This window comes from Sphingomonas sp. BL-S-29, from assembly GCF_055521495.1.
On record NZ_CM145482.1, the window covers coordinates 4,817,026 to 4,874,696 of the forward strand.

General features: G+C 67.5%; 40 protein-coding genes (1 of these 40 running past the window's edge). 19 read left to right on the forward strand and 21 right to left on the reverse strand.

The window, feature by feature from the left end; translation table 11 throughout:
* Positions 1-229: the 5' end (the start) of a TonB-dependent receptor gene (locus ACZ1I2_RS22870; RefSeq protein WP_465175721.1), read on the reverse strand. Its footprint begins 2,108 nt before the window's first position; 229 of the gene's 2,337 nt are visible here — the first part of the coding sequence; the start codon lies at positions 227-229; its stop codon lies off the left edge, out of view.
* A 191-nt stretch (positions 230-420) separates the two neighbouring features.
* On the opposite strand from ACZ1I2_RS22870, the gene ACZ1I2_RS22875 reads away from it, so the two are divergent.
* On the forward strand, positions 421-1,209 hold the full coding sequence (locus tag ACZ1I2_RS22875; protein WP_465171885.1) for a FadR/GntR family transcriptional regulator: 789 nt from the start codon (positions 421-423) through the stop codon (positions 1,207-1,209).
* Positions 1,210-1,221: 12 nt separating this feature from the next.
* Here ACZ1I2_RS22875 and ACZ1I2_RS22880 read toward each other — a convergent pair whose 3' ends face one another.
* A complete protein-coding gene (locus ACZ1I2_RS22880) occupies positions 1,222-3,615 on the reverse strand; it encodes a glycoside hydrolase family 31 protein (protein ID WP_465175720.1) in 2,394 nt (797 codons plus the stop codon).
* Positions 3,612-4,868: an MFS transporter gene (locus ACZ1I2_RS22885; protein ID WP_465175719.1), complete on the reverse strand. Its 1,257-nt coding sequence runs from the start codon at positions 4,866-4,868 to the stop codon at positions 3,612-3,614. Before ACZ1I2_RS22885 ends, ACZ1I2_RS22880 begins: the two co-directional genes overlap by 4 nt.
* Before the next feature lie 225 nt (positions 4,869-5,093).
* On the opposite strand from ACZ1I2_RS22885, the gene ACZ1I2_RS22890 reads away from it, so the two are divergent.
* Positions 5,094-7,640, forward strand: coding sequence for a beta-glucosidase (locus ACZ1I2_RS22890; RefSeq protein WP_465175718.1), 2,547 nt, complete (start codon positions 5,094-5,096; stop codon positions 7,638-7,640).
* Between the two features lie 150 nt (positions 7,641-7,790).
* Here ACZ1I2_RS22890 and ACZ1I2_RS22895 read toward each other — a convergent pair whose 3' ends face one another.
* From ACZ1I2_RS22895 to ACZ1I2_RS22930, 8 genes are read right to left on the reverse strand one after another with little or no spacing between them, the layout of a single operon-like run.
* The gene (locus ACZ1I2_RS22895) at positions 7,791-10,205 is read right to left on the reverse strand and encodes a 2-hydroxyacyl-CoA dehydratase (protein ID WP_465175717.1); all 2,415 of its coding nucleotides are present in this window, start codon (positions 10,203-10,205) and stop codon (positions 7,791-7,793) included.
* Complete coding sequence (locus ACZ1I2_RS22900; protein WP_465171879.1) at positions 10,202-11,452, reverse strand: CaiB/BaiF CoA transferase family protein; 1,251 nt, start codon at positions 11,450-11,452, stop codon at positions 10,202-10,204. The genes ACZ1I2_RS22895 and ACZ1I2_RS22900 overlap by 4 nt, the downstream gene beginning before the upstream one ends.
* Complete coding sequence (locus tag ACZ1I2_RS22905; RefSeq protein WP_465175716.1) at positions 11,449-12,600, reverse strand: CaiB/BaiF CoA transferase family protein; 1,152 nt, start codon at positions 12,598-12,600, stop codon at positions 11,449-11,451. The genes ACZ1I2_RS22900 and ACZ1I2_RS22905 overlap by 4 nt, the downstream gene beginning before the upstream one ends.
* A complete protein-coding gene (locus ACZ1I2_RS22910; RefSeq protein ID WP_465177096.1) occupies positions 12,597-13,610 on the reverse strand; it encodes a CoA transferase in 1,014 nt (337 codons plus the stop codon). The genes ACZ1I2_RS22905 and ACZ1I2_RS22910 overlap by 4 nt, the downstream gene beginning before the upstream one ends.
* Before the next feature lie 2 nt (positions 13,611-13,612).
* Positions 13,613-14,812, reverse strand: coding sequence for a CaiB/BaiF CoA transferase family protein (locus ACZ1I2_RS22915; RefSeq protein WP_465175715.1), 1,200 nt, complete (start codon positions 14,810-14,812; stop codon positions 13,613-13,615).
* Positions 14,809-15,858, reverse strand: a complete 1,050-nt coding sequence (dctP, locus tag ACZ1I2_RS22920) for a TRAP transporter substrate-binding protein DctP (RefSeq protein ID WP_465175714.1) — start codon at positions 15,856-15,858, stop codon at positions 14,809-14,811. The genes ACZ1I2_RS22915 and dctP overlap by 4 nt, the downstream gene beginning before the upstream one ends.
* A gap of 1 nt (position 15,859) precedes the next feature.
* Positions 15,860-17,164: a TRAP transporter large permease gene (locus tag ACZ1I2_RS22925; RefSeq protein WP_465175713.1), complete on the reverse strand. Its 1,305-nt coding sequence runs from the start codon at positions 17,162-17,164 to the stop codon at positions 15,860-15,862.
* Positions 17,161-17,643: a TRAP transporter small permease subunit gene (locus ACZ1I2_RS22930; RefSeq protein ID WP_465175712.1), complete on the reverse strand. Its 483-nt coding sequence runs from the start codon at positions 17,641-17,643 to the stop codon at positions 17,161-17,163. The genes ACZ1I2_RS22925 and ACZ1I2_RS22930 overlap by 4 nt, the downstream gene beginning before the upstream one ends.
* A gap of 295 nt (positions 17,644-17,938) precedes the next feature.
* Between ACZ1I2_RS22930 and ACZ1I2_RS22935 the strand changes: the two genes are divergently transcribed.
* Positions 17,939-18,286, forward strand: a complete 348-nt coding sequence (locus ACZ1I2_RS22935) for a MarR family winged helix-turn-helix transcriptional regulator (RefSeq protein ID WP_465175711.1) — start codon at positions 17,939-17,941, stop codon at positions 18,284-18,286.
* Positions 18,287-18,729: 443 nt separating this feature from the next.
* Here the strand turns inward: ACZ1I2_RS22935 and ACZ1I2_RS22940 are convergent, their stop codons facing one another.
* Positions 18,730-19,845 (reverse strand): 5-methyltetrahydropteroyltriglutamate--homocysteine S-methyltransferase, encoded by a 1,116-nt coding sequence (locus ACZ1I2_RS22940; protein WP_465175710.1) that lies wholly within the window; start codon positions 19,843-19,845, stop codon positions 18,730-18,732.
* A 96-nt stretch (positions 19,846-19,941) separates the two neighbouring features.
* On the opposite strand from ACZ1I2_RS22940, the gene ACZ1I2_RS22945 reads away from it, so the two are divergent.
* The 4 genes from ACZ1I2_RS22945 to ACZ1I2_RS22960 all read left to right on the forward strand — a co-directional run bounded on the left by ACZ1I2_RS22945 (position 19,942) and on the right by ACZ1I2_RS22960 (position 23,450).
* Positions 19,942-20,973 carry a Rieske 2Fe-2S domain-containing protein gene (locus ACZ1I2_RS22945; protein ID WP_465175709.1) on the forward strand — a complete coding sequence of 344 codons (1,032 nt, stop codon included), beginning with the start codon at positions 19,942-19,944 and terminating at the stop codon, positions 20,971-20,973.
* Complete coding sequence (locus ACZ1I2_RS22950; RefSeq protein ID WP_465171869.1) at positions 20,963-21,388, forward strand: MarR family winged helix-turn-helix transcriptional regulator; 426 nt, start codon at positions 20,963-20,965, stop codon at positions 21,386-21,388. The genes ACZ1I2_RS22945 and ACZ1I2_RS22950 overlap by 11 nt, the downstream gene beginning before the upstream one ends.
* 238 nt (positions 21,389-21,626) lie before the next feature.
* Positions 21,627-22,937 (forward strand): MFS transporter, encoded by a 1,311-nt coding sequence (locus ACZ1I2_RS22955; protein WP_465175708.1) that lies wholly within the window; start codon positions 21,627-21,629, stop codon positions 22,935-22,937.
* Between the two features lie 69 nt (positions 22,938-23,006).
* Positions 23,007-23,450, forward strand: a complete 444-nt coding sequence (locus ACZ1I2_RS22960; protein WP_465175707.1) for a MarR family winged helix-turn-helix transcriptional regulator — start codon at positions 23,007-23,009, stop codon at positions 23,448-23,450.
* 115 nt (positions 23,451-23,565) lie between these two features.
* Here the strand turns inward: ACZ1I2_RS22960 and ACZ1I2_RS22965 are convergent, their stop codons facing one another.
* The 5 genes from ACZ1I2_RS22965 to ACZ1I2_RS22985 form a co-directional block, all read right to left on the reverse strand.
* Positions 23,566-25,692: an acetate--CoA ligase family protein gene (locus tag ACZ1I2_RS22965; RefSeq protein ID WP_465175706.1), complete on the reverse strand. Its 2,127-nt coding sequence runs from the start codon at positions 25,690-25,692 to the stop codon at positions 23,566-23,568.
* Positions 25,693-25,846: 154 nt separating this feature from the next.
* The gene (locus ACZ1I2_RS22970; RefSeq protein WP_465171865.1) at positions 25,847-26,683 is read right to left on the reverse strand and encodes a p-hydroxycinnamoyl CoA hydratase/lyase; all 837 of its coding nucleotides are present in this window, start codon (positions 26,681-26,683) and stop codon (positions 25,847-25,849) included.
* Between the two features lie 30 nt (positions 26,684-26,713).
* On the reverse strand, positions 26,714-28,150 hold the full coding sequence (locus ACZ1I2_RS22975) for an aldehyde dehydrogenase (RefSeq protein ID WP_465171864.1): 1,437 nt from the start codon (positions 28,148-28,150) through the stop codon (positions 26,714-26,716).
* A 64-nt stretch (positions 28,151-28,214) separates the two neighbouring features.
* On the reverse strand, positions 28,215-29,792 hold the full coding sequence (locus tag ACZ1I2_RS22980) for a tannase/feruloyl esterase family alpha/beta hydrolase (RefSeq protein ID WP_465171863.1): 1,578 nt from the start codon (positions 29,790-29,792) through the stop codon (positions 28,215-28,217).
* A gap of 4 nt (positions 29,793-29,796) precedes the next feature.
* Positions 29,797-32,448, reverse strand: a complete 2,652-nt coding sequence (locus ACZ1I2_RS22985; protein ID WP_465175705.1) for a TonB-dependent receptor — start codon at positions 32,446-32,448, stop codon at positions 29,797-29,799.
* A gap of 243 nt (positions 32,449-32,691) precedes the next feature.
* On the opposite strand from ACZ1I2_RS22985, the gene ACZ1I2_RS22990 reads away from it, so the two are divergent.
* Positions 32,692-33,690, forward strand: coding sequence for a dienelactone hydrolase family protein (locus ACZ1I2_RS22990; protein ID WP_465175704.1), 999 nt, complete (start codon positions 32,692-32,694; stop codon positions 33,688-33,690).
* 150 nt (positions 33,691-33,840) lie between these two features.
* On the opposite strand, the gene ACZ1I2_RS22995 is transcribed toward ACZ1I2_RS22990, so the two are convergent.
* Together ACZ1I2_RS22995 and ACZ1I2_RS23000 are read right to left on the reverse strand one after the other, a co-directional pair.
* The gene (locus ACZ1I2_RS22995; protein ID WP_465175703.1) at positions 33,841-35,133 is read right to left on the reverse strand and encodes an alpha/beta hydrolase family protein; all 1,293 of its coding nucleotides are present in this window, start codon (positions 35,131-35,133) and stop codon (positions 33,841-33,843) included.
* Positions 35,134-35,196: 63 nt separating this feature from the next.
* On the reverse strand, positions 35,197-36,480 hold the full coding sequence (locus ACZ1I2_RS23000) for a serine hydrolase domain-containing protein (RefSeq protein WP_465171859.1): 1,284 nt from the start codon (positions 36,478-36,480) through the stop codon (positions 35,197-35,199).
* Positions 36,481-36,581: 101 nt separating this feature from the next.
* Here ACZ1I2_RS23000 and ACZ1I2_RS23005 point away from each other — a divergent pair, with 101 nt between their 5' ends.
* The 3 genes from ACZ1I2_RS23005 to ACZ1I2_RS23015 are packed head-to-tail and all read left to right on the forward strand — an operon-like array spanning position 36,582 to position 39,804.
* Positions 36,582-37,388: a glycoside hydrolase family 16 protein gene (locus ACZ1I2_RS23005; RefSeq protein WP_465171858.1), complete on the forward strand. Its 807-nt coding sequence runs from the start codon at positions 36,582-36,584 to the stop codon at positions 37,386-37,388.
* Positions 37,385-38,056, forward strand: a complete 672-nt coding sequence (locus ACZ1I2_RS23010) for a DUF6445 family protein (protein ID WP_465171857.1) — start codon at positions 37,385-37,387, stop codon at positions 38,054-38,056. Before ACZ1I2_RS23005 ends, ACZ1I2_RS23010 begins: the two co-directional genes overlap by 4 nt.
* Positions 38,053-39,804: an adenylyl cyclase gene (locus tag ACZ1I2_RS23015; RefSeq protein ID WP_465175702.1), complete on the forward strand. Its 1,752-nt coding sequence runs from the start codon at positions 38,053-38,055 to the stop codon at positions 39,802-39,804. Before ACZ1I2_RS23010 ends, ACZ1I2_RS23015 begins: the two co-directional genes overlap by 4 nt.
* 124 nt (positions 39,805-39,928) lie before the next feature.
* On the opposite strand, the gene ACZ1I2_RS23020 is transcribed toward ACZ1I2_RS23015, so the two are convergent.
* Both ACZ1I2_RS23020 and ACZ1I2_RS23025 read right to left on the reverse strand, forming a co-directional pair.
* Complete coding sequence (locus ACZ1I2_RS23020) at positions 39,929-41,191, reverse strand: MFS transporter (protein ID WP_465181541.1); 1,263 nt, start codon at positions 41,189-41,191, stop codon at positions 39,929-39,931.
* A gap of 165 nt (positions 41,192-41,356) precedes the next feature.
* Positions 41,357-43,627 carry a beta-glucosidase gene (locus ACZ1I2_RS23025; protein ID WP_465175701.1) on the reverse strand — a complete coding sequence of 757 codons (2,271 nt, stop codon included), beginning with the start codon at positions 43,625-43,627 and terminating at the stop codon, positions 41,357-41,359.
* Between the two features lie 237 nt (positions 43,628-43,864).
* Between ACZ1I2_RS23025 and ACZ1I2_RS23030 the strand changes: the two genes are divergently transcribed.
* From ACZ1I2_RS23030 to ACZ1I2_RS23065, 8 genes are all read left to right on the forward strand, one after another.
* Positions 43,865-46,879 carry a TonB-dependent receptor gene (locus tag ACZ1I2_RS23030; RefSeq protein ID WP_465171853.1) on the forward strand — a complete coding sequence of 1,005 codons (3,015 nt, stop codon included), beginning with the start codon at positions 43,865-43,867 and terminating at the stop codon, positions 46,877-46,879.
* 106 nt (positions 46,880-46,985) lie between these two features.
* Positions 46,986-48,554, forward strand: a complete 1,569-nt coding sequence (locus tag ACZ1I2_RS23035; protein WP_465175700.1) for a tryptophan halogenase family protein — start codon at positions 46,986-46,988, stop codon at positions 48,552-48,554.
* Position 48,555: 1 nt separating this feature from the next.
* Positions 48,556-49,269, forward strand: a complete 714-nt coding sequence (locus ACZ1I2_RS23040) for a SapC family protein (RefSeq protein WP_465175699.1) — start codon at positions 48,556-48,558, stop codon at positions 49,267-49,269.
* Positions 49,262-50,293, forward strand: coding sequence for a cupin-like domain-containing protein (locus tag ACZ1I2_RS23045; protein WP_465175698.1), 1,032 nt, complete (start codon positions 49,262-49,264; stop codon positions 50,291-50,293). Before ACZ1I2_RS23040 ends, ACZ1I2_RS23045 begins: the two co-directional genes overlap by 8 nt.
* Positions 50,290-51,798 (forward strand): tryptophan halogenase family protein, encoded by a 1,509-nt coding sequence (locus ACZ1I2_RS23050; RefSeq protein ID WP_465175697.1) that lies wholly within the window; start codon positions 50,290-50,292, stop codon positions 51,796-51,798. The genes ACZ1I2_RS23045 and ACZ1I2_RS23050 overlap by 4 nt, the downstream gene beginning before the upstream one ends.
* A gap of 5 nt (positions 51,799-51,803) precedes the next feature.
* Positions 51,804-52,859, forward strand: a complete 1,056-nt coding sequence (locus ACZ1I2_RS23055; RefSeq protein ID WP_465177095.1) for a LacI family DNA-binding transcriptional regulator — start codon at positions 51,804-51,806, stop codon at positions 52,857-52,859.
* 82 nt (positions 52,860-52,941) lie between these two features.
* Positions 52,942-54,558: a DUF5597 domain-containing protein gene (locus ACZ1I2_RS23060; protein ID WP_465175696.1), complete on the forward strand. Its 1,617-nt coding sequence runs from the start codon at positions 52,942-52,944 to the stop codon at positions 54,556-54,558.
* A 112-nt stretch (positions 54,559-54,670) separates the two neighbouring features.
* A complete protein-coding gene (locus tag ACZ1I2_RS23065; protein WP_465175695.1) occupies positions 54,671-57,595 on the forward strand; it encodes a TIM-barrel domain-containing protein in 2,925 nt (974 codons plus the stop codon).
* Positions 57,596-57,671 lie beyond the last annotated feature (76 nt).

Sequence of the window (57,671 nt, forward strand, 5' to 3'; positions counted from 1 at the left end):
CGGCGAGCGGCACATTCTGCACATTCTCGGCGCGCTTGTTCGCGGTAACGATGATGTCGTTGGGTTCGAGCCCGGTCTGCGCTGCTTCGGCCGGCGCGCTTTGCGGTGCCGCGGCCGAATCGGCTTGAGGCGTGGCGGCGGGGTCGGCCTTGGCCATCGCCGGCGTCGCGCCCAGCGCCAGCGACGCGGCAAGCGCCTTCAGGCAAACGGTCTGGTGGAATTTTCCCATCTTGATCCTCCCCTTGGCGTCGGATCACGAATGCCCGCGCCCGTTTCTTTGTAGTCGGTGGCTATCAAATGGCCTGACCAGTTGCAAGCCCTGCCTGACAATGACTTTCGCACCACCCGTGGTGGCTTTCGCCCTGTTGCCCGATTGTCACGGGGCTGGTATAGGCCAGTTCAGCTATGCCATTGAAGAAATTGATCAGACCAGTTGGCGACCCGGCGACGGCCACGCTGCAAGCGGACGGGCGGAAACTCTACCAGCAAGTCGCCGCCGCGGTGGCGGAGGCGATCCAGCGCGGCGATTTTGCCCCCGGACAGCGCATTCCGTCCGAACGCGAACTGGCCGACGAGTATAAGGTCAGCCGGCCGACCATCCGCGAGGCGATGATCGCGCTCGAGGTGATCGGCATCGTCCGGTCGCGTCACGGCGCGGGCATCTTCGTCACCGACAATCCGCCGCTGGACGCGCCGACCATCGGGCTCGATATCGGCGCGTTCGAGCTGACCGAGGCGCGCCGGTTGTTCGAGGCGGAGGCGGCGGCGCTAGCCGCGGTGTCCATCAGCGATGCCGAGATCGCGACGCTCGAGACGCTGATCGGCGAGATGGAACGCGAGAATCTGGAGAATATCAGCGGCGAACATGCCGATCGCGAATTCCACCTGACCATCGCACGCGCGACGCGCAACTCGGCCGTGGTCGATGTCGTCGAATCCCTGTGGGACGCGCGTTACCGCTCGCCGCTCTGCGCGCACATGCTCGAACGCGCGCGCAGCGTCGGCGTCCAGCCGCGCATCGACGAACATCAGGTCATCCTGGCGGCACTGCGCGACCGCAACCCCAAGGCGGCCCGCACGGCGATGCGCAATCACCTCGCCCGTGTGATCGACGGCCTGTTGCAGGCAACCGAGAACGACGCGGTCAACCGCGCCCGCGCCGAAGTGGAGGCCAAGCGCACTGACCTGGCGAAGCGCGTGGCGGTGTAACGCCGGTCGCCGTCAGACCCTGATGACCACGCCGCGCCGGCCCTCATGCTTGACGGCATCGCCAATCCCGCCATTCACGATCAGTTCGCGCTCCTCCCCCGGCGGCAACAGGAGCGTGATCCTGTCGTCGCCAAAGGTCCCCGGCCCCTCGCGCCGCACCTCCAGGACGATTCGTGCCGCATCCGCAGTGCCGGTAATGCACCACTGGTCGATCGCCCCTGCCCCGTCGCCGGCATCCTCGAGGGCGGACCAGGCAAAGGCGCCCTGGCGTGGCGGGAACAGCCAGACGCCGCGGCGATAGGGCCCGGGCCGCCACCCGCCTTCAGCGAGATCGACCAGCATCGCCGATCCCGCTCGCGCGAGCAGCGGCGGCGGGCCGTCGAGCGGTGCGTCGAGCACCGCCGTCACGCCGCCAGCAACGCGGTCGCCGGTCCACACGTCCAGCCACTCCGCCCCGGCCGGTGGCCGGACGGTGCGCGTATCGGCACCCGCCTCCATGACGGTGGCGACCAGCAGGTCAGGCCCGAGCAGATGCTCGTCATTTTCCGCCCAGGCCGCCGCGTCGCCGGGAAAATCGAGCCAGGTCGGCCGCACCATCGGCTCATACGCCTGATGGTATCGATGCAGCAGATCGTAGAAGAACGGCAACAATGTCTGCCGCAACGCAATCAGGCGCCGGATCGCGGGCAGCGATTCGGGGTACATCCAGGGCTCGTTGACGCTGCGATCGTCGTTCCAGCTATGGATGCTGAAGCGCGGCATCAGCACGCCCGCCTGCACCCAGCGGACCAGCAATTCCGGCGACGGCGCCGGCCCGGCGAACCCGCCGACGTCATGCCCGCTGTTCGACACACCGGACAGCGCCAGGCCGATCGCCATGCGGGCATTGTAGCGCAACGTCTTCCACTCGGTGCGATTGTCGCCGCTCCACGTCTGGGCATAGCGTTGCAGCCCCGCCATGCCCGACCGGGTGACGACATAGGGGCGGTTGGCCGGCGCGGCCTCGGTCTGGGCGCGGCGTGAGGCCCGCGACATCAGCAGGGGCTGGACGGGGCGCCAATCGGCCGCCGCGCGAGGCGTGCCGAAGCCCGCAAACCGCGCCCGCCTGTCCCAGATCTCATATTCGTTATTGTCGTTCCAGGTCGCGACGATGCCCTGGTCGAGCAGAGCGCTGCCGACCTGCGCCCGCCACCACTGCGCCGCGGCGGGATTGGTGAAGTCGATATAGCTGCCGACTTCGTCCCAGAACTGCGCTTCCACCGGCACACCCTCCGCATCGGCCACGAACAGCCCCTCGGCGGCGACCTCGTCATAGCGCGGATGGCTGCGCAGTAGCGCCGGCTTGATGTTCGGAACGAGCTGGATCCCCGCCGCCGCATAGCTTTGGACGAAGTGGGCGGGCTCCGGGAATTTCTCCCGATTCCAGTGGAACACATATCTCTTGTCGCCGATCGAGGTGTAGCCCGAGGACAGATGAAACGAGGTGCAGCCGATATCGTGCTCCGCCAGCTTCTCGATGAACCCGGCCATCTGCACCGCGGCGTCGGGCGCGTCGGTATAGGTCATGGTCGATCCCGAATAACCGAGCGACCAGCGCGGCATCAGCGCCGGCCGGCCGGTCAGCCACGTGAAGCGGCGCGTCACCGCCAGCGGATCGGGCCCGGCGATCATCCACAGGTCGAGATCGCCGGCCTCCGCCACCATGTGGCGATACAGGCCGTGATAATTGTCCAGCTCGCGGCCGAAATCGAACGCCGTGTCGGCAAGCGTGTCGTAAAAGGCGCCGTGGCAGTGCCCGGCAGCGTCGGCGACCAAGATATAGGGGATCGACTTGTACAGCGGATCGCCATTCTCGGCGTCATAGCCCATCGGATCGAGATTGGTCAGGCGGAAGCTGCGCCCCGCGCGGTCCGTATCGCCCGAACGGTCGCCCAGGCCGTAGAAGCGCTCGCCCGGTCGCCGCGCGCAATAATGGTGCACGCGGCCGTCCCACCAGCCAAAGTCATAGGCCTGGGTCGGCCGGTCCTCCGCCATCAGGCGCCACTCGGCGCCGTCATGCTGTTCCCAGATGCAGTGCAGCCCGTGCAGGCGAATCCGCACGCGCAGCCGGGCCGTTGCGACCGTCACTACCCCATCCAGAGTCTCGACGTGGAAATCCGGACAGGTGAAGCCGTCCAGATCCATCCGGTCGCGCCCCGGCTCGGCGATATCTGCAGCGCCCGGCGCGATCGCCCAGCTCGGCGGGCTCGTCACGGCGCCATCGGCGAGCAGGAGCAGCCGCGCGATATCCTCCTCCAGCACGAACAGATGCGCCGTCGCCCCGGTATCGGCCACCAGCGTCAGCCGGCCCCGCGCCTGTTCATGCACCGCGAACAGCGGCGGGTTGGACAAGGTGGCGCGCTTCATCGGCGGGACTCCGCGGGAACGAGGTGGCGAATGCTGACGACCAGGACCGCGGCACCGATCAGGTCGAACACCGACAAGGCCGCGAACAGCGGCGCATAGCCGATCGTATCGGCGAGCTGGCCGATCAGCAGCGAGAACAGCAGCCCGCCGATCCAGCCCGCCTGGCCGATAAAGCCGTTGGCGGTGGCGACCTCCTCGGCGGTGAAGACATCGGCCGACAGGGTGTTGATCAGCACCGAGATCATCTGGTGCGCGAAGCCGCCGACGCAGAACAGCGCGATCGCGGTATAGGGGCTTGCGGCTAGGCCGATGCATCCCGGCGCGATCATCAGCACCGCCGCCAGGACGATGCCGGCGACGCGCGACGTGATCAGCGACAGGCGCAGCCGCCCCATCAGGAACGGCGACAGATAGCCGCCGAGCACGCCACCGAGATCGGCCGCGAGGAAGGGCAGCCAGGCGAACAGAGCGATCTGCTTCAGGTCCATGCCGCGCTCGGTGGCAAGATAGAGCGGGATCCAGAAGCTGAAGGTCTGCCAGGCCGGCTCGGCGAGGAAGCGCGGCACCGCGATCACCCAGAATTTCGGCGTGCCGAGGATCTCGCGCGCCGTCGCGCGGCGACCGGTCAGGGGCGGCCGGTCGGCCTGGATCAGCGCCAGCTCGTCGGGCGTGATCGCCGGATGCTCGGCCGGGCTGCGGTAGAAGCCATACCACGCCGCCGCCCATACCAGCCCGACCGCGCCGGTGACGACAAAGGCCAGGCGCCAGTCGGCCCATAACGACACCGCCACGACCACCGGCGGGGCGATCAGCGCGCCGAGCGAGGTGCCCGCGTTGAACCAGCCGACCGCGACGGAGCGTTCCCGCGCGGGGAACCAGGTCGCGATCGCCTTGATCCCGGCCGGCACCGCCGCCGCCTCCGCCATGCCGAGCAGACCGCGGAAGAACATCAGGCCAAGCCAGCCGGCGGCGAGCGCATGCAGCATGTTGGCGATGGACCAGGCAACGCCGAACAGGGCGAAGCCGCTGCGCAGTCCGATCCGGTCGACGACGAAACCGGCCACCGGCTGCATCACGGTATAGGCCAGCTGGAAGGCGCCGACGACATAGCTGTATTGCTGAGTCGTCATGCCGAGACTGGTCTTGAGCTCGGGCGCCAGCACGCCGAGCGAATTGCGCGCGAGATAATTGGCGATCGTGCCGAAGCAGATCAGCGCGACGATCCACCAGCGCAGATATGGTATTCGCCTCAACCCTTCCCTCCCGCCAGGCCACCGGCCCGTTTCTCTTATGCCGTCGGACTATCCCACCCGTCACCCTTTGTCGATATTGGTCAGGCCAGAAAGTCGCGTAGAGCCTCGATGGCCTGACAATTTTGCGCGCGACAGGTTGACGAAGCTGCTTGGGCGGCGTCTTATCGCCGGTAATTCGCGGCGCGGGCAACGTCCCGCAGACCGTTTCAGCAGAGGAGAGAGTGGATGAAGGCGGCCAAATCGCGCGGTGGGATAGCCCTGAAGCTGACCGCCGCCAGCGTCCTGATTGGCTTGACCAGTAGCGCCGCCTACGCTCAGCGCGAGCTTGCCTGGATGAGTCCGTCCGTCGTTTCCAGCCAGGCCGCGGCAACGACCGATACCGCCAGGGAGAAGATCGCGCGGCGTCGCGCGCATCAGCTGATCGCCGCGATGACCCTGGCGCAGAAGATGCAGCAGCTCACCGGCAGCATGCCGGCGCTGCTGCCCGAATTGCCGAACTGCTATGGCGCGCGCCATGTGACGGGTAACCCCGCTCTCGCCATTCCGACCTTCCGCATCACCAACGGCCCGGTCGGCGTCGGCCAGAATGACTGTGTCGACAAGAGCGTGCAGGCCGAAGCTGCCGCCGGGGGCAATGCGATCTACGCCGCCTATTCGCATCCCAGCTCGGCGCAGGCGACGGCGCTTCCCTCCGGCATGGCGATCGCCGCGTCGTTCGACCCGCGCGTCGCCGCGGCTTTCGGCGGCGTCATCGCCACCGAGATGACCAATCTCGCGCTCCACGTCTTCGAGGCGCCGGGCGTGAACCTGGCGCGCCTGCCGATCCTCGGCCGCAACTTCGAATATTTCGGGGAGGATCCCTTGCTGTCGGGCACGATGGCCGTGGCCGAGACCAGGGCGGTGCAGTCGCACGGCATCATCGCGATGGCGAAGCACTTCGTCGCGAACGAGCAGGAAACCAACCGGATGACCATCCAGGAGACGGTGGACGAGCAGGTGCTGCGCGAACTTTACCTGATTCCGTTCGAAATGGCGGTGAAGGACGGCCGCGTCGCGAGCATCATGTGCTCGTATAATTATGTGAACGGCCTCCATTCCTGCGAGAACGAACCCCTGCTGAACGGCGTGCTGCGCCGCGACTGGGGCTTTACCGGCTATGTCCAGTCCGATTTCTTCGCGATGAAAAGCACGGCGCCGACGCTGGCGGGCGGCATGGACCATGAGATGCCGACCCCGATCCACTGGACTCCCGCCAAGCTGAACGCCGCGCTGGCAAGCGGCGCGATCACCACCGGTGAGATCGATACCGCGCTGGAGCGCCGCTATACGCAGATGTTCAAGGCCGGCATCTTCGACCGGCCGCTGGTCCAGACGCCGATCGACTTCCAGGCAGGCGGACGCAAGGCGCGCGAGATCGGCGCCCGGTCCGCGGTGCTGCTGCAGAACAACGGCGCCCTGCCGATCGTGCGGAATGCGCGGGTGATCGCCCTGGTCGGCAAGGCGTCGCAGGTCTACGCGCAACAGGCCGTGGCCGGCGGATCGGTCCTGGGCCGCTCGATGGGGGCGGGCGGCGGCAGTTCCGACGTCGTCCCGCATTATACCGTGTCGCCGATCGACGGTATCCGCACCGCGCTGCGCGAGATGGGCCACGACGACACTCAGGTGAGGATGGTGCTGGTCGACGACGCCAACGCATCGGCGACGGTCGACGGCAAGGCATCGTCCTTTGCCGCGGCGCTCGATCAGGTCGCGGCGGCGGACGCGGTGGTCGTCATGGCAGGCACGAACGCCGAAGAAGGCGCGGATCGCGCGACGTTCAGGGACGCGACCGGGCGGGAACTGGCCGCGAGCGCGGCGGCGGGCAGTTCGCTCGACTGGTACGTCGCCAGGCCCAATCTGATCGCGACGCAGGACCCGGGCGCCAACACCGCCCGGTCGAGCCAGACGGTCGCGATGCTGGCCGGCATCATGGCGACCCGGTCCACCACCGGGCGTCCGATGTCGCAGAAGACCGTGCTCGTGCTGAAGGACAATGCCGGCGTCGCGATCGACCCCGGTCTGCTCGGTCCGCAGGGTCCTTCGATCCTGGAGGTGTGGTTTCCGGGCCAGGAAGACGGCAACATCGTCGCGGACCTGCTGTTCGGCCGGACGAACCCGTCGGGCAAGCTGCCGGTCACCTTTCCGCTTACCGGCAAGGGTTTTCTCGACTCGGTCACGCCGCAGCAATTTCCCGGCGTCCCCGGCAGCGACGGCAAGTCACCGTCGGTCACCTATAGCGAGAAGCTCGACATCGGCTATCGCTGGTACGACGCCAATGCCGGCGGCCACTGCGCCGTGACGGCAGGCAGCAACCCGTGCATCGCCTTCCCGTTCGGCCATGGCCTGTCCTATACCAGCTTCGCCACCTCGAGCCCCAGGCTGGCGCCTGACCGGCGGACAGGCAGCTACCGCGTGACGATGACCGTGAAAAACACCGGGAAGCGCGCCGGCGCTCAGATCGTGCAGGCCTATCTGTCGCTGCCGGCCAGCGCCAATGCGCTCGGCGCCGCGCAGCCCCCCAAAAGACTGGTCGGTTTCGACCGCGTCGAGCTGGAACCCGGTGCATCCCGCCAGGTCACGATCACGATCGATCCGGCGAGCAGCCATCATCCGCTTGGCGTGTGGAGCAAGGCCGCCGGGCGCTGGGTCATTCCGTCGGGAAGATATGAGGTCAAGGTCGGCACCTCGTCCTCGCCGCGCGACCTGGTCCCGGCGGGGGCGTTTACCCGCTAGAGTACAAACCTGCCGTCATGCTGAACTCGTTTCAGCATCCAATGTGCAACAACCAATGCCGCCGCTGGTGGAGCGTTGGATGCTGAAACCAGTTCAGCATGACGGCATTCAACTATCGATCAAACGACCTTCAGTTCCAGGCCGCCAGTCCTACCCCAATTTCGCCCGCCGCGCGTCACTCGCCGCACCCGCCGGTCCCTCCAGGAACGCCGCCACCCGTGCGTCGACATCCGCCTCGGCGGCCTCGTCGCGCGAGAAATTGTCCATGCCCAGCTCCAGCACCGCGATCCCCGCATCGCGCAGCGCGCGCAGCACCAGCGGATCGGCATCGGACAGCGCCACCGCGCCATCGCACTGGTGCAGCCGCGCTTCCTTGACGTGCCACGCCCCCGCCCAGGTCGGCATGCGCAGCTCGTCGCCCATCGTCACGAAGCGCGCGGCCAGTGCCCGCAGCGGATCGCGCCCGCGATCGTGGCGGCGGATATAGCCGTCGGCCGCCAGGCTCAGATACATCGAACAGACGAACACCGCGCCATGGCTCTCTTCCCAGCGCTGATAGAATTGCATGTCGCTCCACAGCCCGCGGCCGACGAACATCAGCCGGATGCGCTCGTTCGGGCACGCCGCCTCGCCCGCCCGCACCCGCTCGGCCACCTCGTCATGGAAATCGCGTGCCGCATCGCGCGCCCATTCGGTCCCGCGATGCCATTGCGGCACCATCGTCGCGGGCATGGTGTCGACGATGCCGACCGGCACCGGCACGGTCCGCGCGATCAGGTCGCGCGTCTCGCGATAATGGTCCTCCTGCTCGTTGACGAGAGTCATCACTTCCTCGAGCCGCGCGGGATCGAACCGCGCGCCCGACAGCTCTTCCAGCTCGGCGATCGCCAGCTTGAGCTCCGCCTCGAACAGGTCGAGCCGCTCGGGCTCGATGAAATCGTCCCAGCGGTCCGCCAGCCCGTCCCACCAGTCGATCGGGATATCCCAGCGACATTCGACGCTGCGCTGGAACCGCTGCAACCGCGCGCCCGTCGCCGCCTGCCACGCCTCGAACAGATGGGTGGTCGCGTCAGTGCTCGCCACCATGCCCAGCACGTCAGGCCGCGGCAGCCCGCCCCAGGGTGCCAGCGCCGCGTCATCGTCGAACGCCGCCGCCACGCCCTGCGCGCTATAGGCTTCCACCGCCGGCGGCAGGTCGTTGGCCGCGAGCAGCCCGGCGTACCGCGGAGATTGCTGCTTGGCCGCGACGATCGACGCCCACCATTGATTGACCACGAAGGGAATGCCGATCGCGCGCAGCATCTCCTGCGGCGCATTGGCGTTCACCGCCGCGAAGGTCTTGCCGGACAGGGCGGCAGCGCGGACCTCGGCGAACCACTCGCGCTGATAGGCGCCGAAGCGCGCCACCGCCGCCAGCGACTTGCGGCTGCGCGGCGCGCGCGGACGGGGCGCTGGAGCGGCCTCCTCTGGTTCCGGCACGACACTCGCCGCAGCCGCATGGCCATCGGCGATAAAGCGCGCGATCGAGTCGCTGTCCGGTGCCGCAGCGAGCATCGGCACGCCGCTCGCCTCGATCGCGCGGCGCAGGGCAGCGACCTCCCAGGGTGCGCTGTCGTCGCCGCTGCGGCTGAGATGCAGCACCCGCTCGGGCCGAAGCCGCGCCACCGCCGCGCCGAGGCCCGTGGCCCGGTCCGCCGTGCCGGAAAACACACCCCACACCGGCGTCAGCGAGGACCGCGCCAGCGCCGCGATCGGATCGCCATCGCGCGCCAGCGCCCGATGCACCCGCGCCGCGCCCCATCCATGATCCTCGCCGATCACCAGCGCCCCCAGCGCCTCGATCCGCGCGATCGTGGCGACGTCCTCGATATCGCTCCCGCTGAGCAGCGTGCGCGCCCCCGAACGCACCGGCAGCTCAGCCTTCCCGGCCTCGATCGCCGCCAGCAGATCGGCAAATTCGTCCACCGGCAGGATCGACGCCGCCGCGACAAGGATGTGCGCCTCGACCCCGCTCAGCCGGCCCTCGGCCCGCAGCCCGAGCACCGATACCACCGCCTCCCGCTGCGCCTCGCGCCGACCGATCGCTCCGCCCAGGTCGCCCGTTCCGCCCAGCCAGGCCACCGCCTGCTCGACCCGGATGCGGTTATAGCGCTCGGTCGCAGGCCGATCGATCGTCAGCAGGTCGAGGAAATGCACCTCGGGCCTGGCAATTGCCCCGGTCCGCGCCAGCTCGCGCAACGTCGCGAAGATCTGCGGCTGCTCGGTATCCGCATGCGAGATCAGCAGCGCATCCCCGGCCGGCAGCGCGATGATCTCCGCCAGCAGCGATCGCCCGCGCTCGCCCAGGGTCTCGGCGCTGACCATCGCATCGATCGCGCTGCGGTCGACCCGCGCATCGGGCACGAGGCGGATCGGATGGAACCCCGCTGCATCGACCAGCGCATAGGGCAGGTCGCTGCCCAGCATCCACGCCACCCGCCGCCCCGCCGCGCGCACCTCCGCCGCCACCGCACGCGGATCGGCGCACGCCCCGGCCAGCCGGGCAAGCGCCGCGGCCGCGGTCATGCGACCACGCCGTCCCGGGTCAGCTCGGCGATGGTCGCCGCGTCATACCCCAGCAACTCGCCATAGACGCTGTCATTATGCTCGCCGATCATGACCGGCAGGACCGGGTCGAAGCCCGATCGCGACGCGGAGAACTGGATCGGAATGCCCGCAGTGCGCAGCTCGACGACCGAGGCGTAGTCGGGATGCGACACCGCATTGGTCTCCTCGCGCGCCACCACGCGCGGATCGGTCAGCGCCTCTTCCGGGTGACGCACCGGCGCGACCGGCACGCCCTCCGCCTCCAGCGCGGCGACGGCCTGCGCCACCGTCAGCGCCTTCGACCATGCGGTGATCGTCGCCTCGAGCACGGGCGCGTTGGCGACCCGGTTGTCGCGCGTCGCGAAACGCGGATCCTCCAGCAGTTCGGGCTGCCCCATCGCCGCGAACAGCCCGGCCGCAAGCTTGTGGTGCACCGCGACCAGCGCGATATAGCCGTCGGCGCATTCGAACACGCCGAACGGCGACAGCCGCTGCACCGTCAGCCCGGTCCGCGCCGGCATGTCCACCGCGCGCATCGCCGCCCAATTCTCGATCGCGACGAACGAGGTGAGCGCGCCGAGCATCGAGATGTCGACATGCTGCCCCTCCCCGGTCCGCTCGCGCTGATGAATCGCGGACAGAATGCCGATCACCGCGAACACCGGCGCAAGCATGTCGGCGATCGGCACGCCCATGCGCACGGGCGGATGGTCGGTATCGCCGCTGGTGTACATCGCGCCGGACAGCGCCTGGATGATCACGTCCATCGCCTTGCCGCCCTCGGGCGCGTCGGCGCCGAAGCCGCTCAGCGAGCAATAGACGATGCGCGGATTGGCCTCGCGCGCCGCCCCGTACCCCACGCCGAGCCGGTCGGCGGTGCCCGCGGTGAAATTCTCGACCACGATGTCGGCAGTCTTCACCAGATCACGGAACACGTCGCGCGCGCGCGGATGTTTGAGGTTCAGCGCCACGCCGCGCTTGCCCCGGGCGCGCGTCAGATGGGAGATCGAGATGTCGTCCTCATGCCGCCGCTCGATGACGACGCCGTCGCGCCCCACATAGGGGCTGTTCTCGCGCGCCAGGTCGCCGCCCTTGGGATCCTCCACCTTGATCACTTCGGCGCCGAGCCCGGCGAGCAGCAAGGTGGCATAAGGCCCGGCCAGAGCGCGGGTCAGGTCGATCACGCGCAGCCCTTCCAGCGGGCGCGGCAGATCAGCATCGGTCATGTCGAAAACCCCAATTCGGTCAATATGGTCTCGGTATCGGCGCCCGCGAGCCGCGCCGGGCGCGGCGCAACGGCGGGCGTGTCGGACAGGTTGATCGGCGATCCGATATGGCGGATCGTGCCGCTCCCGCTCGCCACGGCGATCGACATGCCGCGCGCGATATTGTGCGGATCGGCCAATGCTTCCTCGACCGAATTGACCGCCGCGAACTGCGTATCGGCCTCGGCCAGCAGCGCCAGCCAGTGATCGAGCGGCTGTGCGAGGAACGCGGCATTCAGCCAGGCGATGATCTCCACCCGGCGCGTTTTGTCGTTCTGCGCCGCGATGAAGTCCGGACAGCCCATCGCCGTGCAGAACCGCTCCCAGTATCGCGGCTCCATGTCGGTCACGACGATGAAGCGCCCGTCGCGCGTCTCGTAGATGCCGCTGTCGGCACGGTGCCGCCCGCGTCCCGGCGCGCGCGACAGATCGGGATTGCGCGAGATCACCGGCGCGATCAGCGCCATCGCGCTGTCCGACATGGCGATGTCGACGCGCTGGCCGCGCCCGGTCGTATGGCGCGCCTGAAGGGCGGCGAGGATGCCGATCACCGCATTCGATCCGCTCAGCAGATCGGCGACCGGCACGCCCGCCGATCCCGGCCTGGCCGGATCCTCGCCGATCCGCGACAGCGCACCCGACACGGCGAGCGCGACCGGATCATGCCCGGGCTTGTCGCGATACGGCCCGGTCTGGCCACACAACGTGACCGAGCAATAGATCAGCCTCGGGTTGATCGCCGCGACCGCCTCATAGCTGAAACCCATCGAATCCAGCACGCCCGGCCGGTAATCCTCGACCAGCACATCGGCACTGCGCAGCAACGCCTCGATCGGTTCGCGCGACTCCGCCGCGCCGGGGTCGATCAACATGCTGCGCTTGTTGCGCGCGAAGATGTCCTGCCCGCGAATGCGTGCGCGCTCCGCCTCGGGCAGCTTGTCCCAGCCGAACACCTTGGCCTGTTTCGCCAGTTCGCGCGGATGCTCGATCCGCACCACGTCCGCGCCCAGATCGGCCAGCATCCAGGTGCAATAAGGCCCCGGCAGGAACTTCGAGAAATCGACGACCCGGATGCCCTGCAACGGGCCGGCCATGGCGCTGTCCGTCATGCCGCGCTCCATTGGTAAAGCGGCCCGGGCACACGCACCGCATGCCCGTCGACCTTGTCGTCACGCCACAGGCCACGCGCGGCGAGATGCGGACTCGCGATCACATCGGCCGCCTCGTCGATCGCCGACAGCCCCATGCCATGCTTGTTGGACATCGCGCTCAGCTCGGCCCTTGTGTGAGTCATCAGCCACGCGCCGATCTCGCCTTCCCATGCCTGCAACGTCTCCTGCGGCATGTCCGCGACCAGGATCGCCTCCCAGTCGATCGCGCCCAGGTCGCCCGCCATGCCATCCTCGGCCATGCGCGCGACGGTCGCGCGCATCATCGGCGGATTGTCGACCAGCGCCCAGGTGACGAAGCCGTCGGCGCAGGACCAGATCTGCTTCACGCCGGATTTGCCGCGCACCAGCAGATTGCCCGTGCGCTGCCCGACCTTGCCCGCCCATTGCCAGCTCACCGGCTCGCGGTAATTGGCGAGCACGGCGGATCGATAGGCCGAGACGATCACCCGCTCGCCCAGCCCGCTCGCCGCGCGCGCATTGAGCGCGGTCAGCGCGGCGATCGCGCCGTGGATGCCGGCCAGCGCCCAGGCCTGGCGCCCGGGCAGCGCCATGGGCGGCCGGTCCGGATCGCCGACGATCGCCAGCAGGCCGGACCGCGCCATGATCGTCAGATCGGTGGCCGGCCGCCCCGCGTTGCGCCCATGCGGATCGAAGGCAAGGATCGCCACATCGATCAGTCGCTCGTTGGTCGCGCCCAGCCCCGCCGGCATCGCCTCCGGCCCACGCAGCAGCACGTCCGCTTCGTCGACCAGAGCACGCAGCGCCGCATCGTCCAGCGCCATGCGCTCGATCCTTTTGCCCCGCCGCGCCATCGCGATCTCGGCCGCATCGCCGACGGGGTCGGCCCATTCGACCTGCACCACATCGGCACCCAGTTCCGCGAGCATCACGCCGGCATAGCCGCCGAGATCGCGGGTCAGGTCGACCACTTTCAGATGACCGAGCATCGTCACGCCAGCACCCCTTCATCGGCCAGCGCCGCAATCTCGTCCGCGTCCATGCCGAGCATCTCGACGAACACGTGATGATTGTCCCCGCCCAGCATGGGCGGCGGCCCGATCTTCACGTCGGACCGGGAGAAATCCGCCGGCGGCCCCGGCATGTCGCACCTGCCGAGCACCGGATGCTCGATCGCGACATAATGGCTGCTCTCGATCAGTTCGGAGTCGGTAAACACCTCGCGCCCGTCCTGCACCGCCTCCGCCGGGATACCTGCTGCGGCCAGCTGCTCGGCGATCAGATGCTTGTCCCGCCCGCGCGTCCAGTCGGCCAGCACGGCGCTGACCTCCGGCGCGGCGCGCGCTGCCAGGTCGAGCGCCGGGTCGGCCCCGATGATCCCCGCCAGCGCCCGCCAGTCGGCATCGTCGCGCACCGCGATCGCACAATATTGGTCGAACCCGCGCGCCGGGAAGATGCCGTGCGGCGCCATGCCCGGGGCGGCATTGACGGGCTTTTCGAACGCCTCGCCCTCGATCTGCCGGCGGATCAGCACATCGCTCAGCACATGCACCAGCGGCTCGACCTGCGAGACGTCGATATGCTGCCCCTCGCCGGTCTGCCTCTTGCGCTCGAGCGCGGCGAGCACCGCCATCGTCCCGAACATCGGCGCCACGACATCGCCGTACGCGAAGGGCGGCATATGCGGCCCGCGATCGGGCCAGCCCGACAGCGCCGCCAGCCCGGACAGCGCCGCCGCCGAATTGCCATAGCCGCGCAGGTCCGACATCGGCCCCACTCGTCCCGCGACGCTGACCGACAATATGATCAGATCGGGCTTGATCGCGCGCAGCACGTCCGCGCCCAGCCCGATCCGCTCCATGAAACCCTTGCCGAAATTCTCCACCACGACATCGGCCCAGGCGACCAGCCGCTTCGCCACCTCGATTCCACGCGGATCGCCCAGGTTGATCGTCACGCCCAGCTTGCTGGTGTTGGTGATGGCAAAGAAGGACGACCCGTCCGGGTTGCGCTTGCCGTCCTTGAACGGCGGGCTCAGCCGCCCGAGGTCGAGCCGCTTGCGGCTCTCGATCTTCACCACGGTCGCGCCGTGATCGGCCAGGTCCTTGGTCGCGCGCGGCCCCGCCCCGACCCAGCTGAAATCGGCGATCTTCACGCCCGTGAGTGCCTGAGTGTTTTGGGCTTGCGTCATTTCACTGTCCCACAATCGAGCGGCCGGCCCGCGGTGCGCTGGGCGACCAGCGCCGTCGCATGTTCCGCGATCTCCCGCCCCGGAATGCCCATCCGCCCGAGCGACGCGCCGAGCTTCGTCGCATTGGCGCGGTACAGCGTGTCGAACTCGGCCTGTGCGCCCGGCGCCGGATCGACGAAGGTCAACCCGGCCTCCTTCGCATAATCGGTCGAGACGGCGACGGACTTGTCGAGCTCGGCGATCATCGCCGCTTCCCACACGGTTTCCGCCCGAGTGAACAGCGCCTGGTCGGCCGGGCTCAGCCGTTGCCAGACCTTGTCGCCCATCGCCCGCGCGGGATAGGCGCCCCGCGGCACGCGCAGCGTCGTGTAATAGCGCGCGACATCGGCGAGATGCATCGCCCGGAGCGCATCGATCGGGGTCACCACGCCGTCGATCACGCCCTTGGCCATCGACGGATAGACTTCCGCCATCGACATGTTGACCGGGTCGGCGCCCAGCGCGCGCAGCACGTTCGCGGTGTCCTCCTGCGCGCGCAGCCTCAGCCCCTTCAGGTCGGCGAGCGTCCGCACCGGCCGGTTGCGCGTCAGGATGCCGGGGAAGTTGCCGCCCTGCACCGCCAGCACATGCAGCCCGCGCACCTCGGCATTGAACGCCGGATAGGTCTGGGCGAGGCAACGATAGACCGCGACCTGGTCGGCCATGGTGCCGACCCCGCTATAGAAGCTCGGCTGGATGCGCTGGAGATGCGCGCTGCGCGCATACATCGGCGTGATCATCCCGATATCGGCGACGCCGTGGCGGATCTCGAGCATATTCTCGTTCGACGACAGCAGCGCCCCGCCCCAATAGGGCTTGATCCGGATGCGCCCTTTGGATTCCCGCGCGATATAATCCATCCACGCCTGGTCCGCCCGGCTGAAGGTATGCGTCGCCGGATAGGGGCTGGCATAGGTCAGCACGATCGCGCCGTCGGGCGCCGGCGCGCGACCGCACCCGCCCAGCAGACCGAGCAGCAAGGCGAAGAGAAGCGTCAGCCGGGCCATCTCAATGCGCCAGGATCGTCGGCAACCACATCACGGTCGCGGGGATGAAGATCAGCATCGCGAGATGGACGAAGTCGCTCGCCAGGAACGGGATGATGCCGCGAAAGATCGTGCCGAGCGAGATGTCGCGCGCCAGCGAATGGATGACATAGACGTTGAACCCCAGCGGCGGATGGACGAAGCCGATCTCCATCGTGCGCACCAGGAAGATGCCGAACCAGATCGGGCTCAGCCCCAGGCTCTCGATCACCGGCAGGAACAGGGGCGCGGTCAGCAGCATCAGCGCCAGTCCGTCGAGGAACGAGCCGAGCACCAGCAGCACCACCGCCATCCCGATCACCGCGAGTATCGGGCTCGCGCCGAGACCCTGTACCAGGCTCGTCATATGCTCGGGGATGCCGGTCACGCTGACGAAGGTGGAAAAGATGATCGCGCCGATGATGATGGTGTAGATCATGCCCGTGGTGCGCAGGGTCGAGCCGAGCGCCTCGGACACCGCCGCCCGGGTCAGCTTGCCGCGTAGCGCGCATACACCGAGCGCGCCGACACAGCCGATCGATGCCGCCTCGGTCGGGGTGAACCAGCCGATGATCAGCCCGCCCACCACGAACAGCACCAGCGCCGCGATGTCGATCACCCGCACCAGCGACGCGCGCCGCTCCGCCCAGGAGGCGCGCGGGCCGGCCGGGCCCAGCGTCGGGTTGAACCGGCACAGCAGCATGATCACCGCGACATAGAACAGCGCCTGAGTCGCCACCGGCACGATCGCCGCGGCGAACAGCTTGCCGATCGATTGCTCGGCGATGATGCCATAGACGATCAGCGCCCCGCTCGGCGGCGTCAGCGATCCGAGCGTCCCGCCCGCCGCCAGCGCCCCGGTCGCGAAGCCCGGCCTGTAGCCCTGCGCGCGCATCTCGGGCAGCGCGACCGCGCTGATCGTCGCGACGGTCGCCAGGCTCGATCCGCTGATCGCGCCGAACCCCGCGCACCCGCCGATCGAGGCGATCGCCAGCCCGCCGCGGCGATGCCCGAAAAAGCTCGACGCCATGCCGAAGAAATCCCGGCTCGCCCCCGCCGCGAAGCACAGCTGCGCCATCAGCATGAACAGGGGCAGCACGCCCAGCTCGTAGCGCGACAGCGTGTCGAACGACGCCACGCCCGCCTTGATCAGCCCGGCCTCGGGCGAGATGATCACGGCGAGCCCGACCATGCCGACCAGCGCCAGCGCCGCGCCGATCGGAATGCCGACCAGCAGGATCGCGAGCAACGCGACGAACCCGATCAGGCCGACCCATTCCGGCGTCATCGGCGGAAGCTCCGCACCAGGCTGCGCAGGAACAGCAACGTCACCGCACCGGCCGCAAGGATCCACACCAGCCGGAACCAGCGCAGCGGGATGCCGAGCAGCTCGGTCATTTCATGCGTGTCCCACAGGTCCGCCGCCACCCACACCGACCCGGCACAGAGCAGGGCGAAGGACAGGCCCCCCGCCGCCAGCCCCGCCCGGTCGAGCCACAGCTTCGTCGGCGGCGAAACATATTCGGTCAGGATATGCACGGCGGCATGGCGCTGCGACAGCGTCGCCAGCACGATCGCGACACTGGTCGCGACCACGGCGAAGATCTGGAACAGCTCGATCGCGCCGAGAAAGGAGAAGCCGGCATGGCGCCCGATCACCGCGATCGCGTCGGTGGCCATGGCCAGCAGCAACGCCCCGGCGCCGACCGCCTGGAGCAAACGATGCCCGCGCCCTGTCGATGCATTCTCTTCCGGCGAAGCGTCCACGCATCCTCCCTCGGCCGGGTTATGATTCCCGCCTCAAAACAAGTTTGCAGATATAACCGTAGATGTCATCAACTATTTTGCTTTTGTGCGGTTTTGCTTTTATCGCTTCTTGCGATCTGTATAGCCTGCCCATGGACGGCAGGGAGTTTGAGCCATCGGCGAACGCAGGAAATCCGGTGACGACGTATCGCTCGGGCGGCTGAGCAGCTTCCTCGGCTTTCGCCTGCGCCGCGTCCAGAACCAGCTGTCACGCGATTTCTCGGCCCGGACGCGCGAATGGGGCCTGCGCCAGGGCATGTTCAGCGCGCTTGAGGTCATCGCCGCCAATCCCGATATCTCCCAGACCAATCTCAGCCGCGAGGTCGGGCTCGACAAGTCGGTGATGGTCGCGATGGTCGACGATCTGGAGGCACGCGGCTGGGTCAAGCGCACCCGCTCCACCAATGACCGCCGGCGCTACAAGCTGGCCATCACCCCCGAGGGCCGCGACACGCTCGACGCGCTCTTCGCCGAGCTGGAAACGACCGAGGAACTCGGCCTCGCCGCCCTGACCGAGGAGGAGCGGACCGTCGTCAACGACGCGCTCGACAAGGTCTACCGGGCCTATGTCCGGCCGCAGAAAGCAGCGCGGGCCAAGGAATAGCTCGAAACTTAGTTAGCTGCACTCACCTCTCCCCGTTCGCCCTGAGCTTGTCGAAGGGCTGTTCTTTCTTCCTGGGAAGAGAAGAGCAGGGCTTCGACAAGCTCAGCCCGAACGGAGGTGGTGGAATCCAGCTCGAACGCTCGGCCGCCCGGCAGATCGATTCAAATCGGCAGGGAAATGGTGCAACGCCCCCGAGCCGAGGCCCCTGGTCCCGCCCGCTGTTTCTCATGTGAAGATCATAATCCCGGGGCGTGAGATCCTTTCCCTGTTCCGCGCGATGCGTTCGCTGTTTTCGCGCGCCCGTTCCCTGTTACCGGATAACAGGGAACGCCGAGGTAAACGGTTGAGATAGCGATCGAAAGTGGCGCCAGAAGGCACGTGCGGGAGGCAAGATAAATATCTTCCCTGTTATTTCGCTGTTCCCGGCGGATAACAGCGAACGCCTACACCGTCCCCCAGACGTCCCGCGCCACATCGATCACCAGCTTCAGCTTGTCGCGCTGCTGCCCGACTTCGATGTCGTTGCCGTGCACGGTGGACGAAAAGCCGCATTGCGGGCTCAGCGCCATCTGGTCGAGCGGCATGAACGCCACCGCCTCGTCGATCCGCCGCTTGACGTCATCGGGCTTTTCCAGCTCGCCCAGCTTTGTCGTGACCAGCCCCAGCACCACCGTCTTGTCTTTGGGCACATGGCGCAGCGGCGCGAAATCGCCCGAGCGCGGATCGTCATATTCCAGGAAATAGCCGTCGACCGCGAGCTCGTTGAACAGCACTTCGGCGACCGGCTCATATCCGCCCTCCGCCGCCCAGCTCGACCGGTAATTGCCGCGGCACAGATGCACGCACGCCGCCATGTCGGCCGGCCGGTCGCGGATCGCGGCGTTGATCAGCCGGGCATAGGCGCGCGGCAATTCGTCGGGGTCCATGCCGCGCCGCCGCGCATTCTCGCGCTGAGTCTCGTCGCACAGATAGGCGAGGTTGGTGTCGTCGAGCTGGATATAGCGGCACCCGGCCCCGGCCAGGCTGGCGATCTCGGCGCGGTAGGCCGCGGCCACATCCTCGTAGAATTCTTCCAGGTCGGGATAGGCCTCCGCATCGATCGCTTCGCGCCCGCCGCGGAAATGCAGCATCGTCGGCGACGGGATCGTCACCTTGGGCGTCGCCGAGGTGACCGAGGCGAGGAATTCGAAATCGCGCCGCTGGATGTCGTGCGCATGGGCGATCCTGCCCGCCACCTTCATCACCGGCGGGGCATATTCCAGCTCCTTGCCGCCATGCTGGTGGAACTTCACCTGAGTCCCGCCCGCTTCCTCGACGCCGTCGAACTGCAGCAGGAAATCGGTGTGGAAATAGGTCCGCCGGAACTCGCCGTCGGTGATGCCCCTGAGCCCCAGATCCTCCTGGAAGCGCACCACGTCGCGGATCGCCTCGTCCTCGACCGCGCGCAATTCGGCCGGCCCGATCTCGCCGGCGCGGTGCGCGGCGCGTGCCTCGATCAGCGCCCTGGGGCGAAGGAAGCTGCCGACATGGTCGGCACGGAAGGGGGGCTTGCCCGGCATCGAATCACTCTCCTTGCACCATCCGTTCGAGTCGGATTATCTGTACGTGTTACGTACAATATAATGATGCGGTCAAGCGCGTCGTCAGGAGAGCCCATGACCTTCATCCGCAACCGCTGGTATGTCGCCGCCTGGGACAGCGAGGTCGACCGCTCGCCCATCGCCCGCACGATCTGCGGCGAGGCGGTGATGCTCTACCGCAAGCTCGACCGCGGCGTCGTGGCGATGCGCGACGCCTGCCCGCATCGCCTGTTGCCGCTGTCGATGGGCATCAAGGAAGGCGACTCGATCCGCTGCCGCTATCACGGCCTGAAGATCGGGCCGGACGGCTGCGCCGAGGAGATGCCGGTCAAGGCCGAGCGCGTGAACAAGTCGGTCTGCGCGACGCTTTATCCCGTCGCCGAACGCCACCGCTATGTCTGGATCTGGATCGGCGAGGCGGCGCTGGCCGACCCCGCGCTGATCCCCGATTACTGGCCGTGCAGCGCCCCGGGCTGGACCTTCGACGGCGGCTATTACCGCATCGCCTGCGACTATCGCCTCGTGATCGACAATCTCATGGACCTCAGCCACGAAACCTATGTCCATGCGGGGTCGATCGGCCAGCTCGAGATCAACGAGACGCCGATCGAGACCGAAACGCGCGGCGACGAGGTGATCGTCCGGCGCTGGATGCCGGGCATCGAGCCCCCGCCCTTCTGGCGTGACGCACTGCGCCAGGACGGCCTGGTCGACCGCTGGCAGATCTGCCACTTCCTGCCGCCCTCCTCGGTCCTGATCGATGTCGGCGTGGCGCCGGTCGCGGCGGGCGCGACGCCCGAGCAGCACGATCAGGGCGTGCGCGGCATGGTGGTCGATGCGATCACCCCGGAGACCGAGACGAGCTGCCATTATTTCTGGGGCATGGCGCGCAATTTCGATATCGCCGATACGGGCTTCACCGCCCGCTTCAAGGCGCAGCAGGGCGCCGTGTTCCTGGAGGATGTCGAGATACTGGAAGCGCAGCAACGGTCGATCGCGGCCAACCCCGACATGAAGCTCAGGGCCTATGCCATCGATCAGGGCGGCGTCCGCGCCCGCCGGATCATCGACCGCCTCGCCCGCGCGGAGGCCGGCCTTGCCGGATGAGCTCGGCGCGCTCGACGCGATCCTCGGCTTCCATATCCGCCTCGCGCACGGCGCGGTGCAGCGCCATTTCGCGGATCACTTCGCCGATCTCGACCTGACCCAGAAACAGGTCTCGGTCCTGTGGCTCGCCCATGACCAGCCCGGCATCGCCCAGACCGACCTGTCGCGCCGCCTCCAGATGGACCGCGCGACCACCATGGCGATCGTCCACGCGCTCGAACGCCGTGGCCTGCTCGCCCGCGGCCCGGCCGAAACCGACCGCCGCCGCATCGCGCTGTCGCTGACGCCGGAAGGACAGACCATACTCGCCGAGGCGCGCAAGGCGATCGAGACGCACGAGAACTGGCTGAAAGGGCGGTTTACCCGGGCGGAGACCGCACAGCTCATCGGTTTCCTGCGCCGGATCCATGACTAATGGGGGTCAGCGACGTGCTCCGCCCCCCTCCGTCATGCCGGACTTGTTCCAGCATCCATGTTTCCGCAAATATGCAGGCGTTGCTTCTGCGGCGCGATGGTCCCCCTGAACAAGTCCGGGGTGACGTCGGATTTCGGTGTACATTTGCCGTTGCAGCCAGATAGGTACGCCTCAAGAATTGTTGCATAACATAGCAAAATCCGGCAACCTTCCGCACATAACGAAAAGAGGGGATGAGATGGCCACCGATCCGCGCACGATCCTCGACCGCGAGCCGATGTCGCCGTTCCAATGGGGCGTCGTGGCGGTCATGGTCGGGCTCAACGCGCTCGACGGGTTCGACGTGCTCTCGATCAGCTTCGCCTCGCCCGGCATCGCCAGGTCCTGGGGCGTGGATCGCGCCGCGCTCGGCCTCGTCCTGTCGATGGAGCTGATCGGCATGGCCGCCGGCTCGCTGGTGCTCGGCCGCGTCGCCGACCGGATCGGGCGCCGCGCGATGATCCTCGCCTGCCTCGTCGTGATGGCCGCCGGCATGTTCGGCGCTTCCACCGCGCACGATATCGTCACCCTGTCCGGCTGGCGGCTGTTCACCGGGCTCGGGATCGGCGGCATGCTCGCGGCGACCAACGCCGCCGTCGCCGAGGCCTCCAACGCCGCCCGCCGCCCGCTCGCCGTCGTGCTGATGGCCGGCGGCTATCCCATCGGCACCGTCGTCGGGGGTTCGGTATCGGCGGTGCTGCTGCGTAGCTATGACTGGCAGGCAGTGTTCGTGTTCGGCGGCATCGTCACGCTGTGCTTCATCCCGATCGTGCTGTGGCGCGCGCCGGAGTCGATCGCCTTCCTGATGCAGAAGCGCCCGGCGAACGCGCTGGAGCGGATCAACCGTACGCTTGCGCGCATGGGCCATGGGCCGATCGACGCGCTACCGCCGGTCGCGGACGAACCGCCTCCCTTGCCGGTGTCGGCACTGTTCTCACCCGCGCTAGCCCGGGTCACCGTGCTGCTGACGCTTGCCTATCTCGCGCACATCATGACCTTCTATTTCATCCTGAAATGGATTCCCAAGATCGTCGTGGACATGGGCTTCGCGCCCTCGTCTGCTGCGGGGGTGCTGGTCTGGGCCAGCCTGGGCGGCGCCGCCGGCTCGCTGATCCTCGGCCTGCTTACCGCCCGCGTCAGATTGCTGACGCTCACCATCGTCGCGATGCTGCTCTCGTCGGGCTTCGTCATTGCCTTCGGCCAGCCTCAATCCGGCCTGCACGGCCTGTCGGTCGTCGCCGCGCTGGCCGGCTTCGTCACCAATGCCGGCGTGGTCGGCCTCTATGCGCTGCTCGCCCAGTCCTTCCCGACCTCGCTGCGCGCCACCGCCACGGGCTTCGTCATCGGCATCGGGCGCGGCGGCTCGGCGCTCGCCCCGGCGCTCGCGGGCTTCCTGTTCGCCGCCGGCTTCGGCCTCGCGACGGTCGCGGTGCTGATGGCGATGGGGTCGCTGGTCGCGGCGCTCGCGCTGTTCGGGCTGCGCCGGAACGCCGCGGCGACGGCGGCTTGAGGCGGCGCGTGACTCGACCTATGCCAGGTGCCGATCAGGAGAAGCTGTTTGCCGATTGCGTCCGTGCCCATGGAAGATGACGACGCCGCGCTCGGCGCGCTGGAAAGCCTTGCCGGCTATCATCTCCGCCGCGCCTCCAGTGCCTTTTCCAACGATTTCGCCCGCGCGATCGAAGGCACCGGCATGCGCCAGGTGCTGTTCGGCATCCTTTCCGTGGTCGGCGCCAACCAGGACATCAACCAGGGCGAGGTCGGCCGCCTGCTCGGCATCCAGCGCGCCAATATGGTGGCGCTGATCAACCAGTTGGTCGATGCCGGCCTGGTCGACCGCCAGACCGCCAGCTACGACCGCCGCGCCTTCGCGCTCAACCTGACCCCGGCCGGCGACGCGATGCTCAAGGATTGCCTCGCCCGGATCGAGCAGCACGAGCAGCGCATGCTCGCCGGCTTCACCGCGGCGGAGCGCCGCACCCTGATCGCCCTGCTCACCCGGATCGAAGCGCAGGAGCGCTGACCCCCTACTCCCGTTCGTTTCGAGCGCAGTCGAGAAACCGGGCTTGGCGCTCCAACAATGTTTCTCGACTACGCTCGAAACGAACGGGGAGGGAGCGGTTCTCAAGCCCGCCCGGTCACCCCGCCGGATCAGTCAGGATCAACGCGTCGAGCGCAACCGCGCCCTGCCCGTCGGGATAGACCACCACCGGGTTGAGATCGATCTCGCGGATCGCCGGCGTGCCCGCCAGCAGCCGGCCCAGCCCCAGGATGACGTCCGCCACCGCGCCCACATCCAGCGCGGACGACCCGCGATAGCCGTCGAGCAAGGGCCCGCTCTTCAGCCGGCGCAGCTCGGCGATGATCGCGTCGCGCGTCAGGTCGGGCGGCAGCAGGCGGAAATCGTGCAGCATCTCCGCCATCACGCCGCCGAAACCGACCAGGATCGTCGCGCCCCATTCGGGATCGCCGCGCGCGCCCACGATCAGCTCGGTGCCGCGCGCGCCCATCGCCTCGACCAGCGCCCCGTCGAGCGCCACGCCCGGCGCGTGCGCCGCGACATTGGCATAGAGCCGGGCCCAGGCCGCATCGAGCGCCGCATCATCGGCGATGTTCAGGATCACCCCACCCGCATCGCTCTTGTGCGAGAGTGCGGCGGCCTGCGCCTTCAGCACCACGGGATAGCCGATCTCCGCCGCGACCGCCTTGGCTTCCGCCGCATCGCGCGCGAACCCGCCCCTGGGGAAGGGCACGCCGAGCGGCGCCAGCAGTTGCTTGGCGCGATATTCCGGGATCACGCCGCCACCGATCGGCAGCTCGGCCGCCACCGGCGGCGTATCGGCGCTGGTGAAGTCGCGGGCAGCCAGTCGGCTGAGCTGCGCCACGGCGCGGAAGGCGCGATCGGGCGACGGGAAATAGGACACGCCCAGCGCGCGCAGGTCGCGGATATACTCCGCCGGCACGTCGGCGCCGTCGTCCAGCCCGGCGAAGATCACCGGCTTGCCCGGCTTCAGGCTGCGGATCGCCTCGATGATCGGCAGGAACTTCATCCGCGACGTCGCTTCGTCGGTCTGGATGATGCCCATGATGACGCTGCCATAGGTCGGGTCGTCGAGCAGCGGCTCCAGGGTACGGCGATACAGATCGGGATCGACCAGCGCCTGCGCGGTCAGGTCCATCGGGTTGCTCACCGGGATGAAGTCGGGGATCGCCGCGCGCATCCGCGCCGCAGTCGCTGCCTCCATCGCCGGCAGATCGAGCGCCAGCGCTTCGCACAGGTCGAGCGCCAGCGCCTTGAACGCACCCGATTCCGTCAGCACCGCGGTACCGCCCGCCGGGAGCGGCCCGCTGCGCAGCGCAAGGTCGAGCACGTCGCCCAGCTCTTCCAGGCTGTCGACCAGCACCACGCCGGCGCGCTCCACCTTGGCCCGCATCACCGCATAGTCGCCGGCCATCGCACCGGTATGCGTCGCGGCGGATTCGCGCGCGGCGCTGCTCTTGCCCGGATGGAGCAGCACGATCGGCTTGCCCGCCGCGCGCGCCTTCGCCGCCAGCGCCAGGAAGCGCGCGGGTTTGCGGAACTGCTCGACGATCATGCCGATCACCTGGGTGTTCGGGTCGTCGAGCAGATAGTCGACATAATCCTCGACCCCGCTCGCCGCTTCGTTGCCGGTCGAGACCGAAATCGAAATGCCGAGCTCCTTCGACATCAGCGTGGTGCCCAGCACTACCGCCATCGCGCCCGACTGCGAGACGATGCCGATGCCCGGCTTCCCGTCGAGGCGCTGCGCCGGGGTCTCGACGAAGGTCAGTGGAATGCCGTCGACATAATTGACCATGCCCAGGCAGTTCGGCCCTTCGATCACCATGCCGTGCTCGGCCGCGATCCGCGCGACCTCGCGCTGCGCCTCGAGCCCTTCCTCGCCCCCTTCGGCAAACCCCGCCGAGAAGATCACCGCCGCGCCCACGCCGCGCGCGGCCAGCGCACGCACCGTATCGAGCACTGCCGCGCCGGGAATCGCCAGCACGGCGGCGTCGACGCCCATCGGCAGCGCGTCGACGGATTTAAGGCAGGGTCGGCCCGCGATCTCGTCGCGCTTCGGGTTGATCAGGTGGATCTCGCCCGCAAAGCCGTGCCGCTGCAGGTTGAGCAGCACCGAATTGCCCAGCGCGCCACGCGTCGGCGAAGCGCCCACGATCGCCACCGACCGCGCCTTGAGCAGCCGGTCGAGCGAAGGGGTGGCGAGCTTGGTGTCGGTGGTCACTTCAGTCTCCGGTAGTTCAGGCCGCCAACGCTGCTGTCGTCACCCCGGACTTGTTCCGGGGTCCATCGTCCCGCGAACGCAACAATGGTGGCGTGTGCGGAAGCATGGATGCCGGAACAAGTCCGGCATGACGGGAAAGGGAAGGCCGAAAGCTTCAGGCCTTCTGCTTCGACGTGTCGTACGCCCCAAGCCCCGGCTTGAACGTCTTGTCGTCGATGAACTGCTTGATGCCTTCCTTGCGGCCTTCATTGTCGTAGCTGTTGGCCGCTTCCTGCGCGCGGATCAGATAATCCTCGGCATCGTCATAGCTCATCACGCCGACACGGCGGACCGCGTCCTTGGTCGCCTTCAGCGCGACCGGGTTCTTCTTGAGCAGCACGCCAGCGACCTCGGTCACGCGCGCCTTCAGGTCCGCAAGCGGCAGCGCCTCGTTGACCAGGCCCCAGTCGGCGGCGGTCTTGCCGTCGACATTCTCGCCCATCATCGCATGGTACATCGCCTTGCGGAACGGCAGCAGCTCGGTCGCGACCTTGGTCGCGCCGCCGCCGGGCAGGATGCCCCAGTTGATCTCGCTCAGCCCGAACTGCGCTTCGTCCGCCGCAAAGGCCAGGTCGCAGGCGAACAACGGGCCGTAACCGCCGCCGAAGCACCAGCCATTGACCATCGCGATGGTCGGCTTCTGGTACCAGCGCAGGCGCCGCCACCAGCCATAGCTCTCGCGCTGCGCCTGACGACTGGCACCCAGGCCCTTGGCCTCGGTCTCGCGGAAATATTCCTTCAGATCCATGCCGGCCGACCAGGCCGTGCCCTCGCCCGACAGCACCAGCACGCCGACATCGTCGCGGAACTCGAGCAGGTCGAGCACTTCCATCATGTCGCGGTTGAGCGTCGGCGACATGCAGTTGCGCTTGTCCGGGCGATTGAAACGCACCCAGGCGATGCGGTCGATCACGTCATAGGCAACGGTGCCGTTGGAGCTGGTCTCGGTCATGGAAGGTCCGTTCTTGGAAAGGGAATTGAATCAGATCGGGTAATGGCCGGGCTGGGTCTCGATCGTGATCCAGCGCAGCTCGGTGAAGCTGTCGATGCCGGCCTTGCCGCCGAAGCGGCCATAGCCGGAGGCCTTGGTGCCGCCGAACGGCATCTGCGCCTCGTCATGCACGGTCGGGCCGTTGACGTGGCAGATGCCCGACTTGATCTGGCGCGCCACCCGCAGGCCACGCGCCGTGTCTTTGGTGAATACCGCCGCCGACAGACCGTATTCGGTGTCGTTAGCCAGCTCGATCGCATGCGACTCGTCGCGCGCGCGGACGATGCCGACCACGGGCCCGAAGCTCTCGTCGCGGAACAGCTTCATCTCGGGCGTGACCTTGTCGATGACATGCGCCGGCATCAGCACGCCGTGGGAATCGCTGCCATTGACCTGCACCGCGCCCGCGCCGAGCGCGTCGGCGATCAGGCTCTTCACATGATCGACCGTCTTCTGGTCGACCACCGCGCCCAGCGGCGTCTTGCCTTCGCGCGGATCGCCGACCGGCATCGAGCCGACCTTGGCCGCGAACTTCTCGACGAACGCGTCGGCGACGCTGTCGACCACGATGATCCGCTCGGTCGACATGCAGATCTGGCCCGAATTCATGAACGCGCCGAACGCGGCGGCCTTCACGGCTTCGTCGAGATCGGCATCGTCGAGCACGATCAGCGGCGCCTTGCCGCCCAGTTCGAGCAGCACGGGCTTGAGATGCCCCGCCGCGCGGATCGCGATGATCTTGCCGACCGCGGTCGATCCGGTGAAGTTGATGCGGCGCACCGCGGGATGGTCGACCAGCGCGCCGACGATCTCGGCCGCGTCCTTCGGCGCATTGCTGACCAGAGTCACCGCGCCCTTGGGCAGGCCGGCTTCCTCGAACGCCTCGACGATCAGGCCGTGGGTGCGCGGGCATTGCTCGGAGGCTTTCAGCACCACCGTGTTGCCGCAGGCGAGCGGCATGGCGATTGCGCGCACGCCGAGGATGATCGGCGCGTTCCACGGCGCGATGCCCAGCATCACGCCGACCGGCTCGCGCAGCGCCATCGCGATGCAGCCCGGCTTGTCGGAGGGGATGACTTCGCCGCCGATCTGGGTGGTCATTGCGGCGGCCTCGCGCACGATCCCGGCGGCGAGCATCAGGTTGAAGCCGGCCCAGCCCCGGGTCGCGCCGATCTCGCCCATCATCGCCTCGATGAATTGCGGCGCCTTGGCCTCCAGCGCATCGGCCGCCTTGTTGAGCAGCGCGCGTCGCGCATTGGGCCCCATCGCCGACCAGATCGGGAAGGCGGCCGCCGCCGCCTCGCACGCCGCATTGGCGTCAGCGATCGTCGCGGCCGGTGCGGTGGTCGCCACTTCCCCCGTCACCGGGTTGAGGCGGTCGAAGGTCGTTGCCGAACGCTCGGCGAGCATGGTGTCGAACTCGGTCATCACCCTCTCCTTAATTGTTATGTGACATAGCATGATGAATCAGGGGCCGCAAGACCCTCGGACGTCATCGGCGCCTGGCGGCGCGCATCACTTTCGGCGTGAGCTGAGCGAGATAATCGGGTTCGACAACACAGCTGAACGAAGCAGCGGCCTTCGGGTCGCCCTTGCCGTCATATCGTGCCCGTTGCGGAAACGCACAGAGTGGCCGCGTGAACAGCGCCCTGTCGTCGGCGACCTTCGCTGCCTCGATCCGCGCCGGCGCGCGACCCTGCTCGACCCAGTCGATCAGCGACCACAGCATGTCGCGCGACGGATCGCCCGCCACGGTCGCTTGGCCCGATCCGCCGAACTGGTCGGCGCCTGGCCCGCGCGCGCAATGATACATGCCCGGCACCATGAACAGCCGGACCGAGTCATCGAGCTTTTCGTACCCGCCATTGGCCCGGGCGAGCGCGGCATAATAGTCGACCGTCGGTCCGGCGATCACCGAAGGGTCCTGCCAGCCCTGATAGACGATCGCCTTGCCGCCCCGCGCAAGGAACGGCGCGATCCTCGTGCTGTCGGCGCGAAGCTGGGGCATCGTCTTGTTGACCAAAGCCAGGTCACGCGTGCGCTGGAAGCTGTTCTCGTTCCAGTCCGGATTGCGATAGACCGCATCGCCCCACATCGCGCGCAGCAATGGCGAGGCCGGGCCGGGGCGCGTGCGCACGCCCGGCAGCAGTCCCTTGTCCATCGCCCGGCCGCGCTCGTCGGGCATCGGGGCAATGATCCGCCGCAGCATGGCGAGGCGCGGCGGCGACAGGCATGCCCTGGTCTCGCCCGGCTTGCACGCCAGCACGGCCGGATCGAAGCGGCACGCCAGCGGATTCTCGACCACGCCGTCGCGCAGGCCATCCTGCGCATCGCATGCCTTGTTCGACGCGCTCTCGTACAGCGCCCAGTCCTCGTCGCTCAACGCGCCCGCCGCATCGCGCTTCTGCGCCAGCGAGAACCACATCATCCGGACAGAGATCAGCGGCATGTACGGCCCGGGCGCGCCGGCGATCACGCCGTCATAATCGCCGGGATAGGCCTGCATTTCCTTCAGCGCCTGCCGTCCGCCGCCCGAGCAACCCGAGAAATAGCTGCGGTTCGCCGGCTTGCCGTAGAAGCGCTCGACCAGTGCCTTGGCCGCCACCGCGGTCAGATGCACCGCGCGGTGCTCGTAATCGTCGCGCGCCTTGGCCTCCATCATCCAGTGCGCCATGCTGGCCTTGTGCCCACTATCGGTGGTGACGGTGGCGAAGCCCTCGCCGATGCGCCGGCTCATGTCGTTATAGTTGAACACCCCAGCATCACCGCCGACCCCGGCGCCGAGCAACCGCCCGTTCCATTGTTCCGCCAGCGGCAGCCACAGCTCGAAGCCGATACTGCCCTCGATCCGCCCCTCGACCCGGCACAGCGAAGCGCGGACCGGTTGCGGCTTGTAGAAACTGTCGGTGGCGGGCGCCCAGCCCTTCGCCTCCGGCACGATCTCGGTTGCCGACACAACTTCGACCGATCCGGCATGCCTGCCCGCCAGGTCGGCACAGGTCGTGGCCTGGGCCGGCGCCGCAACCGCGAGCGCCGGGACGAACGCCAGCATGGCGAGCAGGGACTTCACCGGATCAGAACTTCACGCCGGCGGTAAACGAGATCAGCCGCGGAACCGGATTGGCCGATTGCGGATCATAGCCACGCGTCGTGTCGACGAAGGGCGGATCGCGGTCGAAGAGGTTACGCGCATCGACCGACACAGTGATGCGCGGCGTGATGTCGTAACCGAGCGACAGGTCGACCGTGTCATAGGCCTTCACATATTGCTTCGGCACCACGGTGTTGTTCCGGTAGCCCGACAGATGGTTCAGGGTCGCCCGCGCACGGAAGCCGTTCCACGCAATGCCGGTGTCGGCCTGCATCCGGAATTTCTGCGAGAAGCCGATCGTGTTGAGCACATCGACCAGCCCCGATCCCGGCACCGCCTCGAACTTGTAGCGCGTGTAATAAGTGCCCTGCACACCGGCATCGAGCTTGAAGTCACTCCATTGCCAGCCATAGTTCAGGCCGAAATCGATCCCGCTGACCAGCGACGTGCCGAGATTCTGCCGCCGTCCGTCAGCGATGAACGCGACCGCCGATGCGTTGATCGTGTTGTTGATCGGCAGCCCCGAATTGATCAGCGCGGTGATCTGCGCCTGAGTCGGGGAAAGGTTGCGGAACGCCGCATAGATCGGGTTGGTGAGCAGGCCCGCCGTGCCGCGCAGCGCCTGGATCTGGTTGGTATAGTTGATGTCGAAATAGGTCGCGGTCGCGACCAGCCCGGGCACGCCGCGAGGCGCGATCTCGAGGCCGACCGACCAGGTCTTGGCGGTCTCCGGCTTCAGGTCGGGATTGCCGCCGGCGATGCCGATGCCGGTCAGGTTCCCGTTCGGCCCGGGCAGGGTGTCGTAATAGAGCCCGGCGCCGCCCGCGATGGTCGACACCTCGGTAAAGGTCGGCGCGCGGAACGACGTGCCATAGCTGCCGCGCAGGGTGACGCCATCGACCGGCTTGTAGGTCAGCCCGATCTTCGGGTTGGTCGTGTCGCCGAAATCGCTGTAATCCTCATAGCGCCCGGCGACCGACAGGCTGAGCTGCTCGATCCCCGGCATGGCATTGTCCACCCCGACGATCGGCACGAACAGCTCGGCGAACACGGCCTTCACATTGCGCGATCCGTCATCGGCGACATGGACCTGCGCCGCGCTGTTGCCGGTCGCGAGATCGGTGAAGGTATATTCCTTGCGATATTCGCCGCCGACCGCGAGGCGGACATTGCCGCCCGGCAGCGCGAACAGCGATCCGTCCATCTGCGCGTTCACCACATCGAGCCGCGTCGCCCCGGTGATGACGAAATAATTGTCGTTGATCCGCGCGAGCGTCGCCGCATTGTTGGTCCCGCCGAACACGTTGAGCGCGGTCGCGGGATTGGCGTCGGCCAGCGCCGCGTTCAGCGCCGCGGTGTTCACACCCTTGCGGCGATCCGCGACGTCGCGGGAGGCGCCGTGCGCATAATAGACCGTGCCGGACCAGTCGCCGAACAGCTTGGCCTCGACCCCGCCCATCAGGTTCCAGGAATAGGAATGATAGGGATTGCGATCGGGCCCGAGCTCCGGAAGCAGCGAATAGGTCACCGTTTCCTGCGTCGCACCGGCGACCGGCGAGACGAAGAACGGATTGGTGTTGCGCACCGTCGCGGTGAAGGTGTCCGCCGTGCCGAGGATGATGCCGTCGCGGTAGGAATAGAAACCATCGGCAAAGATGCGCACGCTGCCCACATCCTGCGTCACGGCACCGACCACGCTGTAGCGCTGCTGCTCCGGCACCACGGCATCGAGGCCGTTATAGAAGCATTTATTCGACGTCCCGGCGACCAGCGTGCCGACATTGGCCGAGGTCACCCCGCCCGCCGGAATGGCATAGGTGTTGCCGCCCGCGGTGATCGTGCCGGGTCGGCAATTGGTCGTGCGCAGGTCGCGCCCGCCGCGGGAGCGGTTGTCGTCCTGGTACCAGGGGAGATCGTAACCGCGCAGCGCCGAGTTGCGGGTATATTCGCCCGCGATCATGGCGGAGCCGCCGTCCCATTTCTTGCCGGCGATCGCCGAGACCTGCGCCTCGTTGTAATTGCCGTCAGTGAAGCCGTAGCGCGCCCGCGCCTCGATCCCGTCGACATCCTTGCGCAGGATGAAATTGACCACGCCGGCAATCGCGTCCGATCCGTAGATCGCCGACGCACCGTCAGCGACGACCTCGACCCGGCCGAGCGCGATGCTCGGCAGCACCGACGGATCGGTGTACTGGCCCTGGGTGCCCTGGGGCGGGAAACGCTTGCCGTCATAGAGCAGCAGCGTCGCGCCGGTGCCGATGCCGCGCAGGTTGATGCCGGCGCCGCGCGTCGCGTTGGCCGCGCCGTTCTGCGCCGTGCCGCCATTGCGGTTCGCACCCAGCGAGACGACCTGCGGCACGCGGCGCAGCAGATCGTTGACCGAGGTGACGGGTTCCTGCGCGATCTTCGCCTGGTCGATCGCGATGACGTTGGAGCCGACCGGCGCGATGCCGCGGATCCGGCTGCCGGTGACGACCACTTCGGCAACGTCCTCGGCCGCGTCAGGCGTCTGATCGGCCGGTGCCGCCTGGCTGACGGGCTCGGCGGTCTGCGCCATGGCCGGTCCGGCAAAAGCGATCAGTCCGATCGCGGCGCTCGATGCGAGCAAGGCGTGACGGTTCATCATCTGGATCATTTTTCCTCTCCCCTGTCCTCCGCATCCGGCATCTGCGTGCCGTGACGGATGGACTCCCTTCGAGCCCGGTAGAGCGCTCGTCGCCGCACCGGAAGTAATGGCTTATAACAATCTGTATAAGCTGATTGCAAGCGCTTGCAAGCCTGCCGATCCGTCGATAGGCTGGCCGTTGAAATCAGGCGGATTCCCGCGCCACGACCGGTCAACCGGCGTGCGACTCGGGCGTCGAACAGGGAGAGACGGATGCGGTATCGGCACCTCGCGCGCGGCACGGCGATGACCAGCTTGCTGGCGGCCATGGCCCTTTCCACCGCGTCCGCCCAGGTCAGCCCGCAGGCCAACGCCGACCTCGCCAGGGAGATGGCGGCGCAGCGTGCCGCCTATGCCGCGATGCCCGATACGCCCGGCACCGGCCCCTATCCCGCGGTCAAGCAGGTCGTCGCCTCCCTGCCCGATCATGTCGTCTATCGCCCGGCCGATCTGGCGGCGCTCGGCACGCGCAAGCTCGGCATTCTCGCCTGGGGCAATGGCGGCTGCCGCGCCGACGGTGCCAGCGCGCGGCTCCACCTCGCCGAGATCGCCTCGCACGGCTATCTCGCCATCGCACCCGGCGCGATCCTCAGCGGCCCGGGCGCGCAGCCGGCCAAGGTGCCCGAGCGCGGCATCGATCCAGCGACGGGCAAGCTGCCCCCGGTCGCGACTACGTCAGCCGCGCTGATCGCGGCGATCGACTGGGCCTATGCCGAGAACAAGCGGCCGGGCAGCCCGTTCTTCGGCAAGCTCGACACCGACAGGATCGCGGTTTCCGGCCATAGCTGCGGCGGGCTCCAGGCGCTCGAGGCAGCGATCGATCCGCGCGTCCACGCCGTGATCATCCACAATAGCGGTATCTTCGCTGACGGCAGCAACCCGATCAGCGGCATCACCGTCGACAAGGCATTGCTCAAGCGGCTGCACACCCCGGTGCTCTACATTCTCGGCGGGCCGAAGGACGTCGCCTATCCCAATGGCATGGACGATTTCAAACGGATCGACACCGTGCCGGTGATGGTCGCCAATCTCGGTGTCGGCCATGGCGGCACCTTCACCCAGCCCAATGGCGGCGCGGCGGCAGCGGTGGCGGTCGACTGGCTCGACTGGCAATTGGCGGGCGACAAGCGCGCCGCGCTACGCTTCACCGGCAAGGACTGCGGCCTGTGCACCGACCCCGCCTGGACGGTCGAGCGCAAGGGGATCGAATAGGGTCTTCACCTCAAGCCTGTCGTCATGCCGGACTTGTTCCGGCATCCATTCCTCCGCAAGCGCCGCAGATGTTGTGTTTGCGGACCGATGGACCCCGGAACAAGTCCGGGGTGACGGTCTGTTTTAGTCGTTCGGCCGACCAAACTGTCATCACCGGCACGTCTTCCCCCGCACGCAGGGCCGCAGCATCGGCGCCGGCATATGGGCCACGAAGGTCGCGGCCGGAGCCGGCCAGCGCCGCGTATCCAGCCGTTCCCCCAGATAGGACAAGGACGCCAGCACCACCGGGGTCGGGAAGTTGCAATGCCCCGCGCCCTCGACCCATAAAGGCTTCACCAGCGCGCCCCGGCCGCTCGCTTTGGCCGCATCGGCATAGGCCTGTTGCAGCGACGGCGAGGTCAGGCCGTCGCCCGTCATCTGCACCGCCAGCAACGGCGCCAGCGGCCGGGCGTCGGGCGTGTAGTGGCTGGTCATATAGGCCACCGCCGCCGGGTCGGCCGCCACCCTCTCGCCTCTGGCCAGCAGGGCCAGGTCAACGTCGAGATCGATCCCCGCCTCGCGGTACAGCGCCCGCACCATCGCCTCGCGGCCAGATATCTTCAGCTGCGCCGCATAATCGACCCCGGTGTTCCACGAAAACACTCCGCCCGCCCGGCGCTCCTGATCGCCGCGCGGCAGGAACACGCCCATCGCAAAGCTCTTCGCCATCTCCGATTGCTGCGCAGCATAATCGCCGACCGTCGGCTGTTGGCTGTTCGGCGTCGTCCATCCCGGCAGGCCGGCCAGCACCGCCGCCAGCGCCACCCGAGCACGCCCGGCGGCACTGCCCTGCGCCTCCTTCAGCGCGGCCGTCACCCGCCCCGCATTCTCGCGATCGTCGCCCGTCCGCACCAGCCTGATCCCGGCCTCGGGCGCGACCAGCGTACGAAAGGCATAGGCGCCGTCGAGCGCCATGTTCATCATGCCGATCGCCCCGCCGATCGACCCGCACAAGGCCAGCCCGCCATCGACCCGGCGCGGCGACCGCTCGACGATCGCGGTCGTCACCAGCGCGCCCATCGACATACCCCAGGCAATCACGCGTTTCGGCTTGCCGAACTTCCGCTCGAACGCGGCGAGCGTACCGAGCTGGTCGGGCACCGCCGATTCCAGCGCCCAGCCGCCATCGGCATAGGTCGACCCCGCCAGCGCATAACCCGCCGCCAGCAGCTTCTCGCGATGCGCCGCCGGCCCATCCTCGGCCGTACTGCCGCGAACCTGCGAATAGCCATGGCTCCACAACAGCAGCGTGCCGTTCCAGTTCGCCGGGATCGTCGCGCGCCACAGCGCGCCGTCGGCCAATGTCCCGTCCGCCTGCCGCACCGCCGGATCCTGTCCGCCGGCCGCCACGGGCGTCGTCATGATCACGGCCAACGCCGCTACTATCCCGCGTACAAGGCGCATGCATCTCTCCCTCACCGGTCATGATAGAGCCGATGAAAGCGTTTGCAATGTCGCTTGTTGACGTCAGTCTCCGGGCGGCCCGAGATAGTCCGCGCCGTAAACGGCGGCGCGGATGTCATGGTGCAGCGTCCCGTCGAACGGCCTGACCTGTACGAAGAACACCACCGCCATGTCGTTGGCCGGATCGACCCAGAACAGGGTCGTCTCCGCCCCGTCCCAGAAGAACTCGCCGACCGCGCCGCGATTCTCCTTCGCGTCGCGCGGCCGCGCCGTGCGCACGGCAAAGTCGAAACCGAAGCCGACCGATCCCTTGCCCGGCAGGAAGAAACGCCGCGTGATGCGCGGGTCGAGCTGGTCGGTCGACATCAGCCTGACCGTCGAGGGCGCGAGAATCCGCACCCCCTCCAACGTGCCGCGCCCGAGCAGCATGCGCGCGAACCGCATATAATCGTCGAGCGTCGAGGCGAGCCCGGCGCCGCCCATCGTCAACCGCCGCGGACCGAAATTCAGCGCGCGCGTCTTCTCGTCGGGCTGGCGCAGCAGCTTCCCGTCGGTCTGTTTGTCATAACTCGCCGCGAAGCGCGCGAAACGCTCCTCGGGCTGAGTCCAGCCGGTCTCGCGCATGCCCAGCGGATCGAGGATCGCGCGCCGGACATGCTGTTCGAACGGCTCGCCCGTCAATTTCTCCACCAGCAGGGCCTGAACATCGACCCCGGTGCTGTAGCTCCATTCAGCCCCCGGATCGAACAGCAAAGGCACCTGCGCCAGCTTCCTGCCCATCTCGTCGAGGCTGTTGGTCAGGGCGAGCGGATCGATCTGATGGAAGATCATATCGGCGGTAGTATCGCGCATGCCATAGGAGAACCCCGCGGTATGCCGCATGATGTCGCGCACGCTGATCGGCCGCGCCGGCGCACGCAGGACCGGCTTGCCGTCCGCCCCCGTGCCGTCGATCACCTTCACCGCGCCGAACTCGGGCAGATAGCGTTCGAGCGGATCGTCGAGCCCGAACTTGCCCTGCTCCCACAGCTGCATCAGCGCGACGCCGGTCACCGGCTTGGTCATCGAGAATATCTGCACCAGCGTATCGCGCCGCATCGGCCGGTGCGCCTCGCGATCGGCCTCGCCCGCCGCACCGAAATAGCGTTCCGCGCCCTTCTGCCAGACCAGCGCCGAGGCGCCCGTCGCGCGGCCGCTGGACACCATCTGGCGCAGCGCCGCGTCGATTCGCGCCCGGTCGATGGTGACGCCTGCCTTGTCCGCGCCCGCGCCTCCCGCACCGGCCCACGCCATTTTCGGTGCGGCCAGGCCGAGCATGATCGTGGCCAATGCGCTGCGTCGCTGCATTTCAGCTTCTCCCCTGTCGCCGCCCACGATAACGTTCACAACGCTGGCTTTACAAGAGACTTACCCGAGGCCAGCCTTGACCGGAAGAGGATTGCCGCCCGATGAGCCCGCTCATCCTGATGACGCTCCAGGCGGCAAGCCTGGCCGCGACCAACTACACCGTCGACGCGCCGATGGAAGCGCCCTCCACGGTGCCCGACTGGGCCGACGAGTTCGACGGCAAGCGGATCGACACCGCCATCTGGCGCTTCGACACGGAGCGCAACGCCCAGGGCTGGTTTAACCACGAACTGCAATATTACGCCCCCGAAAATGCCTCGATCGAGCAGGGCGCGCTGGTCATCGAAGCCCGCCGCGAAAAGCTGCCCATCAAGCCCGACTGGGGCGGCCAGGCCTATACGTCCGCCAAGCTCGTCAGCCGCAAGGCCCATGGCCATGGCTTCTACGAAATCCGCGCGAAACTCCCTTGCGCCCGCGGCACCTGGCCCGCGATCTGGCTGCTCCCGCCCGACGGCAAATGGCCCGACGAGGGCGAGATCGACCTGATGGAAATGGTCGGCTGGCAACCGCGGATCGTCCACGCGACGCTCCACACCGGCGCCTTCAACCACGCCAGGGGCACACAGCGCGGCGCCGAGAAGCTGGTGCCGACCAGCTGTTCCGACTTCCACCGCTACCAGCTCGACTGGCGCGCCGACTCGATCACCATCGGCGTCGATGGCCGCGCCTATCTACGCGTGAACAACGACCAGCCCGGCGGCAAACCCGCCTGGCCGTTCACCCGCCCCTATAACCTCATCCTCAACCTCGCCATCGGCGGTGACTGGGGCGGCGCGAAGGGCGTCGACGATTCGGCGCTGCCGCAGCGCATGAGCGTCGATTATGTGCGCTACTGGAAACCGCGATGAGCGACATCACCGTCCATCGCATCGGCCGCGAGCAACAGCCGCTCGTCGTCATCGACGATTTCGCGCCCGATCCCGACGCGCTCCGCGCCACCGCGATCGCAGCCGAGTTCGGCCCGGCCCTGCACCATTATCCCGGCATCCGCGCCCCCCTGCCGGCGGCGTACATGTCGACGCAACAGCCGGTCATCGCCAGGGTGCTTGCGGACATCTTCGGCCAGCCCGGCACGATCGCGCTGATCGACGCCAGCTTCTCGATGGTCACCACCGATCCCACGGCGTTGTCGGTCCAGCAACGCCTGCCGCATTGCGACGCCTTCGCGGTCGAGCGAATCGCACTGATCCACTACCTCTCCGAAGGCAACGGCACTGCCTTTTTCCGGCACCGCTCGACCGGGTTCGAGACGGTCGACCAGATCCGCGCCCCGATCTATCTCGGCCAGCTCGACGCCGAGCTTCGCCATGGCGGCGAACCGCCGCACAGCTATGTCGCCGGCGACACACCCTTGTTCGAGCGCACCCTGCTTGCCGAGGCGCGCTTAAACCGCGCGCTGATCTACCGGAGCTATGTTTTGCACAGCGGCGCGATCCGCCCGGACGCGCAGCTCTCGCCCGATCCCGCCAAAGGCCGCCTGACGGTCACTGCCTTCCTGTCGGTGGAGAAAATATGATGGAGACGAACCCGACCCGCCGGACGGTGGTCGCCGGACTTGCCGGAACCGCTATCGCCACGGCGGCCGGCCCCGCCACGGCCCGCACGCGCGATCCCGATCTCGGCCCGAACGTCCTGATCGCCGACCCGTCAATGCCCCGCGCCGAGCTGCAGCAGCGGCTCGACGCGATCTTCCAGTCGATGGAACGCGCGCATTTCACGGACGAGCGCCACGCCATCCTGTTCAAGCCCGGCCGCTACGATCTCGACGTCAATATCGGCTTCTTCACCCAGGTCGCCGGGCTCGGCGCGCTGCCCGGCGACGTGATCGTCAACGGCCATGTCCATGCCGAGGCGGACTGGGCCAAAGGCATGGCGCTGGTCAATTTCTGGCGCGGCGTCGAGAATCTCGCAGTCCGCCCACCTGACGGGGCCGATCGTTGGGCCGTATCGCAGGCGGCCCCCTATCGCCGGGTCCATCTCGCCGGCGACCTTGCGCTCGACGATGGCGGCTGGTCGAGTGGCGGCTTCATTGCCGATTGTCGCATCGACGGGGTGATCCGCTCCGGCTCGCAGCAGCAATGGTTCACCCGCAGCAGCGCGCTGCGCGGCTGGCAGGGATCGAACTGGAACATGATGTTCATGGGCGTCGAGGGCGCCCCCGCCACGAGCTTTCCCGATCCGCCCTATACCAGCATTCCGACTGTGCCGATCATACGGGAAAAGCCGTTCCTGCACATCGACGCGTCCGGCGCGTGGAAGGTGTTCATGCCTGCCCTCCGCCGCAACGCAAGCGGCGTGAGCTGGGAAGGCGGGAAACCGCGCGGCACCTCGATCCCACTCGCGCGCTTCTTCATCGCCAGGCCCGAAATGTCGGCCAGCCAGCTCAATGCGGCGCTGGCCCGTGGCCGGCATCTGTTGCTCACGCCGGGCATCTACCGCCTCGACGCGCCCCTCCGCATCGCGCGCGCGAACACCGTTGTCCTCGGCCTCGGCCTCGCCACCCTGCTGGCGGAGAGGGGCAGCAAGGCGATCGCCGTCGCGGACGTGCCCGGCGTCACCATCGCCGGGCTGATGATCGACGCCGGCCCCGCCCTTTCACCCGTACTGGTCGAGATCGGGCCAAGGGGCGCCAACCGCGATCACCGCGCCAATCCGACCCTGCTCTCCGACCTGTTCTTCCGCGTCGGCGGTGCGACGATCGGCAATGCCGAGACCTGTCTCGAGATCAACAGCCACCACGTCATCGGCGACCATCTGTGGATCTGGCGTGCCGATCATGGCGACCGGGCAAGCGGCCGGATCCATGTCGGCTGGGACGAAAGCATCGGCAATCAGGGGCTGGTGGTGAACGGCGGCGACGTGACGATGTGCGCGCTCTTCGTCGAGCATTTCCGCCGCTACAACACCCTGTGGAACGGCGAGCGTGGCCGGACCTGGTTCTACCAGAACGAGCTGCCCTACGACCCGCCGAACCAGGCCGCGTACATGGCCGGCACCATACGCGGCTGGGCCGCCTACAAGGTCGCCGACCGGGTGGAGGACCACCAGGCAGTCGCGCTCGGCATCTATGCGAACTTCACCGCCGACCCGAGCATCGTCGTCGAAAGCGCGATCGAGGCGCCGCACAAACCGGGCGTCCGGTTCTCGAACGTCACGACCATCTCGCTCGGCGGCGGCAAGGGCACGATTGCGCATCTCGTCAACCAGGCCGGCGCCGCGGCAGAGCCCGGGGCGATCAAGCAGACGCTGGTCAGCTATCCCTAGAGTTTCGGCCCGATTGCCCCCTCTCCGTTCGGGCTGAGCTTGTCGAAGCCCTGCTCTTCCCTTCCGCGGAAGAAAGAACAGCCCTTCGACAAGCTCAGGGCGAACGGAGAGTGGTAGTCTGATTCTAACGCCGCCCGCGCACCCCGATCACGCTCAGCCCGCCGCACAGGGTCAGCCCCACCAGTGCCAGCATCAGCGTGCTGAAATCGCGCGGCGTCGCCAGCGACCAGGTCAGCAACGGGCCGAGGAACGAGGGCAAGGTATTGGTCAGGTTGATCAGCCCGAGATCGCGCCCGCGATGATCGGGGTCGGGCAGCAACTGCATCGCAAAGGCCGCGTGCAGCGGCAGGAACACGCCCGATCCGATCGCGTAGAGCGCGAACGCCGCCGCCCCCATGGTCCAGTCCCGGGCAAACGCCATGCCGAGCAAGCCCATCGCCGCCACCATCGCCGCGGCGAGCAGGAACGGCTTGCGGCGATCGATCCGGTCGGACAGGCGGCCGACCAGCACCGCGATCGGCAGCGGCACGATGAAGGATATCGCCAGCAGATGCCCGACCCGCAGCGCCAGGTCGCGCGGGTCTTCACTGGTGATGCTCTCGAAATAATAAAGCAGGTACAGCGACAGCACCGCGCCCGCGACCTGCACGAACAGCCGCGCCGCCCAGGCGATAGCGAGATCGCGCCGGGGCGAGGTGAAAACCGGGCGCGGTTCGCTCCCGACCGGCACCGGGATCGACCGCGACAGCAGCAGCGGCGTGACGCACGCCGTGAACGCCAGCACCACGAGCCCGAACTGAGTCACCTCGCCCAGCCGGTGCAGGCCCACCACGATCGCCAGCACCGCCGACGCCGAGGGGTTGGCCAGCGCCAGCAGGCCGCCGGTCAGACCCTTTTGCGCATCGGGCACTTCGTCCGCCATGATCGCGGCGAGCGGCCCGAGCATCGCGTTGAGCGCAACCTGGAACAGGATCGTCGCCATGATGATCGCCCCCGGCGTCGAGGCCGCCGCGACCAGCGCATAGGTAAGGGCCGTCACGATCATCCCGCCCGCCACCCAGCGACGGCGCCCGCCACCCGCGGCGACCGACCGGTCGCTCAGCCAGCCGAACAATATGCCGCACAGGCTCGCCGCGATCGCGCCGCACACCACCGTCGCGGTGAACACATCGATCCGCGCCGCGCCCGACACGCCCTCGATCTTCATCGGCAGCAGCATGCTGAGCAGCGGCATATACGCCATCACCCCGCCGGCATGCGCGATCGCATAGATCAGCAGGAAGCCGATCGGCCGGTGGCCGGTGCGCGGTCCGGCCGCGAGCGCAGGAGCGGGGGGGAAAGGCATCAGCGGTCGCCCGACCTTGCCCGTGCCGGCGGCAATCGGCAACTGCCGGGGTTGGGGGCGCCGATCCTTAGTGTCGGCTCATCATCCCTCAATCGTCACCCCGGACTTGTTCCGGGGTCCATCGTGGTCCAAGCGCAGCGCTTCATGATGCACGCTGCGCCTCGCCGCAGAATGGATGCCGGAACAAGTCCGGCATGACAGAAGTGCTCACGGCTTCATCGTCGCCGCCGCCACCGTGGCGGTCGAGACGATCGAGCGATCCGTCGCGTCACGCCCCAGCGCCACCCGGTATGTGCCGCCCGCGATCCGCCACCCGGGCAGCTTGACGTCATAATCAGCCAGGATGCGTGGCTCGGCGGTCAGGGTCACGCGCCGCACCTCGCCCGGCTTCAAGGTGATGCGCGTGAACGCGGCAAGGCGCATCGGCGCCTTCGATCCCTCCCGCGTGACATACAGTTGCGGCACGTCGGCGCCAGCGCGGCTACCGCTGTTCACCACCTCGAACGAGAGGCTCAGGGTCTTGCCCCCGGTCACCACCGGCCGCCGATAGGTGAAGCTGGTGTAACTGAGCCCATGCCCGAAGGCGAAGAGCGGCTGCCGGCCCTTTTTCTCGTACCAGCGATAGCCGACATCGGCGCCCTCGACATAATCGACCGGAAAGCTCGCCAGCTTGAACTTGCTCGCATTGGCAGGGTCCGCCGCTGCCTGCGCTTCGAGCGAGGTCATCGTATCGAGCCCGACCGGCGCCGGGCGCGGCGCCTGCTCCGCCGAAGCAAGGAAGGTGATCGGCAGGCGGCCCGAGGGATTGACCCTGCCCGTCAGCACATTGGCGATCGCCTCGCCGCCGCGCTGGCCGGGATACCAGGCCTGTACCACCGCCGGCACCGCCTTGATCCATGGCATCAGCACGGGCCCGCCGGTCTCGAGCACCGCCACCGTCTTCGGCTGCGCCGCGGCCACCGCCGCGATCAGCGCGTCCTGCCCATCGGGCAGCGACAGGTCCGGCACGTCCTGCGCCTCGGTCGTCCACTGAGTCGCAAACACGATCGCGACATCGGCACCCCGCGCCGCCGCTGCGGCCGCCGCAACGTCCTTGCCGTCGACATAGCTGATCTCGGCTTGCGGCATCGCCGCGCGCAACGCCTTGAGCGGCGCGGACGCATGATAGGTGACGCGCGCGAAGGACATCGCCGCCCCGGACGTCAGCGGAATCTCGATCGGGGCACCGCCGACCGACCGCACCTGGCTCGATCCGCCGCCCGACAGGACGCCGACATCGGCATTGCCGCCGATCACCACGATCCGTTTCGCCGTCGCCGCGAGCGGCAGCACGCCGCCGTCATTCTTCAGCAGCACGATGCCCGCCTCGGCCGCGCGCTGCGCCACCTCGGCATGCTGCGCATAGGGGATCGGCTGCACCGTATCCGCCACCGGCGCGTCGAACAGTCCCGTCTCGATGAGCCCGGTCAGATAGCGCACCACCATGTCGTCGAGCCGCGCCATCGGCACCTTGCCCGCCTCGACATCGGCCTTGAGCCTGTCGAAGAAGATCTCGCTGTCCAGTTCCTGGCCCGATTCCTGGTCGAGCCCGGCATTGGCGGCCTTGGCGGTCGAATGCACCCCGCCCCAGTCGCTCATCACCCAGCCTGGATAGCCCCAGTCGCGCTTCAGCACCTTGTTCAGCAGGAAGTCGTTCTCGCACGCCCAGTCGCCATTGACCTTGTTGTACGAGCACATCACCGAGCCGGGCCTGCCGCGCTCGATCGCGATCTGGAAGGCAAGCAGGTCGCTTTCGCGGAAGCTCGCTTCGTCGATCCGCGCATCCACCACCATCCGACCGGTCTCCTGCGCGTTGAGCGCGAAATGCTTGACCGTGGAGACGATGCGGTTGGACTGGACCCCGGCGATATGCGCGCCCGCCAGGGTGCCCGCGAGCAGAGGATCCTCGCCGAGATATTCGAAATTGCGTCCGTTCCACGGGTCGCGCGTCAGGTTGACGCCGCCCGCGAGCAGCACGTTGAAGCGCTTGGCGCGCGCTTCCGCGCCGATCATCACCCCGCCGGCGCGGGCGATCTCGGGGTCGAAGCTCGCCGCCGTCGCCAGGCTCGACGGCAGCGCGGTGGCGACATCGCCCTTGCGCTGCTCGACCTGGTTGGCGACGCCGAGCGACGCATCGCTCTCGCGCAGCAACGGCACGCCCAACCGCGGCACGCCGTCGATATGGCCGGCCGAGGGGATCAGCTCATGCCTGGTCTTGCCCTTGGCCATGGGCGGGAACAGACCATGGACCAGCCCGATCTTTTCATCGAGCGTCATCTTCGCGACGATCGCGGTGGCCCGCGCGCGGGCGTCCTGCCTGACACTCTTGGTGCCGACGCTCTTCCTGGCGGCGCTCTGCGGCTGGGCGATGCTCGCCGCCGCCCCCGTCAGTGCGAGAACCGACACCGCGGCCAATATGGCCTGCATCCTTTTCGACATCCTCTTTCCCCTCGAATCCGTTGCCGATTTGCACCAGCCCGGTGATGATTTGCGCGGGTGGCGAAACCCGCAATCGCCCGAAAACATGCAAATTGCTAACGTTCACAACCACTCAGGCCGATTCGGTGCCATTTGCGGCTTTCCGCGAAGGACCTTGACAACGCACGACAAATTTCGCAAGTGAACGTTATCAATAAAGTGCGGATCAAGCTGCACTGATAAAACAGGGGAGGATATATGCGGCGTCGTTCTACTCGCGTGCTTTCGCGATTCGTGGTTGGAGCATCGGTTCTGGCGATCGCCACGGTGTCCGGCACGGCCCATGCGCAGGACGCGAATGCAGCGGGTGGCCTGGTCCAGGATCAGCCGGCTGCCGATGAACCCGATATCGTCGTCACCGGCATCCGCGCCAGCTTGCGGCAGGCGCTCGACATCAAGCGCGACTCGCAGGGCGTGGTCGATGCGATCTCGGCCGAGGACATCGGCAAATTCCCCGACACCAACCTCGCCGAATCGCTTCAGCGCATCACCGGCGTGTCGATCGACCGGTCCAACGGCGAGGGCTCGCTCGTCACCGTCCGCGGCTTCGGGCCCGAATTCAACCTGGTGACGCTCAACGGCCGCCAGATGCCGACCGCGCTGATCGGCGACGGCGGCAGCGCGCCGTCCTCGCGTTCCTTCGACTTCGCCAACCTCGCCTCCGAAGGCATCGCCGCGGTCGAGGTCTACAAGAGCGGTCGCGCCTCGATCGAATCGGGCGGCATCGGCTCGACCATCAACATCCGGACCCCGCGCCCGCTCGACCGGCCCGGCATGCGCGGCAGCCTCACCGTCAAGGGCGTGATCGACAGCTCGCAGAACGGCAAGAACGACATCACGCCGGAAGTCTCGGGCATCTTCAGCAGCACCTTCGCGGACGACCGGATCGGCATCGCGATCATCGGATCCTACCAGAAGCGCAAGGCAAGCACGAACCAGGGCGTCGTCGGCTGGCGCGACGGGTATCTCGGCAACGAGAACAACTGGGGCTCGCTGGCGCAGCCCGGCAGCCCGGGCGCCGCGAACATCACCAACCGGCCCGATCCGACCGATGTCTATCAGGTGCCGCAGAACGCGTCGTACGAGTTCAACGACATCGATCGCGAGCGCATCAACGGCCAGGCCGTCCTGCAATTCCGCCCGACCGACGAGCTGACCGCGACGATCGACTATACCTATTCGCGCAACACCGTCGAAATCCGCAACAGCAATGTCGGCATCTGGTTCAACCATGGCGACACGTCGAGTTCCTGGACTGACGGCCCGGTCGCCGGCCCGGTCTTCTATACCGAACGCTTCGCGGTGCCGGATGCGGGGTGCGTGGCGCCGTCGACGGTCTGCAACGTCGGCAAGGACCTGTCCTATAGCGGCTCGCTCACCGCCAACCGCGCCGAGAACAAGTCGCTCGGCGGCAACCTGGTGTGGAAAGCGCCGGGCGGGGTGACGGTGACGCTGGATGGCCATCATTCCACCGCGGAAGTGAAGCCGACCAACCGGTTCGGCTCGAGCATGTCCGTCGGCACCGCGATCTTCGGCGTCCAGAACCAGACCATCAACTTCGACCACGATCTGCCGGTCATCTCGTACAACATGGCCCCCGGCATCGACCCGCTCAACGCGGCGCTGATCACGCCGACCGGCAACGCCTTCCGCAACGCCTATTTCAGGGACGAGATCAATCAGGCCCAGCTGGCCATTCACTATGATCATGAAGGCGGCTTGCTCGATGGCCTCGATTTCGGCGTCTCCTATGTCGAGAACAAGGTCCGCTCGGCCTTCGGCACCATCCAGAACGACAGCTGGGGTGGTATCGGCCCGGCCTCGTCGGTCCCCGACAGCATGTTCACGCTCGCGACGCTGCCCAACCTGTTCCCGGGCCTGGCGCAACAGGGCATGGCGCAGAAATTCTACACCTTCAATTTCGAGGACATGGTCGATCTCCTCGAATCCAAGTTCAAGGCGTGCAGCCAGCCGCGATCGGGCGCCTCGATCCAGGGCAGTTGCCTAGCGCAGTTCAACACGGACCGGCGCATCACCGAAAAGACGCTGGCGCCTTATGTGCAGGTGGCCGGGAAGTTCGACGCGTTCGGCAATCCGGCGCACATCGTCGCCGGCGTGCGCTACGAATCGACCGACATCACCTCGTCGGCGCTCGTGCCCGTCCCGTCCAGCACGCAGTGGGTGGCGGACAACGAGTTCAACGTGGTCCTGTCGGGCAACAGCGCCTTCACCCGGTTCGACGGCCGGTACGATAACTGGCTGCCGTCGATCGACTTCGACATTTCGCCGCTCCACAACGTCAAGCTGCGCGCCTCGTACAGCCACACCATCACCCGCGCGAGCTATGACCTCATGCAGGGCGGGCGGACGCTGGACGGGCTGTTCCGTGTCGGCGGCGGCACCGGCGCTCAGGGCAATCCGGGCCTGATCCCGTACAAGTCGAAGAACATCGATCTATCGGCCGAATGGTATTATGGCCGCGACAGCTATGTGTCGGTTGGCTATTTCCGCAAGAGCGTCGCGAACTTCATCGCGTCCACGCGCTTCGACACCACTGCCTTCGGCCTGACCACCCCCCAGGGCGGTCCGCGCTACAATGCAGCGGTCGCGGCGATCGGGCCGAATGCGACGGCCACCCAGATCCGCCAGTATATCTTCGCGCATTACCCGCAATCGTCGAACGCGGCGCTGGGCCTGATCTACTCGCTGCCCGAGGATCCGGCGCTCAACTTCAAGATCACCACGCCGGTGAACAGCGATCAGACGGCGACGCTCCATGGCTGGGAATTCGCCATTCAGCACAGCTTCTGGGATACCGGCTTCGGCGCCATCCTGAACTACACGATCGTCGACGGCAGCGCGGTGTACGACAATACCAAGCCTTCGACCGTCACCCAGTTCGCGCTGACCGGGCTCAGCAACAGCGCCAACGCGGTGGCGTTCTTCGACAAATACGGCATCCAGGCGCGCGTCGCGTATAACTGGCGCGACGAATTCCTGAACTCGACCGGCATCAATCCGACTTACACCGAAGCCTATGGCCAGGTGGACGCGAGCGCGAGCTACGAGTTCATGAAGGGCATCAGCGTCTTTGCCGAGGGCATCAACCTGACCGGGTCGGGCCGGCGCCAGCATCTGCGGTCCGATCGCAACGTGACCGTCGTCGCACCGGGCTTCGCGCGCTACTCGTTCGGTGTTCGCGCGGCGTTCTGATCCGACCGTTGGGACATTGCCGGTGACAGGAAAGCCACCCTCCGACGAGGGTGGCTTTTCCTCTCCTGGCGCGGCAAGTTGCCGATCGTGGATGAAGGCGCGTAGCGTGGACGAGGCAGTCTCGAGGGTCGTGATCGTCGGCGGCGGCACCGCCGGCTGGCTCGCGGCGTGCCTCATCGCCGCGCGCGCCAACCCGGCGGCTCCGGCGCCGCTTTGCGTGACGCTGATCGAATCCCCCGATATCCCCACCATCGGCGTCGGCGAGGGCACCTGGCCAACGATGCGGCGGACGCTGGAGCGGATCGGCATCAGCGAGACCGAATTCCTGCTCGCCTGCGACGCTTCGTTCAAACAGGGCTCGCGTTTTATCGGCTGGCGCACCGGCGGCGATGGCGACGCCTATCTCCACCCCTTCGTCGCCCCGATCGACGGCGATCCGCGCGACGTGGTGGCGGCATGGCACGATGCCGCGCCCGGCCGCGGCTTTGCCGACACGGTCACGCCGCAGGCGCGCCCGTGCGCGCTCGACCTGGCGCCGCGCCAGCGCACCATGCCGGATTATGCCGGCGCGCTGAACTATGCCTATCACCTCGACGCCACAAAGCTGGCGGCGCTGCTGAGCCGGCACGCCACCGATCGGCTCGGCGTGCATCTTGTCCGCGACCATGTCGTTTCGGTCGAACGCAGCGAAGACGGCGACATCGCGGCGGTCCGTACCCGGGCGTCGGGCGATGTCGCGGGCGACCTGTTCATCGATTGCACCGGCCACGCCGCCCTGCTGATCGGCGGGCAATATGGGGTCGATTTCCTCGATCGCAGCCACGAGCTGTTCAATGATCGCGCACTGGCCGTGCAGGTGCCGGTCGCGCCCGGCAGCCCGATCGCGTCGCAGACCAACGCCACCGCGCACGCCGCAGGCTGGATCTGGGACATCGGCCTGCCGACGCGGCGCGGCGTGGGCTGCGTCTATTCGTCGCGCCACGCGAGCGACGAGCAGGCCGAGGCGACCCTCGCCGCCTATCTGCGCCGCGCCCTGCCCGGCGCCGATACCGACCGCCTGACCTTCCGCCGCCTCACCTTCCGCTCGGGCCATCGCGAGCGTTTCTGGGAGCGCAACTGTCTCGCGATCGGGCTGTCGGCGGGTTTCCTCGAACCGCTCGAGGCATCGGCGATCGTGCTGACCGAGCTGTCGCTGGAGGCGCTGCTCGACAATTTCCCGGCGACCCGCGACGTGATGCCGATCCATGCGGACCGCTTCAACACGCTGTTCCGTTACCGCTGGGACCGGATCGTCGAATTCCTCAAGCTCCATTATGTGCTGAGCGCGCGCGACGAGCCCTATTGGCGCGACCACCGCGATCCTGCCTCGATCCCGCCGCGGCTGGCCGATTTGCTCCGCCTCTGGCGCGACCAGCCGCCGTCGCGTGCCGACCTGCCCGCGGCGGAGGAGATCTTCCCCGCGGCGAGCTACCAATATATCCTCTACGGCATGGGCTTCCCCGCCCCGCCCGCCGGCGCCATCCTCGGCGCGCCCGGCAACGGCGTGACGCAACAGCTCGGCCAGGTCGAGCAGCGGTCCCGCGTGCTCGCCGCCAGCCTGCCCACCAATCGTGCCTATCTCGATGCGCTGCGCGCGCATCACGCTATGGCGCCTCCCATGGAAAATACGCGCTGATATGTCCGAACACGCGCTTCTCACCCTCGAAGACCATCGCGACCTCCGCGTGCGCACTGACCGCGGCATCGCGCTGGGCGACGCGGTGATGTGCGCCATCGCGGTGCCAAGCGAGTTCCGCCGCGTGCAGGACGACTATCCGATCCTGTTCCGCCTGAATGCGGAGCGCGACCGCTTCACCGCGCTGGCGATGTTCGGCTTCGATACGGGCGAGAATCTGTTCCTCGACGATGGCCGATGGGATGCGCGCTACCTGCCGCTGGCGATCGACATCCAGCCCTTTCTGATCGGTGGGTCGCCGACGGAAGGCGGCGACAAGCAGGTGCATATCGACCTCGCCAGCCCGCGGATCGGCGCGGACGGCGTGCGGCTGTTCGACGAGGACGGGCGGCCGACGCCCTATCTCGAATCGATCACCGACAAACTGGGCGAGCTCGACCTGGGCTATCGCGAGTCCGAAGGCTTTTTCGCCGCACTCGATCGCTACAAGCTGCTCGAGCCGCTGACGCTCGAGATCAAGCTCGACGACGGATCGACCAACCGCCTGGTCGGCTTCCACGGGATCGACGAGGATCGGCTGCGCGAGCTCGACGCCGCGACCCTGGGCAAGCTGCACGCCGACGGCCATCTGATGCCGATCTTCATGGCGATCGCGTCGCTCGGCCGGCTGCGCGAGCTGATCGCGCGCAAGAACCGCCGGATCGGGCATGGCTGAGGCTGATCCCGGAATCTTCAAGGCGCTCGCGCCAGTGCCCGAGGTCGAGGTCGCCGATGCGGCCGTGCTCGACACCCTCCTGCGCGAGGCCGATCGCCCCTTCGTGGTGCGCGGGCTGGTCGCCGACTGGCCGCTGGTCCAGGCGGGCCGGCGCTCCAACCAGGAGGCGCGCGCCTATCTGCTGGAGCGGCACCGCGATATCCCGTTCGCGGTCTCGGTCGGGTCTCCGGCATCGGGCGGGCGCCTGTTCTACGACGACGCGATGGGCATGAACTTCCACATGCTGCGCGCCCGGCTGTCGGAGATCTTCGCGAAGATCGACGCGAACGAAGGCCGGGCGGAGGCACCGCCGATCTATCTCGCCTCGATCGACATGCATGAATTTTTCGACGGCCTGCACGAGGCGAACCGTGTCGATCTCGGCGACCGTTCGCCGCTCGCCAGCATCTGGATGGGCACGCGCACGCGGATCGCCGCGCATAACGACGTTCCTGACAATCTCGCCTGCGTCGCGGTCGGCCGCCGCCGCTTCACGCTCTTCCCGCGCGAGCAGTTCCGCAACCTCTATCTTGGCCCGCTCGACAATACGCCGGCCGGCCGCGCGATCAGCATGGTCGATTTCCACGCCCCCGATTTCGCGGCGCATCCGCGCTTCCGCGAGGCGCTGGCCCATGCCCAGACCGCCGAACTCGACGCCGGCGACGCGCTCTACATCCCGGCGCTCTGGTGGCACCATGTCGAGGGGCTGGAGCCGTTCAACATCCTGGTCAATTATTGGTGGCGCGAGGCCCCGCGTTGGTTCGGCCAGCCGCAGGACGCGCTCAACCATGCGCTGCTGTCGATCCGCGATCTGCCCGACGACCAGAAGGCCTATTGGCGCGACCTGTTCGACTATTACGTCTTCGGCAATGGCGATGACGTGACCGCACATATCCCCGAGGAAGGCCGCAGCATCCTCGCCCCCCTGACCCCCGAAAGCGCCGGCCGGATCCGCGCCTTCCTGCTGAGGCAATTGAGCCAATGACTGACGGCATGCCGCACCCCCGACGCATCGTCATCGCCGGTGGCGGCACCGCGGGCTGGATGGCCGCGGCGGCGATCACGCGGACGATGGGCCGGACGGTCGAGGTCACCCTGGTCGAATCCGACGCGATCGGCACGATCGGGGTGGGCGAATCCACCATCCCCCCGCTCGTCACCTATAACCGGCTGCTCGGCATCAACGAGGCCGATTTCATGCGCGCCACCCAGGCGACCTTCAAGCTCGGCATCCTGTTCGACAACTGGAAGACTATCGGCGACCGCTATTTCCACAGCTTCGGCCTGACCGGCAAGGATCACTGGTCGGCCGGCTTCCAGCATTTCTGGCTCTACGCGCGCAGCAAGGGTTATGAGCAATCCTATGACGACTATTGCCTCGAGCTGATCGCGGCTTTGCAGGGCAAGTTCGCGCACCTCCCCGACGACGGGATGAACTACGCCTATCAGCTCGATTCCACGCTCTACGCGAAGTTCCTCCGGACCATGGCCGAGGGCGACGGCACCAGACGCATCGAGGGCAGGATCGCCCAGGTCGATCTCGACGGCGAAAGTGGCGACATCGCCGCTTTGGTGCTCGACTCCGGCACGCGGATCGAGGGCGACCTGTTCCTCGACTGCACCGGCTTTCGCGCGGTGCTGATCGAACAGGCGCTGCACGCCGGCTTCGACGACTGGACGCACTACCTGCCCTGCGACGGCGCCATCGCGCTCCAGACCGAGAATGTCGGCCCGCCCGTCCCCTATACTCGCGCCATGGCGCATGACGCCGGCTGGCAATGGCGCATTCCGCTGCAGCACCGTACCGGCAACGGCCTGGTCTATTGCAGCCGCTACCTGTCGCGCGACGATGCGCTCGAACGGCTGCTCGGCAATGTCGAGGGCGCGGTGCTGACCGAGCCCAACATGCTGCGCTTCACCACCGGATCGCGCCGTCGCCAATGGTATCGCAACTGCATCGCGATCGGCCTGTCGGGCGGCTTCATGGAGCCGCTCGAATCGACCAGCATCCACCTCATCCAGCGCGCCGTGCTGCGCCTCATTCGGATGATGCCGCTGGGCGATATCAGCGCGCGCGATGTAACCGAGTTCAACGACCAGCAGGACGAGGACACGCGTCAGATCCGCGACTTCCTGATCCTGCACTACAAGGCGACCGAGCGCCGGGACAGCCCGTTCTGGCGGCAATGCGCGGCGATGCCGATCCCCGATACGCTCGCCCAGAAGATCGAGCTGTTCCGCGAGACCGGCCGCGTCTTCCGTAAAAACGAGGAATTGTTCGCCGAGAACAGCTGGGTCCAGGTGATGATGGGCCAGGGCATCGTGCCGCGCTCCTATCATCCGATCGCGGCGAAGCTGCCCGATACGGAGCTCGACAAGCTGCTCGGCACGATCCGCGACCATGTCGCCCGCACCGTCGCCTCGCTGCCCGCGCACGGCGCCTATGTCGCCCGCTATTGCGGCGCGGCCACTCCAGCCGCGCGGGGCTGACCGGCATGGCAAGGCGCCGCCAGGCCGTCACGATCAAGCATGTCGCCGCCGATGCCGGAGTCTCGCTCCAGACGGTCAGCCGCGTCATCAACAAGGAGCCGAACGTCCGGCCGGAGATGACGCTCCGTGTCCAGGCGTCGATCGACAAGCTCGGCTACGTCCCCTCGATCGCCGCGCAGCGCATGAGTGGCTCTCGCTCCTATCTCATCCTCGCACTCAACGACCGCGAGCGCACCATCGCCGACTGGCGCAAGCGCGAGGGCGCCGACTGGATCGACCAGATGCTGCTCGGCGGCATGCTGACCTGCGCCGAGCATGGCTATCGCATGATCGTCGAGCTGGTCGACACGCATAGCGACCATATCGAGCGCGAGCTGCTCGGCGCGATCGCCGCGCTCCAGCCCGACGGCGTGATCCTCACCCCGCCGCATTCGCAGAACCCGCATATCACCGAGCTGCTCGAGGCGCAGAAGATCAGCTTCGCCCGGATCGGCTCGCTCACCGAAGGCCCCGGCTTCGCGCTGACCATGGACGACGAGCATGCCGCGCGCATGGCGACCGAGCATCTCGTCGGGCTCGGCCATCGCCGCATCGGCCTGATTGCCGGATCGCCCGAATATGAGCTCAGCGCCTGGCGCGTCCATGGCTGGCGCGCGGCGATGGCGGAGGCGAGGCTGGACACTGCCGGGCTGCTCGCCGAGGGCGATTTCAGCTATGCCTCTGGCCGGCACGCCGCGCTTCACCTGCTCGACAGCGCGACGCCGCCGACCGCGATCATCGCCAGCAACGACCAGATGGCGCTGGCGACGCTGGAGGCAGGGCGCGAGCGCGGCATCAAGGTGCCGCGCGACCTCTCGCTGATCAGCTTCGACGATACCCCGATCGTCCGCTTCACCCACCCGCCCCTGACCGCGGTGGTGCAGCCGATCGCCGATGTCGTCGCGCGCGCGGTCGAGCTGATCATCGCCGACCGCGCGGGCCGTATCGTGCCCAACGCGCCGGTCGTGGTGCCGGCAACGCTGGAACTGCGCAGCTCGACTGCGCCGCCCCGGCAGAGTTGACCTTCGCCGATTTTCATTGGCAAAGTCCGTTTTCACTGAGATACTAGGCCTAGCCGGAATCGAACGACGGGGGAGAGGGGAAATGGCGCTCAAGGGCCTCGCATGCTGGGCACTGGCCTCGGCCGTCGCGATCACGGGCACCGCGCTCGCCGCGCCCGGTCCGCTGCCCCGCATCGACAGCCGCGACGGCCGTCACGCGCTGATCGTCGACGGCAGCCCGTTCCTGATGCTCGGCGCGCAGGTCAATAATTCGAGCGCCTGGCCCGCCATGCTGCCCAAGGTCTGGCCGGTCATCGACGCGCTCCAGGCCAACACGGTCGAAGTCCCCATCGCCTGGGAACAGATCGAGCCGCAGGAGGGCAAGTTCGACTTTTCCTTCCTCGACACGCTGCTCGACGAGGCGCGCGAGCACAAGGTCCGCCTCGTGCTGCTCTGGTTCGGCACCTGGAAGAATACCGGCCCCAGTTACGCCCCCTCCTGGGTCAAGCTCGACAACAAGCGCTTCCCCCGCATGATCGACGCCAGGGGCGCGACGCATTACGCGCTCAGCCCGCACGGCGCGACCACGCTGGAGGCGGACAAAAAGGCCTTCGTCGCGCTGATGCGCCACCTGAAGGACCGGGACCAGGCCAACACCGTCATCATGGTGCAGGTCGAGAACGAGCCCGGCAGCTATGGCAGCGCGCGCGATCACTCCCCCGAGGCCGACCGCCTGTTCGCCGGCCAGGTCCCCGCCGCTTTGGTGAAGCAGACCGGCAAGAAACCCGGCAGCTGGGCCCAGCTCTATGGCCGCGATGCCGAGCTGTTCTTCCACAGCTGGTACGTCGCTAGTTACATCGACGCCATCGCCGCTGCGGGCAAGGCCGTGAAGCCGCTCCCGATGTATTCGAATGCCGCGCTCACCAGTAATCCGTTCGTCTGGCAGGACCCGAACAGCTTCGCCTCGGGCGGGCCTTCCCACCCGGTGATCGACGTCTACAAGGCCGCCGCCCCGCATCTCGATGTGGTGAGCCCCGACATCTACAACCCCGATCACGCGCAATATCTCGGCTTCCTCGATCGCTACACGAGACCCGACAATCCGCTGTTCGTGCCCGAGACCGGCAATGCCCGCCCTTATGCCCGCTATTTCTTCCCGGCGATCGGCCGCGGCGCGATCGGCTGGGCGCCGTTCGGCATGGACGCGACCAAATATTCCAACTTCCCGCTCGGCGCCAAGGCGCTCGATCCGGAGACGATCGAGGCCTTTGCCCGCAACTATCGCCTGTTCCGCCCGCTCGAGCGCGTCTGGGCGAAGCTCGCTTACGAAGGCCAGGTGTGGGGCGCCGCCGAGCCCACCGATCCCGCTGCAAAGCACGCGCAATCGCTCGATCTCGGCGCGCACAAGGCCACCATCAGCTTCGGCCTCCCGCAATTCGGCACGCCCGCCCCGACCGGCAACGACACCCCCTCGGGCGGCGTCGCCATCGCGCGGCTCGGCCCGTCGGAGTATCTCGTCACCGGCTTCCACGCCCGCGTGGACTTCGCCCTCACCGACCCCGGCAAACGCCACCTGATGCTCGAGCGCGTCGAGGAAGGCCATTATGTCGACGGCACCTGGGTGTTCGACCGCCTGTGGAACGGCGACCAGACCGATTACGGCCTCAACTTCACCTCGGAGCCGCAACTGCTCCGCGTGAAGCTCGCGACCTGGCAATAGGAGAGAAGAAGTGACGCGACTGGATTCACGCATTGCGAGCGCGCTGCTTTCCCTCTCCCAGCGGGAGAGGGAGGGAGCCGCCGAAGGCGGCGGAAGGGTGAGGGTGACCGGCATGAGCGTCTCCCGCTCAACCTCACCCCGCGCTGCTGCGCAGCTTGCCCCTCTCCTGAAAGGAGAGGGGCAGAGGGCCACACTCTTCGCCACGGCAATCCTCCTCGCCACCGCCGCCACCCCCGCGCTCGCGGCCGATGTCCAGCGCGTCGATCACGGCGTGGTCGTCACCCCCGACAGCGGCCCGGCCAAGCGCGTGCGCATACTCGTCTATGGCGAGGACAAGTTCCGCGTCACCGCCGTCCCCGGCACCAGCCTCGACCTGCCCGACAGCTTCATGGTCGTCGCCAAACCCCATGGCACCCTGACCGTCACCGAAGCCAACGGCCTCGTCACCCTAAAGGCCGCCAAAGCCACCGCCGAGATCCGCCTCAGCGACGGCCATGTCGCCTTCCGCGACGCCACCGGCAAGCTCACCCTCGACGAAGCCGCCCGCGGCGCCTTCCACCCCGTCACCCTGGACGGCAAGCCCTGGCTCGCCACCCGGCAACAGTTCAACCGCGGCACCGACGAAGGCTTTTACGGCCTCGGCCAGCACCAGAACCGCCAGATGAATTACAATGGCGAGGACGTCGAGCTCGCCCAGCACAATATGGACATCGCCGTCCCCTTCCTCGTCTCCACCCGCCATTACGGCCTGCTGTGGGACAACAACTCGATCACCCGCTTCGGCAACCCCACGCCCTATGCGTTCGTCGGCACGACGCTGAAGGTGACGAGCGGCGGCACCCCCGGCTGGAAAGCTGAGTATTATCTCGGCGACCGGCTCGCGGTGACCCGGCAGGAGCCCGTGATCAATTACGAATATATCCGCGACCAGGACAAATGGCCCGCCGCCGCGAAGGCGCAGACGGTGGCCTCGGCCGATAGCGGCCAGAACACCGCGGGCAAGACCGTGCAGACCCAGCATGTCGTCTGGACCGGCGCCGTCACCCCGGAGACCACCGGCGAGCATAAATTCCGCCTCTATTCCTCCAGCTATGTGAAGGTCTTTGCCGACGGCAAGCTGGTGCTGGAGCGCTGGCGCCAGAACTGGAACCCCTGGTTCCACAATTTCACCCTGCCCATGGTCAAGGGCAAGCCGGTGAACCTGCGCATCGAATGGGAGCCGAACGCGGGCTATATCGCCTTCTACCACAATGATCCCTTGCCCGCCCCCGACCGCCACTCGCTGTGGATGTCGTCGGATGTCGGCAAGGCGACCGATTATTATTATGTCGGCGGCACCAGCATGGACACTGTCGTCGCCGGCTATCGCGACCTTACCGGCAAGGCGGCGATGCTGCCCAAATGGGCCTATGGCTTCTGGCAAAGCCGCCAGCGCTACGAGACCCAGGAGCAATTGCTCGGCGTCGTCCGCGAATACCGCAAGCGCCGCATCCCGCTCGACAATATCGTGCAGGACTGGTTCTACTGGCCCGAGGACCAATGGGGCAGCCACGAGTTCGACAAAAAGCGCTTCCCCGATCCCAAGGCGATGGTCGACGAAGTCCATGCGCTCGACGCCAACATCATGATCTCGGTCTGGCCGAAATTCTACCCGAACACGGCGAACGCGAAGGAGCTCGACGCCAGGGGCTATCTCTACCACGGCAATCTCGACGCGAAGCGCAAGGACTGGGTCGGCCCCGGCTATCTCAACACCGATTATGATCCCTATGCGGCCGAGGCGCGGGCGATCTATTTCCGCCAGGTCCGCGAGCGACTGGTAACGCTTGGTTTCGACGCCTGGTGGATGGACGCGACCGAGCCCGACATCCACTCCAACCTGTCGATCGACGAACGCATCGACGCAATGGGCCCGACCGCGAAGGGCCCCGGCGCCGCCCTGTTCAACAGCTTCCCGCTGGTCCACGCCCAAGGCATGGCGGAGGGCCTGCGCGACGCGCGGCCCGACGTGCGCCCCTTCATCCTCACCCGCTCGGGCTTTGGCGGGCTGCAGCGCACCAGCTCGGCGGTATGGTCGGGCGACATCGCCGCGCGCTGGGACGATCTGCGCGACCAGATCTCGGCCGGCGTCAACGTGTCGATGTCGGGCCTGCCCAACTGGACGCACGATATCGGCGGCTTCGCGGTGGAGGATCGCTACACCAACCAGCTGCCCGAGGCCCGGGCCGAATGGCGCGAGCTCAATCTGCGCTGGTTCCAGTTCGGCGCGTTCAGCCCGCTGTTCCGCAGCCATGGCGAGACGCCGAAGCGCGAGATCTACGAAATCTCGGCCGACGACCCGGCGATGCAGCGCTCGATGATCTGGTACGATCAGCTGCGCTACCGGCTGATGCCCTATATCTACACGCTCGGCGCCGACACCAATTTGAAGGACGGCTCGATCATGCGCGGCCTGGTGATGGATTTCGCCGCCGACAAAAAGACGTGGAATATCGACGACGAATATCTGCTCGGCCCCAGCCTACTCGTCGCCCCCGTCACCGAGTTCAAGGCGCGCACCCGCCAGGTCTATCTCCCCGCGGGCGCTGACTGGTACGACTTCAACACCGGCGCATACCACCCGGGCGGCCGCACCATCACCGCCCCGGCCCCGTACGAGCGCATGCCCCTCTTCGTCCGCGCCGGCAGCATCCTGCCCACCGGCCCCGAGGTGCAGAGCACGAAGGACCAGCCCGACGGCCCGCTCGTCCTCCACATCTTCACCGGCGCCGACGCGAGTTTCTCGCTCTACGAGGACGACGGGGTGAGCCCGGCCTATCTCCAGGGCAAGTACGCGCGGGTGCCGATCGCGTGGAACCAGGCGACGCGCACGCTCACCATCGGCGCGCGCGAGGGCGGGTATGCGGGCATGCCGGCGAAGCGCGCGATCTCGGTGCGGTTCTACGGGCCGGGCAAGGCGGTGGCGCCGGACTTTGCGGAGAATGGGGCTACGGGGTTGGTGTATGAGGGGAAGGCGGTTACGGTGCGGGAGCGGTGAGGGGTGGACGACTGAGTCAAGACCACTTTGTGCCAACGACACCGCGCGCACATTCAAGCTCTATTGGAACGCCGTC

What these genes read in the sequence shown, in the direction of transcription:
- ACZ1I2_RS22880 (WP_465175720.1), bottom strand. Translation starts at nt 3,615, where the DNA reads ATGAAGCGCGCCACCTTGTCCAACCCGCCGCTGTTCGCGGTGCATGAA.
- ACZ1I2_RS22890 (WP_465175718.1), top strand. Translation starts at nt 5,094, where the DNA reads ATGAAGGCGGCCAAATCGCGCGGTGGGATAGCCCTGAAGCTGACCGCC.
- ACZ1I2_RS22895 (WP_465175717.1), bottom strand. Translation starts at nt 10,205, where the DNA reads ATGACCGCGGCCGCGGCGCTTGCCCGGCTGGCCGGGGCGTGCGCCGAT.
- ACZ1I2_RS22900 (WP_465171879.1), bottom strand. Translation starts at nt 11,452, where the DNA reads ATGACCGATGCTGATCTGCCGCGCCCGCTGGAAGGGCTGCGCGTGATC.
- ACZ1I2_RS22905 (WP_465175716.1), bottom strand. Translation starts at nt 12,600, where the DNA reads ATGACGGACAGCGCCATGGCCGGCCCGTTGCAGGGCATCCGGGTCGTC.
- ACZ1I2_RS22910 (WP_465177096.1), bottom strand. Translation starts at nt 13,610, where the DNA reads ATGCTCGGTCATCTGAAAGTGGTCGACCTGACCCGCGATCTCGGCGGC.
- ACZ1I2_RS22915 (WP_465175715.1), bottom strand. Translation starts at nt 14,812, where the DNA reads ATGACGCAAGCCCAAAACACTCAGGCACTCACGGGCGTGAAGATCGCC.
- dctP (WP_465175714.1), bottom strand. Translation starts at nt 15,858, where the DNA reads ATGGCCCGGCTGACGCTTCTCTTCGCCTTGCTGCTCGGTCTGCTGGGC.
- ACZ1I2_RS22925 (WP_465175713.1), bottom strand. Translation starts at nt 17,164, where the DNA reads ATGACGCCGGAATGGGTCGGCCTGATCGGGTTCGTCGCGTTGCTCGCG.
- ACZ1I2_RS22935 (WP_465175711.1), top strand. Translation starts at nt 17,939, where the DNA reads ATGTTCAGCGCGCTTGAGGTCATCGCCGCCAATCCCGATATCTCCCAG.
- ACZ1I2_RS22940 (WP_465175710.1), bottom strand. Translation starts at nt 19,845, where the DNA reads ATGCCGGGCAAGCCCCCCTTCCGTGCCGACCATGTCGGCAGCTTCCTT.
- ACZ1I2_RS22945 (WP_465175709.1), top strand. Translation starts at nt 19,942, where the DNA reads ATGACCTTCATCCGCAACCGCTGGTATGTCGCCGCCTGGGACAGCGAG.
- ACZ1I2_RS22955 (WP_465175708.1), top strand. Translation starts at nt 21,627, where the DNA reads ATGGCCACCGATCCGCGCACGATCCTCGACCGCGAGCCGATGTCGCCG.
- ACZ1I2_RS22960 (WP_465175707.1), top strand. Translation starts at nt 23,007, where the DNA reads ATGGAAGATGACGACGCCGCGCTCGGCGCGCTGGAAAGCCTTGCCGGC.
- ACZ1I2_RS22970 (WP_465171865.1), bottom strand. Translation starts at nt 26,683, where the DNA reads ATGACCGAGACCAGCTCCAACGGCACCGTTGCCTATGACGTGATCGAC.
- ACZ1I2_RS22975 (WP_465171864.1), bottom strand. Translation starts at nt 28,150, where the DNA reads ATGACCGAGTTCGACACCATGCTCGCCGAGCGTTCGGCAACGACCTTC.
- ACZ1I2_RS22985 (WP_465175705.1), bottom strand. Translation starts at nt 32,448, where the DNA reads ATGATCCAGATGATGAACCGTCACGCCTTGCTCGCATCGAGCGCCGCG.
- ACZ1I2_RS22990 (WP_465175704.1), top strand. Translation starts at nt 32,692, where the DNA reads ATGCGGTATCGGCACCTCGCGCGCGGCACGGCGATGACCAGCTTGCTG.
- ACZ1I2_RS22995 (WP_465175703.1), bottom strand. Translation starts at nt 35,133, where the DNA reads ATGCGCCTTGTACGCGGGATAGTAGCGGCGTTGGCCGTGATCATGACG.
- ACZ1I2_RS23000 (WP_465171859.1), bottom strand. Translation starts at nt 36,480, where the DNA reads ATGCAGCGACGCAGCGCATTGGCCACGATCATGCTCGGCCTGGCCGCA.
- ACZ1I2_RS23005 (WP_465171858.1), top strand. Translation starts at nt 36,582, where the DNA reads ATGAGCCCGCTCATCCTGATGACGCTCCAGGCGGCAAGCCTGGCCGCG.
- ACZ1I2_RS23010 (WP_465171857.1), top strand. Translation starts at nt 37,385, where the DNA reads ATGAGCGACATCACCGTCCATCGCATCGGCCGCGAGCAACAGCCGCTC.
- ACZ1I2_RS23015 (WP_465175702.1), top strand. Translation starts at nt 38,053, where the DNA reads ATGATGGAGACGAACCCGACCCGCCGGACGGTGGTCGCCGGACTTGCC.
- ACZ1I2_RS23025 (WP_465175701.1), bottom strand. Translation starts at nt 43,627, where the DNA reads ATGTCGAAAAGGATGCAGGCCATATTGGCCGCGGTGTCGGTTCTCGCA.
- ACZ1I2_RS23030 (WP_465171853.1), top strand. Translation starts at nt 43,865, where the DNA reads ATGCGGCGTCGTTCTACTCGCGTGCTTTCGCGATTCGTGGTTGGAGCA.
- ACZ1I2_RS23040 (WP_465175699.1), top strand. Translation starts at nt 48,556, where the DNA reads ATGTCCGAACACGCGCTTCTCACCCTCGAAGACCATCGCGACCTCCGC.
- ACZ1I2_RS23045 (WP_465175698.1), top strand. Translation starts at nt 49,262, where the DNA reads ATGGCTGAGGCTGATCCCGGAATCTTCAAGGCGCTCGCGCCAGTGCCC.
- ACZ1I2_RS23050 (WP_465175697.1), top strand. Translation starts at nt 50,290, where the DNA reads ATGACTGACGGCATGCCGCACCCCCGACGCATCGTCATCGCCGGTGGC.
- ACZ1I2_RS23055 (WP_465177095.1), top strand. Translation starts at nt 51,804, where the DNA reads ATGGCAAGGCGCCGCCAGGCCGTCACGATCAAGCATGTCGCCGCCGAT.
- ACZ1I2_RS23060 (WP_465175696.1), top strand. Translation starts at nt 52,942, where the DNA reads ATGGCGCTCAAGGGCCTCGCATGCTGGGCACTGGCCTCGGCCGTCGCG.
- ACZ1I2_RS23065 (WP_465175695.1), top strand. Translation starts at nt 54,671, where the DNA reads ATGAGCGTCTCCCGCTCAACCTCACCCCGCGCTGCTGCGCAGCTTGCC.